General features: G+C 69.5%; 52 protein-coding genes (1 of these 52 only partly in view). 12 read left to right on the top strand and 40 right to left on the bottom strand.

Going from position 1 to position 55194, the window contains the following annotated elements; all coding sequences use genetic code 11:
- Positions 1-526, top strand: the end of a protein-coding gene (gene gbca, locus ACGTNG_RS11295) for a glycine betaine monooxygenase oxygenase subunit (RefSeq protein WP_394577103.1). It extends 761 nt beyond the left edge of the window; only the last 526 of its 1287 coding nucleotides appear in the window; the start codon falls outside the window, past its left edge; it ends in the stop codon at positions 524-526.
- 142 nt (positions 527-668) lie between these two features.
- Here gbca and ACGTNG_RS11290 read toward each other — a convergent pair whose 3' ends face one another.
- The 14 genes from ACGTNG_RS11290 to ACGTNG_RS11225 all read right to left on the bottom strand — a co-directional run bounded on the left by ACGTNG_RS11290 (position 669) and on the right by ACGTNG_RS11225 (position 19535).
- Positions 669-908 (bottom strand): hypothetical protein, encoded by a 240-nt coding sequence (locus ACGTNG_RS11290; protein WP_394577102.1) that lies wholly within the window; start codon positions 906-908, stop codon positions 669-671.
- Positions 909-937: 29 nt separating this feature from the next.
- The gene (gene fdhF, locus ACGTNG_RS11285; protein WP_394577101.1) at positions 938-3787 is read right to left on the bottom strand and encodes a formate dehydrogenase subunit alpha; all 2850 of its coding nucleotides are present in this window, start codon (positions 3785-3787) and stop codon (positions 938-940) included.
- 11 nt (positions 3788-3798) lie between these two features.
- Positions 3799-5517, bottom strand: a complete 1719-nt coding sequence (locus ACGTNG_RS11280) for an NADH-ubiquinone oxidoreductase-F iron-sulfur binding region domain-containing protein (RefSeq protein ID WP_394577100.1) — start codon at positions 5515-5517, stop codon at positions 3799-3801.
- A 358-nt stretch (positions 5518-5875) separates the two neighbouring features.
- Complete coding sequence (gene fdhA, locus ACGTNG_RS11275) at positions 5876-7069, bottom strand: formaldehyde dehydrogenase, glutathione-independent (RefSeq protein WP_394577099.1); 1194 nt, start codon at positions 7067-7069, stop codon at positions 5876-5878.
- A gap of 213 nt (positions 7070-7282) precedes the next feature.
- Positions 7283-8086 (bottom strand): electron transfer flavoprotein subunit beta, encoded by an 804-nt coding sequence (gene etfB / locus ACGTNG_RS11270; RefSeq protein ID WP_394577098.1) that lies wholly within the window; start codon positions 8084-8086, stop codon positions 7283-7285.
- Positions 8076-9356, bottom strand: coding sequence for an electron transfer flavoprotein subunit alpha (gene etfA / locus ACGTNG_RS11265; RefSeq protein WP_394577097.1), 1281 nt, complete (start codon positions 9354-9356; stop codon positions 8076-8078). Before etfA ends, etfB begins: the two co-directional genes overlap by 11 nt.
- Positions 9353-11350 (bottom strand): (Fe-S)-binding protein, encoded by a 1998-nt coding sequence (locus tag ACGTNG_RS11260; RefSeq protein ID WP_394577096.1) that lies wholly within the window; start codon positions 11348-11350, stop codon positions 9353-9355. Before ACGTNG_RS11260 ends, etfA begins: the two co-directional genes overlap by 4 nt.
- A gap of 89 nt (positions 11351-11439) precedes the next feature.
- Complete coding sequence (dgcA, locus tag ACGTNG_RS11255; RefSeq protein WP_394577095.1) at positions 11440-13512, bottom strand: dimethylglycine demethylation protein DgcA; 2073 nt, start codon at positions 13510-13512, stop codon at positions 11440-11442.
- 12 nt (positions 13513-13524) lie between these two features.
- Positions 13525-14082, bottom strand: coding sequence for a DUF5943 domain-containing protein (locus ACGTNG_RS11250; RefSeq protein ID WP_394577094.1), 558 nt, complete (start codon positions 14080-14082; stop codon positions 13525-13527).
- Positions 14083-14134: 52 nt separating this feature from the next.
- Complete coding sequence (locus ACGTNG_RS11245) at positions 14135-15112, bottom strand: dipeptidase (RefSeq protein ID WP_394577093.1); 978 nt, start codon at positions 15110-15112, stop codon at positions 14135-14137.
- A 128-nt stretch (positions 15113-15240) separates the two neighbouring features.
- Positions 15241-15942 (bottom strand): monofunctional biosynthetic peptidoglycan transglycosylase, encoded by a 702-nt coding sequence (mtgA, locus tag ACGTNG_RS11240; protein WP_394577092.1) that lies wholly within the window; start codon positions 15940-15942, stop codon positions 15241-15243.
- 10 nt (positions 15943-15952) lie between these two features.
- Complete coding sequence (gene gbdR / locus ACGTNG_RS11235; protein ID WP_394577091.1) at positions 15953-17089, bottom strand: choline metabolism transcriptional regulator GbdR; 1137 nt, start codon at positions 17087-17089, stop codon at positions 15953-15955.
- A 281-nt stretch (positions 17090-17370) separates the two neighbouring features.
- Positions 17371-18228 carry an S-formylglutathione hydrolase gene (fghA, locus tag ACGTNG_RS11230; RefSeq protein ID WP_394577090.1) on the bottom strand — a complete coding sequence of 286 codons (858 nt, stop codon included), beginning with the start codon at positions 18226-18228 and terminating at the stop codon, positions 17371-17373.
- Positions 18229-18425: 197 nt separating this feature from the next.
- A complete protein-coding gene (locus ACGTNG_RS11225; protein WP_394577089.1) occupies positions 18426-19535 on the bottom strand; it encodes an S-(hydroxymethyl)glutathione dehydrogenase/class III alcohol dehydrogenase in 1110 nt (369 codons plus the stop codon).
- Positions 19536-19662: 127 nt separating this feature from the next.
- Here ACGTNG_RS11225 and ACGTNG_RS11220 point away from each other — a divergent pair, with 127 nt between their 5' ends.
- The gene (locus ACGTNG_RS11220) at positions 19663-20553 is read left to right on the top strand and encodes a LysR family transcriptional regulator (RefSeq protein WP_394577088.1); all 891 of its coding nucleotides are present in this window, start codon (positions 19663-19665) and stop codon (positions 20551-20553) included.
- Positions 20554-20791: 238 nt separating this feature from the next.
- On the top strand, positions 20792-21361 hold the full coding sequence (gene gfa, locus ACGTNG_RS11215) for an S-(hydroxymethyl)glutathione synthase (RefSeq protein ID WP_394577087.1): 570 nt from the start codon (positions 20792-20794) through the stop codon (positions 21359-21361).
- A gap of 78 nt (positions 21362-21439) precedes the next feature.
- Here the strand turns inward: gfa and ACGTNG_RS11210 are convergent, their stop codons facing one another.
- The 6 genes from ACGTNG_RS11210 to ACGTNG_RS11185 form a co-directional block, all read right to left on the bottom strand.
- Positions 21440-22423 (bottom strand): branched-chain amino acid ABC transporter permease, encoded by a 984-nt coding sequence (locus ACGTNG_RS11210; RefSeq protein WP_394577086.1) that lies wholly within the window; start codon positions 22421-22423, stop codon positions 21440-21442.
- 4 nt (positions 22424-22427) lie between these two features.
- Entirely contained in the window at positions 22428-23315 is an 888-nt protein-coding gene (locus ACGTNG_RS11205; RefSeq protein WP_394577085.1) for a branched-chain amino acid ABC transporter permease, read from the bottom strand.
- Positions 23316-23372: 57 nt separating this feature from the next.
- Positions 23373-24593 (bottom strand): ABC transporter substrate-binding protein, encoded by a 1221-nt coding sequence (locus ACGTNG_RS11200; protein ID WP_394577084.1) that lies wholly within the window; start codon positions 24591-24593, stop codon positions 23373-23375.
- Between the two features lie 86 nt (positions 24594-24679).
- Positions 24680-25426 (bottom strand): ABC transporter ATP-binding protein, encoded by a 747-nt coding sequence (locus tag ACGTNG_RS11195; RefSeq protein WP_394577083.1) that lies wholly within the window; start codon positions 25424-25426, stop codon positions 24680-24682.
- Positions 25423-26199, bottom strand: coding sequence for an ABC transporter ATP-binding protein (locus ACGTNG_RS11190; protein WP_394577082.1), 777 nt, complete (start codon positions 26197-26199; stop codon positions 25423-25425). Before ACGTNG_RS11190 ends, ACGTNG_RS11195 begins: the two co-directional genes overlap by 4 nt.
- 363 nt (positions 26200-26562) lie before the next feature.
- Positions 26563-27942 (bottom strand): L-serine ammonia-lyase, encoded by a 1380-nt coding sequence (locus ACGTNG_RS11185; RefSeq protein WP_394577081.1) that lies wholly within the window; start codon positions 27940-27942, stop codon positions 26563-26565.
- A gap of 211 nt (positions 27943-28153) precedes the next feature.
- Between ACGTNG_RS11185 and ACGTNG_RS11180 the strand changes: the two genes are divergently transcribed.
- Positions 28154-29083: a LysR substrate-binding domain-containing protein gene (locus ACGTNG_RS11180; RefSeq protein ID WP_394577080.1), complete on the top strand. Its 930-nt coding sequence runs from the start codon at positions 28154-28156 to the stop codon at positions 29081-29083.
- 97 nt (positions 29084-29180) lie between these two features.
- Positions 29181-29834 (top strand): hypothetical protein, encoded by a 654-nt coding sequence (locus ACGTNG_RS11175; protein ID WP_394577079.1) that lies wholly within the window; start codon positions 29181-29183, stop codon positions 29832-29834.
- 141 nt (positions 29835-29975) lie between these two features.
- On the opposite strand, the gene rpoD is transcribed toward ACGTNG_RS11175, so the two are convergent.
- From rpoD to rpsU, 3 genes are all read right to left on the bottom strand, one after another.
- Positions 29976-31820 carry an RNA polymerase sigma factor RpoD gene (gene rpoD, locus ACGTNG_RS11170; protein ID WP_394577078.1) on the bottom strand — a complete coding sequence of 615 codons (1845 nt, stop codon included), beginning with the start codon at positions 31818-31820 and terminating at the stop codon, positions 29976-29978.
- Positions 31821-32063: 243 nt separating this feature from the next.
- Entirely contained in the window at positions 32064-33890 is a 1827-nt protein-coding gene (dnaG, locus tag ACGTNG_RS11165; RefSeq protein WP_394577077.1) for a DNA primase, read from the bottom strand.
- A gap of 128 nt (positions 33891-34018) precedes the next feature.
- On the bottom strand, positions 34019-34234 hold the full coding sequence (rpsU, locus tag ACGTNG_RS11160; RefSeq protein ID WP_013333229.1) for a 30S ribosomal protein S21: 216 nt from the start codon (positions 34232-34234) through the stop codon (positions 34019-34021).
- 267 nt (positions 34235-34501) lie between these two features.
- Here rpsU and tsaD point away from each other — a divergent pair, with 267 nt between their 5' ends.
- On the top strand, positions 34502-35539 hold the full coding sequence (gene tsaD, locus ACGTNG_RS11155; RefSeq protein ID WP_394577076.1) for a tRNA (adenosine(37)-N6)-threonylcarbamoyltransferase complex transferase subunit TsaD: 1038 nt from the start codon (positions 34502-34504) through the stop codon (positions 35537-35539).
- 365 nt (positions 35540-35904) lie between these two features.
- On the opposite strand, the gene plsY is transcribed toward tsaD, so the two are convergent.
- A complete protein-coding gene (gene plsY, locus ACGTNG_RS11150) occupies positions 35905-36468 on the bottom strand; it encodes a glycerol-3-phosphate 1-O-acyltransferase PlsY (RefSeq protein ID WP_394577263.1) in 564 nt (187 codons plus the stop codon).
- A 218-nt stretch (positions 36469-36686) separates the two neighbouring features.
- Between plsY and folB the strand changes: the two genes are divergently transcribed.
- Together folB and folK are read left to right on the top strand one after the other, a co-directional pair.
- Positions 36687-37052, top strand: coding sequence for a dihydroneopterin aldolase (gene folB, locus ACGTNG_RS11145; RefSeq protein ID WP_394577075.1), 366 nt, complete (start codon positions 36687-36689; stop codon positions 37050-37052).
- Positions 37052-37573, top strand: coding sequence for a 2-amino-4-hydroxy-6-hydroxymethyldihydropteridine diphosphokinase (gene folK, locus ACGTNG_RS11140; protein ID WP_394577074.1), 522 nt, complete (start codon positions 37052-37054; stop codon positions 37571-37573). Before folB ends, folK begins: the two co-directional genes overlap by 1 nt.
- A 15-nt stretch (positions 37574-37588) precedes the next feature.
- Here folK and ACGTNG_RS11135 read toward each other — a convergent pair whose 3' ends face one another.
- From ACGTNG_RS11135 to ACGTNG_RS11100, 8 genes are all read right to left on the bottom strand, one after another.
- Positions 37589-38743 (bottom strand): tRNA nucleotidyltransferase/poly(A) polymerase-related protein, encoded by a 1155-nt coding sequence (locus ACGTNG_RS11135; RefSeq protein ID WP_394577073.1) that lies wholly within the window; start codon positions 38741-38743, stop codon positions 37589-37591.
- A gap of 3 nt (positions 38744-38746) precedes the next feature.
- On the bottom strand, positions 38747-39076 hold the full coding sequence (glpE, locus tag ACGTNG_RS11130; RefSeq protein ID WP_394577072.1) for a thiosulfate sulfurtransferase GlpE: 330 nt from the start codon (positions 39074-39076) through the stop codon (positions 38747-38749).
- Positions 39077-39113: 37 nt separating this feature from the next.
- Positions 39114-39935: a symmetrical bis(5'-nucleosyl)-tetraphosphatase gene (locus ACGTNG_RS11125; protein ID WP_394577071.1), complete on the bottom strand. Its 822-nt coding sequence runs from the start codon at positions 39933-39935 to the stop codon at positions 39114-39116.
- A 31-nt stretch (positions 39936-39966) separates the two neighbouring features.
- Entirely contained in the window at positions 39967-40365 is a 399-nt protein-coding gene (gene apaG / locus ACGTNG_RS11120; protein WP_394577070.1) for a Co2+/Mg2+ efflux facilitator ApaG/CorD, read from the bottom strand.
- A complete protein-coding gene (gene rsmA / locus ACGTNG_RS11115) occupies positions 40362-41180 on the bottom strand; it encodes a 16S rRNA (adenine(1518)-N(6)/adenine(1519)-N(6))-dimethyltransferase RsmA (protein WP_394577069.1) in 819 nt (272 codons plus the stop codon). Before rsmA ends, apaG begins: the two co-directional genes overlap by 4 nt.
- 185 nt (positions 41181-41365) lie before the next feature.
- Complete coding sequence (pdxA, locus tag ACGTNG_RS11110) at positions 41366-42415, bottom strand: 4-hydroxythreonine-4-phosphate dehydrogenase PdxA (RefSeq protein ID WP_394577068.1); 1050 nt, start codon at positions 42413-42415, stop codon at positions 41366-41368.
- Positions 42415-43059 (bottom strand): SurA N-terminal domain-containing protein, encoded by a 645-nt coding sequence (locus ACGTNG_RS11105; protein ID WP_394577067.1) that lies wholly within the window; start codon positions 43057-43059, stop codon positions 42415-42417. The genes pdxA and ACGTNG_RS11105 overlap by 1 nt, the downstream gene beginning before the upstream one ends.
- Before the next feature lie 32 nt (positions 43060-43091).
- Positions 43092-45521: an LPS-assembly protein LptD gene (locus tag ACGTNG_RS11100; protein WP_394577066.1), complete on the bottom strand. Its 2430-nt coding sequence runs from the start codon at positions 45519-45521 to the stop codon at positions 43092-43094.
- A gap of 164 nt (positions 45522-45685) precedes the next feature.
- On the opposite strand from ACGTNG_RS11100, the gene ACGTNG_RS11095 reads away from it, so the two are divergent.
- The 3 genes from ACGTNG_RS11095 to ACGTNG_RS11085 all read left to right on the top strand — a co-directional run bounded on the left by ACGTNG_RS11095 (position 45686) and on the right by ACGTNG_RS11085 (position 48000).
- Complete coding sequence (locus ACGTNG_RS11095; protein WP_394577065.1) at positions 45686-46711, top strand: aminoglycoside phosphotransferase family protein; 1026 nt, start codon at positions 45686-45688, stop codon at positions 46709-46711.
- Positions 46708-47388 carry an N-acetylmuramate alpha-1-phosphate uridylyltransferase MurU gene (gene murU, locus ACGTNG_RS11090; protein WP_394577064.1) on the top strand — a complete coding sequence of 227 codons (681 nt, stop codon included), beginning with the start codon at positions 46708-46710 and terminating at the stop codon, positions 47386-47388. Before ACGTNG_RS11095 ends, murU begins: the two co-directional genes overlap by 4 nt.
- A 192-nt stretch (positions 47389-47580) precedes the next feature.
- Positions 47581-48000: an OsmC family protein gene (locus ACGTNG_RS11085; RefSeq protein ID WP_394577063.1), complete on the top strand. Its 420-nt coding sequence runs from the start codon at positions 47581-47583 to the stop codon at positions 47998-48000.
- A gap of 129 nt (positions 48001-48129) precedes the next feature.
- Here ACGTNG_RS11085 and coq7 read toward each other — a convergent pair whose 3' ends face one another.
- From coq7 to phaR, 6 genes are all read right to left on the bottom strand, one after another.
- On the bottom strand, positions 48130-48774 hold the full coding sequence (gene coq7 / locus ACGTNG_RS11080; protein WP_394577062.1) for a 2-polyprenyl-3-methyl-6-methoxy-1,4-benzoquinone monooxygenase: 645 nt from the start codon (positions 48772-48774) through the stop codon (positions 48130-48132).
- A 73-nt stretch (positions 48775-48847) separates the two neighbouring features.
- A complete protein-coding gene (locus tag ACGTNG_RS11075; protein ID WP_394577061.1) occupies positions 48848-49192 on the bottom strand; it encodes a histidine triad nucleotide-binding protein in 345 nt (114 codons plus the stop codon).
- A gap of 32 nt (positions 49193-49224) precedes the next feature.
- The gene (locus tag ACGTNG_RS11070) at positions 49225-50097 is read right to left on the bottom strand and encodes a phosphoribulokinase (protein ID WP_394577060.1); all 873 of its coding nucleotides are present in this window, start codon (positions 50095-50097) and stop codon (positions 49225-49227) included.
- Positions 50097-50531, bottom strand: a complete 435-nt coding sequence (locus tag ACGTNG_RS11065) for an acyl-CoA thioesterase (RefSeq protein WP_394577059.1) — start codon at positions 50529-50531, stop codon at positions 50097-50099. The genes ACGTNG_RS11070 and ACGTNG_RS11065 overlap by 1 nt, the downstream gene beginning before the upstream one ends.
- 37 nt (positions 50532-50568) lie before the next feature.
- Positions 50569-51861, bottom strand: a complete 1293-nt coding sequence (purD, locus tag ACGTNG_RS11060) for a phosphoribosylamine--glycine ligase (protein WP_394577058.1) — start codon at positions 51859-51861, stop codon at positions 50569-50571.
- Between the two features lie 70 nt (positions 51862-51931).
- Positions 51932-52396, bottom strand: a complete 465-nt coding sequence (gene phaR, locus ACGTNG_RS11055) for a polyhydroxyalkanoate synthesis repressor PhaR (RefSeq protein WP_394577057.1) — start codon at positions 52394-52396, stop codon at positions 51932-51934.
- Between the two features lie 111 nt (positions 52397-52507).
- Between phaR and ACGTNG_RS11050 the strand changes: the two genes are divergently transcribed.
- Complete coding sequence (locus ACGTNG_RS11050) at positions 52508-53221, top strand: 16S rRNA (uracil(1498)-N(3))-methyltransferase (RefSeq protein WP_394577056.1); 714 nt, start codon at positions 52508-52510, stop codon at positions 53219-53221.
- 73 nt (positions 53222-53294) lie between these two features.
- Here ACGTNG_RS11050 and rloA3 read toward each other — a convergent pair whose 3' ends face one another.
- Positions 53295-53846 (bottom strand): retropepsin-like aspartic peptidase RloA3, encoded by a 552-nt coding sequence (gene rloA3, locus ACGTNG_RS11045; RefSeq protein WP_394577055.1) that lies wholly within the window; start codon positions 53844-53846, stop codon positions 53295-53297.
- 20 nt (positions 53847-53866) lie between these two features.
- Positions 53867-55135 (bottom strand): lytic murein transglycosylase, encoded by a 1269-nt coding sequence (locus ACGTNG_RS11040; RefSeq protein ID WP_394577054.1) that lies wholly within the window; start codon positions 55133-55135, stop codon positions 53867-53869.
- Positions 55136-55194: the final 59 nt, after the last annotated feature.

The raw sequence follows: 55194 nt of genomic DNA, 5'->3' as shown, positions 1-55194 counted from the left end.
CTGGGAAGCCCAGGGCGTGCCCTTCAAGCTCACCCGCCTCGAGCGCCGCAACCGCCTGACCCGCACCCCGCTGCTGGACGGCGCGGTGTCGATGACCATGGACGGCAAGCCGGCCTGCCAGAAGCTGATGGGCAACCTGAAGAGCGCCGATCTGGGCTCGCTGCGCATCCTGCACCTGCCCAACTCCTGGAACCACTTCATGGGCGACCATGCCGTGGTGTTCCGGGTCATGCCCCTGGGCCCCCAGAAGACCGTGGTGACCACCAAGTGGCTGGTCCACAAGGACGCCGTGGAAGGGGTCGATTATGTTGCCGACCAGATGCGCAAGGTGTGGGACGCCACCAATGACCAGGACCGGCGCCTGGCCGAAGAGAACCAGCGCGGCATCAACTCCAAAGGCTACGAGCCGGGCCCCTACTCCGAGACCTTCGAGTTCGGCGTCATCGATTTCATCGACTGGTACAGCGAGCGCATGCTGGATAACCTGGGCCACACCGCGCCGCAACTGCGCCTCGCCAAGGGCTGAGTCGCCGTCCGCTCACATAAGAAGGCCCCGCCATCGGCGGGGCCTTTTTCGTGTCGATACCGCAGCGCGAGCGCATGCCACGCCGTCACCCCCGAGCCGTCCCGCCCGCGGCGGCGGGCGGGACGGCGGGCGGAACATGAGCTCAGCGCAGGCCGGGCAGCAGGAAGCGCTCGATCGCGGCGCGCACCGACGGCAGCATGACATCGGTGCGTGCCATCAGCTCGCGCACCAGGTCCGGCAGGCCCGGCACCCCGACCTCCATGTGCTTGAGCCGCGCCATGCGCGCACAGGTCTCGGGGCAGGCCCCCTCCGGGATACGGATGCCCAGGGCGACCAGTCGGTCGCGGAAGTCATCCCCATCGATGAGGTCGACGATCATCATGGTGGTGTCCTCTCTTGTCCGTGCCGCCTTCAGGTCAGCGCCTCGGCTGCCGCCGCCGGCGCCAGCCGGCAGGCGGCATACTTGAACTCGGGAATTTTGCCGTCGGGGTCCAGCGCCGGGTTGGTCAGCACGTTGGCCGCCGCCTCGGCGTAGCAGAAGGGCACGAACACCATGCCCTCCGCCATCCCCGGATCGACGCGGGCCTTGAGCGTGATCTCGCCCCGCCGGGTGGTGATGGTCACCGACTCGCCGGGGGCGATACCGAGACGCCGCAGCTCGCCCGGGGCCAGGCTGGCCACGGCCTCCGGCTCCAGATCATCGAGGACCCGGGCACGCCGCGTCATCGACCCGGTGTGCCAGTGCTCGAGCTGGCGACCGGTGGTCAACACGGTGGGATACTCACGATCGACCGGTTCGTCCGGCGGCAGCGGCAGGGTCGGCGAGAACTTCGCCTTGCCCGAGGCCGTGGGGAAGGCCTCGCTGAACACCACGTCGGCCCCCGGGGCGTCGTCCGCCGGACAGGGGTAGGTCACCGACTGCTCGCGCTCGAGGCGTTCCCAGGTGATGTGATCGAGGGACGGCATGCCCCGCGTCATCTCGGCGAACACATCCCGGGGATGGCCATAGTCCCAGGCCAGGCCGAAGCGCCGGGCGATCTCCTGGATGATCCACCAGTCGGGCCGGGCCTCGCCGGGCAAGGGCATGGCCTGTCGGCCCAGCTGCACCTGACGGTTGGTGTTGGTCACGCTGCCGTCCTTCTCCGGCCAGGCCGAGGCGGGCAGGATGACGTCGGCGAACTGGGCCGTCTCGGTGACGAAGAGATCCTGCACCACCAGGTGCTCGAGGCGGGCCAGCGAGGCCCGGGCATGCGCCAGGTCCGGATCCGACATGGCCGGGTTCTCGCCGAGGATGTACATCCCCTTGATGGTGCCGGCGGCGATGGCGTCCATGATCTCGACCACGGTGAGGCCCGGCCGCTCCTCCAGCGGGGTGGCCCACAGCTCCTCGAAGGCGGCACGCACCTGGGCGTCGCCCACCGGCTGGTAGTCCGGCAGGACCATCGGGATCATGCCCGCATCCGAGGCGCCCTGGACGTTGTTCTGGCCACGCAGCGGGTGGAGCCCGGTGCCGGGCCGGCCGGTGTGGCCGCAGGCCAGGGCCAGGGAGATCAGGCAGCGGGCGTTGTCGGTGCCGTGCACGTGCTGGGAGATGCCCATGCCCCAGAAGATCATGGCGCGCTCGGCGGTGGCGTACTCCCGGGCCACCTCGCGGATCGCCTCGGCGGGCACGCCGCAGCTCTCTGCCATGGCCTCCGGCGTCAGGTCGCGGACGTGCTCCCTGAGCGCCTCGAAGCCCTCGGTGTGCTCGTGGATGTAGGCCGCGTCGAAGAGCTCCTCGCTCACGATCACGTTGAGCATGGCATTGAACAGGGCCACGTCGGCTCCCGGCGTGAAGCGCAGGGTCTGGTGGGCATAGGCCCCCAGGGCCTGGCCACGGGGGTCGATGATGATGATCCGCGTGCCCTGCTTGGCGGCCTGCTTGAAGAAGGTCGCCGCCACGGGATGGTTCACCGCCGGGTTACAGCCGGTGAGGATCACCACGTCGGCCTCGAGGGCCTGCATGAAGGAGGCGGTCACGGCGCCGGAGCCGATGCACTCCATCAGCGCGGCCACCGAACTGGCGTGGCACAGCCGGGTGCAGTGATCGACGTGGTTGGAGCCGAAGCCGGTGCGCACCAGCTTCTGGAACAGCCAGGCCTCCTCGTTGGAACACTTGGCGCTGCCGAAGCCGGCCAGGGCGTCGGGGCCATGGGCCGCCTTCAGGTCGACGAGCCCCCTGGCCGCCAGCTCCAGGGCCTCGTCCCAGCTCGCCTCGCGGAAGTGGGTGGTCGGATCGGCCGGATCGAAGGCCGGGTCGAGCCCCTTGGGCACCCCGGGCTTGCGGATCAGCGGGGTGGTCAGCCGCGAGGGATGACGCGGGTAGTCGAAGCCGAAGCGCCCCTTGACGCACAGCCGGTTGTGGTTGGAGGGCCCGTCGCGGCCGGAGACGTGCAGGATCTCCTCGTCCTTGATGTGGTAGGTGAGCTGACAGCCCACGCCACAGTAGGGACACACCGAATCGACCTGGCGGTCGGCGGCGGCCGAGTCGCCCCGCCCCGACTCGTCGACGAGGGTGGCCGGCATCAGGGCGCCCGTAGGACAGGCCTGGACGCACTCGCCGCAGGCCACGCAGGTGCTGTCGCCCATGGGGTCGTCGAAATCGAAGACGATCTTCGACGCCGCCCCTCGGTTCGCCAGGCCGATGACGTCGTTGACCTGGACCTCGCGGCAGGCCCGCACGCAGAGGTTGCACTCGATGCAGGCATCGAGGTTGACGGCCATCGCCGAGTGGGAGCGATCATGCACCGGCGAGCCGGCGCGCTCGGGGACGTGATGGACGGTGGGCGCCTCGCGCTCCTCCCGCCGCGACAGCCACTGGCGCACGGCGTCGGCGTCGATGGCAAGCTGGTCGGCCATGTCCCAGAAGTGGCTCGAGCGGTCGGGACCGGCCTCGCGGTCCGGCTGGTCGGCGACCAGCAGCTCCATCACGCCCTCCCTGGCGGTGCGGGCCCGCTCCGAGGAGGCGCTTTTGACCACCATGCCGGGGCGCGCCTCGCGCAGGCAGCTGGCGGCCAGGGCGCGCTCGCCCTCGACCTCCACCATGCAGGCCCGGCAATTGCCGTCGGCCCGGTAGCCGTAGGCGTCCTTGAAGCAGAGGTGCGGAATGGTCTCGCCGGCGCGCTTGGCCACCTGCCAGAGGGTCTCCCCGGGCCGGGCGCTGACGTCCACGCCGTCCAGGGTCAGGGTAAAGCTTTCGTTAACGCCTTCGTGGGTCGTCATGGTCTCTCTCCCTACCCTTTCACGATCACGTTCTGCGCGGCGAGCTCGTCGCGGAAGTCCCGGAGCAGTCCCAGCACCGGGTTCGGCGCGGCCTGACCGAGGCCGCAGATGGAGGCGTCCATCATCACCCGGGAGAGCCGCTCGAGGTCCGCGGCCTGCCAGGTGTCGCCCTCGAGCAGGGTCAGCATCTTCTCGGTGCCCACCCGGCAGGGCGTGCACTGGCCGCAGGACTCGTCGGCGAAGAAGGCCAGCAGGTTGGTGGCGGCGGCACGCAGGTCGTCCTGGTCGGAGAGCACGATGATGGCCGCCGAGCCGATGAAGCAGCCCTCGGCCTGCAGCGTATCGAAGTCGAGGGGAATATCCGCCTTGGAGGCCGGCAGGATGCCGCCGGAGGCGCCGCCGGGCAGGTAGGCGGCCAGCCGGTGGCCGTCGGCCATGCCGCCGCAGTACTCCTCGATCAGCTCGTCCAGGGTGATGCCCGCCGGGGCCAGGTGGACGCCGGGGCGATTGACGCGGCCGGAGACCGAGAAGCTGCGCAGCCCCTTGCGCCCGTGGCGCCCCTGGTCGGCGAACCAGGCCGCGCCGCGGGCCCAGATCGTCGGGATCCAGAAGACGGTCTCGACGTTGTTGACCAGGGTCGGGCGGTCGAAGAGGCCGCGCTGGGCGACGAAGGGCGGACGATGCCGGGGCTTGCCCGGCTTGCCCTCCAGCGACTCGATCATCGCCGACTCCTCGCCGCAGATGTAGGCCCCGGCGCCACGGCGCATCACGATGTAGCCCGGGGCGACCAGGCCTTCGGCCTCCAGCTCGGCGATCGCCTCGTGGAGTACCCGATGCAGGCCGGGATACTCGTCGCGCAGGTAGATGTAGAGCGCCTCGGCCTCCACGGCCCAGGCGCTGACCAGGGCGCCCTCCAGGAAACGATGCGGCTCGCGCTCCAGGTAGTGGCGGTCCTTGAAGGTGCCGGGTTCGCCCTCGTCGGCATTGATCGCGCAGTAGCGCGGCCCCGCCTCGGCGCGCACGAAGTGCCACTTCTTGAAAGTCGGGAAGCCGGCGCCGCCCAGGCCACGCAGGTTGGCGGCCTCCAGGGTCTGCATCAGGCGCTCCACGCTCACCTTGCCGGCCCGGCAGTCGGCCAGCAGGCGATAGCCGCCGGCTTCCCGGTAGGCCTCGAGCTGCTGCCAGAGGATCGCCTCGGGATGGAAGTGGCCGGTATCCACCACCGCCTCCACCGCCTCCTGGGTGGCGTGGTTGACGTGGCGATGGCCCACCTCGACCACCGGAGCCGCGTCGCAGCGGCCCATGCAGGGCGCTCGCAGCACGCGGACCCGCGCCGGGTCGGCGCCGGCCTCGAGGGCATCCTGGAGGCTGGCGGCGCCGGCCAGCTGGCACGAGAGCGAGTCGCAGACGCGCACGGTGATCGCCGGCGGCGGGGCCTGGTCGTCGTGGACCACATCGAAGTGGGCATAGAAGGTGGCGGTCTCGTAGACCGCCGCCATCGGCAGGTTCATGTAGGCGGCCAGCGCGCGCAGGTCGGCCAGCGAGAGGTGCCCGCGGGCGTCCTGGATGACATGCAGATGCTCGATCAGCAGGTCACGCCGGCGGCGCTCGGGTTCCTCGCTCTCGTCACCCAACAGACGCCGCAGCGAGTCGAGCGTGGCGGGGTCGAGCTCACGGCCTCGGGGCTTGCCGCGAAAGCGGCGCTTGGGGGTCACGGTCTGGACGGTCATGGGTCACTCGTTGTTTTCTTTATCGGCATGCTAATCGCATGTTGGCACCACCCCCCGGGGCTGACAACGCCGGGAGGCGCTGCCGGCACCGCCACTGGCATGCCGATGTCGCAATCGGCTAGGCGGGGGCTTGAAAAGGCGACGGCGCCCCGGGAGGACGCCGTCGTTGCACCGGGTGGATCGATCAGGAAGCGAGGCTGCCATTTGGGGGTGATCCCCCCGCCGCGGCTCGCCGCGCTGACTCAGGCGGCCACGCTGCCTTTGAGGTCGATAACCCCGAACTGCTGGCCGCGTCGCCCTTCAAGCGGCCACGCTGCCGCGGGGGTCGATAACCCCGAACTGCTGGCCGCGCCGCCCTTCAAGCGGCCACGCTGCCGTGGGGGTCGATGACGAATTTCTTGGCCGCCCCGCCGTCGAAGTCGGCATAGCCCTGCGGCGCCTGGTCCAGGGTGATCATCTGGACGTTGACCGCGTCGGCGATGTTGACCTTGCCGAACAGGATCGCCTGCATCAGCGGACGGTGGTACTTCATCACCGGGCACTGGCCGGTATGGAAGCTGTGGGACTTGGCCCAGCCGAGCCCGAAGCGCATGCTCAGCGCCCCCTGCTTGGCCGCCTCGTCGGCCGCGCCCGGGTCCTCGGTGACGTAGAGCCCCGGGATGCCGATCTGGCCGCCGGCGCGGGTCAGCGACATGGCGGAGTTGAGCACGGTGGCCGGCGCCTCCTTGCCGTGGTTGCAGCCACAGGCGTGGGCCTCGAAGCCGACGCAGTCGACGAAGGCGTCGACCTCGCGCTCGCCGAGGATCACCTCGATCCTGTCGGCCATGTCGCCATCCTGGGTCAGGTCGAGGGTCTCGCAGCCGAAGCTGCGGGCCTGGGCCAGGCGCTCCTCGATCATGTCGCCGACGATCACGCAGGCCGCCCCCAGCAGCTGGGCGGACACGGCGGCGGCCAGGCCGACGGGGCCGGCCCCGGCGATGTAGACGGTGGAGCCCGGGCCGACGCCGGCGGTGACGCAGCCGTGGAAGCCGGTGGGGAAGATGTCGGACAGCAGCGTGAGGTCCTTGATCTTGTCCATGGCCTGGTCGGCGTCCGGGAACTTCAGCAGGTTGAAGTCGGCGTAGGGGACCATCACGTACTCGGTCTGGCCACCGACCCAGCCGCCCATGTCGACGTAGCCGTAGGCGGCGCCGGGGCGCGACGGATTGACGTTGAGGCAGATGCCGGTCTGGCCGGACTTGCAGTTGCGACAGCGCCCGCAGGCGATGTTGAACGGCACCGAGACCAGATCACCCGGGCTCAGGAATTCGACGTCGCGCCCGCACTCGACCACCAGGCCGGTGATCTCGTGGCCCAGCACCAGACCGGAAGGCGCGGTGGTGCGGCCACGCACCATGTGCTGGTCGCTGCCGCAGATATTGGTGGTGACCACCTTGAGGATCACGCCGTGTTCGCACTTGCGATTGCCCAGGGCGAGTTCCGGATAGGCGATGGATTCGACGGCGACCTCTCCCGGGCCCTTGTAGACGACGCCGCGGTTGGCTGTGCTCATGGCTGGCTTCCTTCGATGTTGTTGTAGGGGACGGGGCTGGGCCGCCGCTCTTCGACGATATACCCTTCCCTCGGCCGGAATGTTCCGAGCGAGTCATCGCCATGCCAATTCGAGACATCGCCAGTCCCCGCGTGACGGCGACGCCGTGGCCCCGGACGCGAAAGCCCCGGCACCAGGCCGGGGCTTCGCGTTGCGACGGGAGATGCCGCGCGCCTAGCGCAGCACGCCCTCCTCCTTGAGCAGCTTGAAGATGGCCTCGGCCCCCTCCTCAGGGGTGACCTCGGTGAGCACCTGACCGCCGCCCCCCTCGGCCTTGGCCGCGGCGGCCTTGAAGCGGTCTCGGGCCGAGGCGGCCTTGACGATCTTCAGGCGCTTGGGCCGCTTGCGCGCCGGCTGGGCCTGCCACCGGGCCAGGTCGGCATCCTCCATCACCGGGGCCGCCTGGACGTCCAGATCACCCCGCCGGGCCGGACCATAGGCGCTCTGGCGCGGGGCCGGTGCCGCCGCGTCGACGGTGACGATGGCCGGCAGGCGCACCTGGAGCCGGCGACGCTGGCCCCGGGGCAGGGCCTGCAGCAGCGTGGCGACGCCCTCCTTGACCTCTTCCACGGCCGCCAGGCCACTGACCACAGGCCAGCCCAGGCGCTCGGCGAGCAGATAGGGCAGCAGGCCGGATCCCTCGCCCTGCTCGGCCCGCTCGCCGGCGATCACCAGCTGCGGCCCCGCCGCCTCGAGGGCCTCGGCCAGGGCCGGCAGCACGTCGGCCCCAGCGGGCTGCTCGAGCAGCGAGAGGGACTCGAAGCCCATGCCCAGGTAGCCACGCAGGGCCGCGTCACTGCCCTCGTCGAGGCGACCAGCGTGCAAGAGCTCGACCGCGGCGCCGGTCAGGGTATGCGCCAGCTCCACCCCACGGGCGTCCTGGTCGGCCCGCCGGCCGCGTCCGGTCAGCGGATGGCGCCCCACGGAGACCAGCACGGTCACCGCGAGGGATTCGTCGTGATGAGACTCAGGCCGCATTGCGCTTCTCCTCCCTCGACTGCTCCACCAGGGCGACCAGGGCCTCGAGCACCTTGCCCGAATCACCGATCACCGCCAGGTCGGCGCGCTTGATCATGTCGCAGCCGGGATCCATGTTGATGGCCACCACCTTGTCGCAGGTCTGGATGCCCTGCAGGTGCTGGATGGCCCCGCTGATGCCCACCGCCACGTAGACCCGGGCGGTGACCCAGGTGCCGGTGGCCCCGACCTGCCGGTCGCGGGCCATGAAGCCGTCGTCCACGGCCACCCGGGACGCCCCCTCGGTGGCCCCGAGCACCTCGGCGGCATGATGAAAGGCCTCCCAGTCACGCACGCCGTTGCCGGCGGAGAGGATGAACTCGGCCTCGGAGAGCGCCACCCCGGCGGGGTCGACCGCCACCTGGCCGAGGTCCTGGATGCGCGAGAGCTGGACGGGCAGCGGCTCGGGCAGTGCCAGGGGCTCGGCGGCATGGCGCGTCTCGCTGATCGGTTCGGCACACTCGGCCAGGGCCAGCACCAGGCGAGGCATGGCGCGCTGGAAATCCAGGGTGGCCGCCGCGCCGCGGGCGTTGCAGCGCCAGCCCAAGGGCGCCTCGCCATCGGCCTCGAGCTGCCAGACGCCGGTGGCCGGACGCTCGCCGAGCCGGGCCGCCAGGCGCCGCCCGAGGTCGGCGCCACCCAGCTTGGAGTCCGGCAGCAGCCAGTGCCGCGGGCTCCAGGCCCGGTCCATGGCGACCAGCGCGCCGAGGCGGGCCTCGGGGGCGAAGCCGTCGACCTCGGGCCCGGCGAGGTGCAGCAGACGGTCGACACCGGCCCCCTCGAAGTCATCCTCCTTGTGCTCACCGAAGACCACGGCCAGCACCGCGCCGCGGGCCGCCGGGTCGGCATCGGCCAGCTGGCGGGCCAGCCCCAGCAGGTCGCGGTCGTGACCGGTCAGGCGACCGCCGGCCATGTCCGGCACCACGGCCACCAGGAAGGCCGGCGCCTCGATCTCGATCCGCGGCTTGCTGGCGGCGGCCGAGGCCCGCGCCCCACCCGCGCGCTGGCCCTGCTGGGCCCCGCTGCGATCGATGCGCTTCACGCCGTTGGGCCCGATGAAGCCGACGGCACGGGGGTTCCGGCGGATCAGGCCCTGGGGCCCTATCCATTCGCTGGCCGCCCCCTCGCCGGCCCCCCTTCCCAGTTCCGCCAGCACCTCGAGGTGCTGGGGATGCAGGCGATTGCGGGCGATCCACTCCTGGCGGGGATCGCGACGTCGGATGTCGCTCATGACACTACCTCCTCGGCCAGCGGACGGGTCGTCCGCGCCTGACCCTTGGCATGCCCGGCCGGCGACTCGACCAGGGCGTCGGCCACCAGCTCGGCGATATCGCGAACCTCGGCGGCGCTGTCGACCACGCCTTCCAGCATGGCGGTGCACTGGGGACAGCCCACGGCCACCAGCTCGGCACCGGTCTCGCTCACGTCACCCATGCGCATGTCCGGGATCCGCTGCTTGCCGGGGATGTCGGTGATCGGGGCCCCGCCACCGCCGCCACAGCAGCGTGAGCGGAAGCCGGACCGCTCCATCTCGGCGACCTCGATGCCCAACGCACGCAGCACGTTGCGCGGCGCCTCGAATTCGCCGTTGTAGCGGCCCAGGTAGCAGGGGTCGTGATAGGTCACGCTGCCGCCCTTCCAGGGCCGGAAGGCCAGGCGACCCGCCTCATGGAGCTCGGCGATGAAGGTGCTGTGGTGATAGACCCGGTAGTGGCCGCCCAGCTCGCCGTACTCGTTGCCCAGCACGTGGAAGCTGTGCGGGTCACAGGTGAGGATATGCTGGAACCGGTACTTGGCCAGGGTGGCGATGTTGCGCTTGGCCAGGCTCTGGAAGGTCGCCTCGTCGCCCAGACGCCGCGCCACGTCGCCGCTGTCACGCTCCTCGTTGCCGAGCACGGCGAAGTCGACGCCGGCGGCACGCAGCACCTTGACCAGCGACCGCAGGGTGCGCTGGTTGCGCATGTCGTAGGCGCCGTCGCCGAGCCACAGCAGCACGTCGACCTGCTGCAGGTCCGTCATCAGCGGCAGCTCCAGGTCGGCGGCCCAGTGCATCCGCGCCCCGGGGTCGAAGCCGCCGGGGTTGTCGGTGGCGATCAGGTTGTCGAGGACCTCGGGCCCCTTGTTGGGCGTGTTGCCGTGCTCCAGGGTCAGGAAGCGGCGCATGTCGACGATGGCATCGACGTGCTCGATCATCATCGGGCACTCCTCGACGCAGGCCCGACAGGTGGTGCAGGACCACAGGGTCTCGGCGTCCACCAGGGCCTGGCCCTCCCGCGCCACGATGGGCCCCTGGGCATGGCCTTCGTGCTCGCCCACCGGCTTGCCGGGGTAGGGGCTGCCGGCATAGGCAGCGTCGCTGCCGCCGGCCATGCCGACGACCATGTCCTGGATCAGCTTCTTGGGGTTGAGCGGCTGGCCGGCGGCGAAGGCCGGACAGGCCGCCTCGCAGCGACCACACTGCACGCAGGCATCGAAGCCGAGCAGCTGGTTCCAGGTGAAGTCGGCGGGTGTCTCGACACCCAGCGGGGCCTCGGGATCGTCCAGGTCCAGGGCCTTGAGGCCGGTGGAGCGCCCGCCGCCCCCCGTTTTCGTGGAAAAGCGCTCGGCGCGACGGTGGAAGGCCAGGTGCAGGGCACCGGCGAAGGCGTGCTTCATGGGCCCGCCCCAGGTCATGCCGAAGAACATCTCGCCCAGGCCCCAGACCAGCACGGCGGAGAGCGCCAGTGCCAGCATCCAGCTCCCGAAGTCTTCGGGTAGCAGACCCACCGTGGGCAGGGTGATGGCGAAGACGCTCAGCGAGAAGGCCATCAGGCTCTTGGGCAGGCGCATCCACGGGCCCCTGGAGAGCCGTGACGGCGGGTTGCGGCGCCGGCGGGCCACGAAGCAGCTGCCGACGAACATGGTCGCGCTGGCGGCGAGCAGCAGCCAGCCGAGCAGGCCCTCGGCGACCTCGGACCCCAGGCCCAGCCCGTGCACCAGGATCATCAGCACGGCCGCGGCGACGAAGCCGCCGGCGGTGGCCACGTGGGTGTTGGACATCGCCTTGTCGCGGGCCACCACATGGTGAAGATCCACCAGGTAGCGCCGCGGCATGGCGGCGAGCCCCTTGAGCAGGGAGACCCGGGCGGGACGCCCCTGGCGCCACAGGCGGACACGCCGCCCGGCGCCGATCACCGCCAGCGCCAGGGCGGCGGCGATCAGGATCGGCAGGAGGGTATCGAGCATCTCGGCTCACCTCGCACTCTTGGAATTGTTGGACGACCCGGTCATGGCGACCGGGCCGCTGAGGCCGCTGACGTCGACTCCGCGCTCGGCTAGAAGTCCTTGCAGAGGCGCAGGGCGTCGTAGATCGCCGCATGGGTGTTGCGCGGGGCACTGCAGTCACCGAGCCGGAACAGCAGCGGTCCCTCGCCCTCCTCGGCGAGGCACGGCTGGGGCTGGATGGCGTAGAGGGCCTCCAGGTCCACCTGGCCCCGGTTGCGAGAGCGGGGCTTCAGGGCGTAGTAGAGGGCCTCGTCGGGACGCACGCCGTTCTCCACCACCACCTGGTCGACCACGCGCTCCTCCTGGGTGCCGGTGTACTCGTTCTCGAGTACTGCCACCAGGGAATCGCCCTCCCGGTAGACCTTGTGCAGCATCAGGTCGGAGGTCATGATCACCTCCTTCTGATAGAGGCTGCGGTAGTAGGTCGGGAAGGTGGTGCCGCCCACCGCCGCGCCCGGCTTGATGTCATCGGTGACGATCTCGACCTTGGCCCCCTTGTCGGCCAGGTAGTCCGCCGCGGACATGCCCGAGAACTCGCAGATGGCGTCGTAGATCAGCACGTTCTTGCCCGGCTCGACCCGGCCGTTGAGGATGTCCCAGGTGCTGACCACCAGGCTCTCCTCGGGATTCTCCGCATAGCCCCACTCGGGATACTGCTCGAGGTAGGGATGCCCCCCGGTGGCCAGCACCACGATGTCCGGGCGCAGGTCCAGGATGGTGGCCTCGTCGGCCCGGGTGCCCAGGCGCTGGTCGACGCCGAGGCGCGCCAGCTCGAGCTGGTACCAGCGGGTGATACCGGCGATCTGGTCACGCTGGGGCGCCCTGGAGGCCGTGGTGATCTGCCCGCCTAGGCTGTCGGCGGCCTCGAACAGGGTGACCGCATGGCCCCGCTCGGCGGCGACCCGTGCCGCCTCCATGCCGCCGGGGCCACCGCCGACCACCACGACCGTGCGCTTGGGCCCCTCGGAGGCCTCGATGATGTGCGGCAGGCCCATGTACTCCCGGGAGGTGGCGGCATTCTGGATGCACAGCACGTCCAGCCCCTGGTACTGGCGGTCGATGCAGTAGTTGGCCCCCACGCACTGCTTGATCTGGTCGACCTGGCCCATCTTGATCTTGGCGATCAGGTGCGGGTCGGCGATGTGCGCCCGGGTCATGCCGACCAGGTCGACGTAGCCGCCCTCGAGGATGCGCTCGGCCTGGTTGGGATCCTTGATGTTCTGTGCATGGATCACCGGCGCCTTGACCACTTCCTTGATGCCGGCGGCCAGGTGCAGGAAGGGCTCCGGCGGATAGGCCATGTTGGGGATGACGTTGGCCAGGGTGTCATGGGTATCGCAGCCCGAGCCGATCACGCCGAAGAAATCGACCTGGCCGGTGGCGTCGTAGTAGGCGGCGATCTGCTTCATGTCCTCGTGGGACAGGCCGTCCGGGTGGAACTCGTCGCCACAGATGCGCATGCCCACCACGAAGTCGTCGCCGACCTCGGCGCGCACCGCCTTGAGCACCTCCATGCCGAAGCGCATGCGGTTCTCGAAGCTGCCGCCCCACTGGTCCTCGCGCTTGTTGACCCGCGGGCTCCAGAACTGGTCGATCAGGTGCTGGTGGACGGCGGACAGCTCGACGCCGTCCAGCCCACCTTCCTTCGCCCGCCGCGCGGCCTGGGCGAAGTCGCCGATGATGCGCCAGATGTCCTCTTCCTCGATGGTCTTGCAGGTCGAGCGGTGCACCGGCTCGCGGATCCCCGAGGGCGACACCAGGGTCGACCAGTCGAAGCCGTCCCAGCGCGAGCGGCGCCCCATGTGGGTGATCTGGATCATGATCTTGCCGCCATGCTTGTGCACGGCGTCGGCGAGATTCTGGAAGTGCGGGATGATGCGGTCGGTGGCGAGGTTGACCGAGCTCCACCAGCCCTGGGGGCTGTCGATGGAGACCACCGAGGAGCCGCCGCAGATGGACAGGCCCACGCCGCCCTTAGCCTTCTCCTCGTAGTACTTGACGTAGCGGTCGGTGGTCATGCCGCCGTCGGTGGCATGCACCTCGGCATGGGCGGTGCTGACCACGCGGTTGCGGATGGTCAGGTTGCCGATCTGGATCGGCTGGAAGATCGCGTCGAATGCCATGGTGATGCCTCCTCAGGCCTGCCCGGTGGTGGAGTGAGCGTCGCGCGGACGGGTCACGAAGATGCCGACGTCGCAGCCTTCCTCGGCGCCGCTCTGGGTCTGCTCGGCGACGGTACGCAGCTCGCTTCCACGCGCGGCGAGGATCTGGTCCATGGCGCCGGCGAACCAGCCGGTGAACATGTACTCGACGCGGCGACCCACCTTGCCCAGCTGGTAGACGAAGGCGCTGTGCTCGAGGCGCACCCGGCAGGTCCCCGCCTCGAGGTCGATGGCCTCGGTCACGAACTTGCCCCACCCGCGCTGGGACAGGCGCTTCATGTAGTGCTCGAAGACCGCCTCGCCCTCGAGGCCGTGGCATTCGGCCTCCTTCTCGCACCAGTGCCAGGCGCTCTTGTAGCCGGCTTGATAGAGGATCTCGGCGTACTTCTCGGCGCCCAGCGCCTCCTCCACGGCCACGTGGTTGTTGATGAAGAAGTGCCGGGGCACGTAGAGCATGGGCAGCGCATCGGTGGTCCAGACGCCGGTCTCGGCATCCACGTCAATGGGCAGTTCGGGGGCCATCTTGGTCACGGTGTCACTCACTCGAGTTGTTATTGGATGCGGGGTCAGGGGGCAGGGGCGATCATTCGCCCCAGACGTCGCGCAGCACGCGGACCCAGTTCTCGCCCATGATCTTGCGGACCTGGGATTCACTGAAGCCACGGCGCGAGAGCGCCTCGGTGAGGTTGGGGAACTCGCCGATGGTGCGAATGCCCTCGGGGTTGATGATCTTGCCGAAGCGCGTGAGGCGACGGGCATAGCCCTTGTCGTGGGTCAGCCACTCGAAGAAGTTCTGGTCGTGGCCCTGGGTGAAGTCGGTGCCGATGCCGATGGCATCCTCGCCGACGATGTTCATGACGTACTCGATGGCCTCGACGTAGTCGTCGACGGTGGCATCCACCCCGGCCCGCAGGAAGGGCGTGAACATGGTCACGCCAACGAAGCCGCCATGGTCGGCGATGAACTTGAGCTCCGCGTCGGACTTGTTGCGGGGGTGCTCCTTGAGGCCGGAGGGCAGGCAGTGGGAGTAGCAGACCGGCTTCTGGGAGGCCTCGATGACCTCGGTGGAGGTCTTCTCGCCGACGTGGGAGAGGTCGCACATGACGCCGACGCGGTTCATCTCGGCGACGATCTCGTGGCCGAAGCCGGACAGGCCGCCGTCACGTTCGTAGCAGCCGGTGCCCACCAGGTTCTGGGTGTTGTAGCACATCTGCACGATGCCCACGCCGAGCTGCTTGAAGATCTCGACGTAGCCGATCTGGTCCTCGAAGGCGTGGGCGTTCTGGAAGCCGTAGATGATGCCGGTCTTGCCCTCCTCCTTGGCCCGGGTGATGTCGGCGGCGGTCCGCACCGGGCGCACCAGGTCGCTGGACTCGGCCATCAGGGCATTGCTCCTGACGATATTGTCGACGGTGGCCTGGAATCCCTCCCAGACCGAGACCGTGCAGTTGGCGGCGGTCAGGCCGCCCCTGCGCATGTCCTCGAACAGCTCGCGGTTCCACTTGGCGATAACGAGGCCATCGATGACGATGGCGTCCTGATGCAGCTCGGCTGGGGTCATGACGGGGCTCCGGAAGAATGCATGAACTTGCCGGCAGCATATCCCCCGCCCCCCGGGGCTCGGCGCCTGGAAGCGACTGGGAAGATTCCAAAAGCGTCATGGCCGTCGCGATCGCGACACGCGGCGATTCAGAGGCGTTGCAGGTAGGCGGTGCCGCCGAGGTTGCGCATCTGGCCACGGATCCAGGCGCTGCGGCGCAGCACGTGAGAGCCGGGGCGAGAGGCGCTCCAGCCGCGGGGATTGGGCAGGATGGCGGCCAGGCGACTGGCCTGGACGACGCTGAGCTCGGACGCGGAGACGCCGAAGTAGTGGCGGGAAGCGGCCTCCAGGCCGAAGACGCCGTCGTCCCACTCGGCGATATTGAGGTAGACCTCGAGGATCCGCTCCTTGGGCCAGAGCATCTCGATGAGCAGGGTGAACCAGGCCTCCAGGCCCTTGCGCACCCAGCTGCGGTCGGTCCACAGGAAGAGGTTCTTGGCGGTCTGCTGACTGAGGGTGCTGGCGCCGCGCAGGTCACCGCCGTTGAGACTGGCGGTGACCGCACGTCGCAACTCGACCAGGTCGAAGCCGTGATGCACGGGGAAGCGCTGGTCCTCGGCGGCGATCACCGCGAGCTTGGCCTGAGGGGAGAGCGCCTCCCAGGAGCGCCAGTCCTGGCGGATCTCCAGCGCCTCGCCGGCGCGCCAGGCCTCCACCTTGCGCTCGAACATCACCATGGAGCCGCCCAGCGGCACCACCCGAAGCATCAGCACCAGCAGGACCGACAGCCCCACCCAGCCCAGCAGGGCGAGCCCCAGGACACGCGCCGCCCGACGTCCCCAGTTACCCATCAAGCCTCGCTCATGTTCTGAGCCGCACGCTGGCGTAGGTGGGCTCTCCCCGGGCCTGGGCCAGGGCGTTCAGGGCCGCGGACACCGGCTCGACGACCGGCGCGTAGGAGGCGGACTGCAACAGGGCCGCCGCCTCCTTGCCCAAGGTCACGGGCACCAGGTCCACGGGCGTGCTGCCCAGCCGCTCGTCACGGGGCGGGATGCCGAAGTACTCCCGGTAGCACTTGGAGAAGTGCGGCGTGGAGACGAAGCCGCAGGCCGACGCCACCTCGATGATCGACATCGCGGTCTGCTTGAGCAGCTGGCGGGCCCGGGTCAGGCGCAGCTTGAGGTAGTAGCGCGACGGCGAGCAGTGCAGGTTCTTCTGGAACAGCCGCTCGAGCTGGCGACGTGACACGTTCACGTAGTCGGCCAGCTCGTCCAGGCTGATGGGCTCCTCCAGGTTGGCCTCCATCAGCGCGACGATCTCCAGCAGGCGTGGCTGGGTGGTGCCCAGCACGTGCTTGAGCGGCACCCGCTGCTGATCCTGCTCGTTGCGTACCCGGTCGTAGATGAACATCTCGGAGATGCCCGCCGCGAGCTCGCGTCCGTGGTCGCGGCCGATCAGGGTCAGCATCATGTCCAGCGGCGCGGTGCCGCCGGAGGAGGTGGCGCGATCGCGGTCGATGGAGAACAGCCGAGTAGTGAGCGCGACCTTGGGGAAGGCCTCCTGCATGGCGGCCAGGCATTCCCAGTGCACGCTGGCCTCGTAGCCGTCGAGGAGCCCCGCCCGGGCCAGGGCCCAGGTCCCCGTGCACACCGCGCCCAGGCGACGCAACTGCCGGGCCTGGGACTGCAGCCAGGTGACATACTCGCGCTGGACGCTGCGCTGGGGGCCCACCCCGCCGCAGACGATCACCGTGTCGAGGGCCAGCGGCACGTTGGTGGCGGCATCCGGGGTGACCTGGAGGCCATCGCTGGCCTTCACCGGGGCGCCCTCGAGGCTCAGGGTGAACCAGCGATAGAGCTCGCGGCCGGCCAGCTGGTTGGCCATGCGCAAGGGTTCGATGGCCGAGGCCAGTGAAATCAGGGTGAAGTCGTCCATCAGCAGAAAGCCGATGGTCTGGGGGACGGCGGCCGTGCGAGAGGCCTGGGGAGCGGCTGTCATTCGAGTACTCCAGCGCAAGTAGCTTTGTGCCCTGTTCGTTTGTCGTTGCTCTTTGGAATGAGGGCGTTAGGCATGACGGCCGCGTCAGGCGTCGCTGTCAGACATGCTCACGGGGGAATGTACCCCAGGTGTCGTTTTCTGGCATGTCAAATTTCCCTATCAGGCGGCTCTTCCTGGTCGACTGGGACGATCGCGACGCGCATGAGCCATATCATGTCGCCCCGGGACACGCCCCCGCCAGGCGGCATGTCGCCCCGGCGGGCGACATGCCCCGCCGGCCCTCAGCGGGTCGCGTGCAGGTGCCTGGCGTGGTAGCGCAGGTGCTCCTCGATGAAGGTGGCGATGAAGTAGTAGCTGTGGTCGTAGCCCGGCTGGCGGCGCAAGGTCAGCGGGTGATCGTGCTCGGCGCACACGGCCTCGAGGCGTTCGGGGCAGAGCTGCTCCTCGAGGAAGTCGTCGGCCTCGCCCTGATCGATGAACAGCGGCTGGCTCGAGGCCCCGCGGGCCACCAGCTCGCAGGCGTCGTACTGGGTCCAGAGCCCGCGATCCTCGCCTAGGTAGCCGGAGAAGGCCTTCTGTCCCCAGGGGCACTCGCTGGGATTGACGACGGGGGCGAAGGCCGACACCGCGCGATAGTGGCCGGGCCGGCGCAGCGCCAGGATCAGCGCGCCGTGTCCGCCCATGGAGTGGCCGCTGATCGACTCGCGACCGTTGACCGGGAAGTGCTGGCGCACCACCGAGGGCAGCTCCTCGGCCACGTAGTCGTACATGCGATAGTGCTGCTTCCAGGGCTCGCGGGTGGCGTTGACGTAGAAGCCCGCGCCGCTGCCGAAGTCGTAGCTGTCGTCCTCGCCCGGCAGGTTGGTGCCGCGGGGGCTGGTGTCCGGGCAGACGATGGCGATGCCGAGCTCGGCCGCGACCCGATGCGCGCCGGCCTTCTGCATGAAGTTCTCGTCGGTGCAGGTCAGCCCGGAGAGCCACCACATCAGCGGCACGCGCTCGGTCTCCGCCTGGGGCGGCAGGTAGATGGCGAAGGTCATCTCGCAGTCCAGCGCCCGGGAGCGGTGGCGATAGCGCTTGTGCCAGCCGCCGTAGCTCTTGTTGGCCGAGACCAGCTCGAGGTGTTCGGTCATGGTCATGAAGTTGTCTCCTGAAGGCCGGGGAACCCCCAGCCTAACCTGTCACTCGATAGACGCGCGAAGCATCGCCGGGCGCTCGGCGGCTGCCTTCCTTGCGTATCACGCGGCGCCGGCGTGAATCACCTGCTTCGCGCGTCACGCAGCGTCGGGCGTGAATGAAGAGCGGCGCGTATCAATGGCGCGGCGTCGGGCGCATGTTAATAGTGCAGTACGGTGCGGATGCTCTCGCCCTTGTGCAGCAGCTCGAAGGCCTCGTTGATCTTCTCGAAGGGCATGTCATGGGTGATGAAGTCGTCGATGTTGATCTCGCCCTTCATGTAGCGATCCACGTAGCCCGGCAGCTCCGTGCGCCCCTTGACGCCGCCGAAGGCGGACCCCTTCCAGACCCGACCGGTGACCAGCTGGAACGGCCGCGTCGAGATCTCCTCGCCGGCCCCGGCGACGCCGATGATCACCGACTCGCCCCAACCCTTGTGGCAGCACTCCAGCGCAGAGCGCATGACGTTGACGTTGCCGATGCACTCGAAGGAGTAGTCGACGCCACCGTCGGTCATGTCGACGATCACCTCCTGGATGCTGGCGTCATGCTCCTTGGGATTGACGAACTCGGTGGCCCCGAACTGCGCGGCCAGGTGGAACTTCTCCGGATTGACGTCGATAGCGATGATGCGGCTGGCCTTGGCCATCTGCGCGCCCTGGATCACCGCCAGGCCGATGGCGCCCAGGCCGAAGACGGCCACGGTGGCGCCCGGCTCGACCTTGGCGGTGTTCATCACCGCGCCGATGCCCGTGGTCACGCCGCAGCCGAGCAGGCAGATCTTGTCCAGCGGCGCCTCCTTGGAGACCACTGCCAGCGACACCTCGGGCAGCACCGTGTACTCGCTGAAGGTCGAGCAGCCCATGTAGTGGTGCAGCGGCTTGCCGTCCAGCGAGAAGCGTGAGGTGCCGTCGGGCATCACGCCCTTGCCCTGGGTGGCGCGCACGGCGCCGCACAGGTTGGTCTTGCCGGAGAGGCAGAACTTGCACTGGCCGCACTCGGCGGTATAGAGCGGGATGACGTGGTCGCCGGGGCGCACGCTGCTCACGCCCTCGCCCACCTCCTGCACGATGCCGGCGCCCTCGTGGCCCAGCACCGCCGGGAAGTTGCCTTCCGGATCGGCACCGGAGAGCGTGTAGGCATCGGTGTGACAGACGCTGGTGGCGGCCATCTTTACCAGCACCTCGCCGGCCTTCGGGCCCTCGACGTCGATCTCGACCAGTTCCAGGGGCTTGCCGGCTTCCAGGGCGACCGCAGCGCGAGACTTCATGGCATCTTCCTCGTTCGGTGTGTAATGAACCTGAGGACAGTCTAGGCAATTCGTCCCGACGGGATAAACTGCATCAAATGCAGGACATTATTGTCATACAGCAACAATCACGTCGACAGGAGGCATCATGCAGCGCTGGGATCGGGTCGAGGCCTTCGTCGAGGTGGTGCGCCTGGGCGCCTTCAAGGCCGCGGCCGAGCGGCTCAAGGTCTCGAGTTCCCACGTCAGCCGGCTGGTCAGCCAGCTCGAGAACCAACTCGGCACCACCCTGCTCTACCGCACCACGCGGCGGATCCGCCTCACCGAGGCCGGCAGCGTCTACTACCAGCACTGCCACCACCTGGTCGGGGGCTTTCGCGAGGCCGAGGCCGCGATCAAGGACCTCCAGGCGAGGCCGATCGGCCTGCTGAGCCTGACCTGCGCCACCACCTTCGGCGAGCGCTACCTGGCGCCGCTGGTCAACGACTTCATGGTCCAGCACCCTCAGCTGGAGGTGCGCCTGCACCTGACCAATCGCCGGGTGGACATCATCGACGAGGGCTTCGACATCGCCATCCGGATGGGCGCGCTCGAAGACTCCTCGCTGGTCGCCCGGCGGCTCTGCGAGCGCCGCGAGTACGTGGTCGGCTCGCCGGCCTACTTCACCCACCGCCCCCAGCCCCATGCGCTCTCCGAACTCGCCCACCAGCGCTGCCTGATCGGCTCCCGGGATCACTGGCGCTTCGCCGTGGAGGGCGTGCGTCGCGAGGTGCGGGTCGCCGGCCCCTGGGAGAGCAACTCGGGGCCGGCGCTCCTGGATGCCGCGCTCAAGGGCCTGGGACTCGCCCAGCTGCCGGACTACTACGTGGAGCCCCACCTGGCCAGCGGCGAGTTGATCAGCGTGCTCGACGCCTACCGCCACGACGACAGCGCGGTCTGGGCGGTGACCCCGCACCACCGCCACCGCTCGCCGAAGATCCGCCAGTTCATCGACTTCCTGGTCGAGCGCCTGCCCGCGCGGCTGCCGAGGCGGCGCTGAGCCCATGCCTCATGAAGCGCCACCCGACCCTGCCCGCTGTCCATTCGGTCGCGTCGGGAAGGAGCCGACCCTCGAGCGGCTGAATCGGGGTCAGAGCCTCCGCAGCGTTCTACACTGATGAGGGTGGGAAAACCGACCGGCGACGCCTGGCCCACAACGCTCGGCAGGGCCGGGAACGACCCGAGACCACCACGCTGACACCTTCCGCAGCAGCCACTGCCCCACCGGAGTGAAGACGATGAGCGAGATCAACATCCATCCCGCCGTGGATAGCGGTGTGCGTGCCGGGAGCGACGGCTTCAACGGCGGCACCCTGCATTGCCACTGTAGCGACAACCCCGTCGAGGTGACCGTCACGGCGCAGTGCGCCCACAATCATGTGTGCGGCTGCACCCGATGCTGGAAACCCGAGGGGGCCCTGTTCTCGATGGTCGCCGTGATACCCCGCGACCACCTCAGCGTGACCGCCAACGAGGACAAGCTGGAAGTCGTCGACACCTCGGCCGCCATCCAGCGTCATGCCTGCAAGGAGTGCGGGGTTCACATGTTCGGCCGCATCGAGAATACCGCCCACCCCTTCCACGGCCTGGACTTCATCCACACGGAACTCTCCGACGACACGGGTTGGGCGGCGCCGGAGTTCGCCGCCTTCGTCTCCTCGATCATCGAGTCGGGCGCCAACCCGGACGACATGGACAGGGTCCGCGGCCGGCTCAAGGCGTTGGGCCTGGAACCCTACGACTGCCTGTCGCCACCGCTGATGGATGCCATCGCCACCCATACGGCCAAGGCCAAGGGCGTCCTGTGACGCCCGCCGCCCCGGGCGCCAGTCAGAACGCCATCGGGCGCCCCGTGGGGCGCCCGATGGCGTTCCTGCCGTGACGTCCTACTTGAAGTTCTTGCGCACCAGCTTGCCGATCTCGCCGACGATGCCGCTGCGAAAGCTCAGCACGCAGATCACGAAGATCGCGCCGAGGATCACGCTCACCCAGTTGCCGAGCGGCGACTGCGCGAGCTGGGTCTGCAGGCTGACCACCAGGCCCGCCCCCACCACCGGGCCGAACAGGGTGCCCACCCCGCCCAGCAGGGTCATCAGGATCACCTCGCCGGACATGTGCCAGTGGGCATCGGTCAGCGAGGCCAGCTGGAAAACCACCGTCTTGGTGGAACCGGCGAGACCGGCCAGGCCCGCGGAGATGACGAAGGCCACCAGCTTGTAGGCATCCACGTTGTAGCCCAGCGACACCGCCCGGGGCTCGTTCTCGCGAATCGCCTTGAGCACCTGCCCGAACGGCGAGTGCACGGTGCGCTGGATGATCGCGAAGCCGATCACGAAGATCGTCAGCACGAAGTAGTACATCGGCAGGTTGTCGGAGAGGCTGATCAGCCCGAACAGCTCGCCGCGTGGCACGCCGTGCAGGCCGTCCTCGCCCCCGGTGAAGGGCGCCTGGATGAAGAAGAAGTACACCATCTGCGCCAGCGCCAGGGTCACCATGGCGAAGTAGATGCCCTGGCGGCGGATCGACAGCACCCCGAAGAAAGTGCCCAGCACCACCGCCGCCAGGGTGCCGATCAGGATGCCCGCCTCCGGCGTCAGGCCCGGGTAGCTCGAGAGCATGATCCCGGTGAAGTAGCCGCCGGTGGCCAGGAAGGCCGCATGGCCGAAGGAGAGCAGCCCGGCAAAGCCCAGCAGCAGGTTGAAGGCGCAGGCGAAGAGTGCGAAGCACAGCACCTTCATCAGGAACACCGGGTAGATGGCGAGCGGCGCCAGCAGCGCCAGCCCCAGCAGCACCAGGTAGAGCATGTTGCGGCGCATCCGCGCGCTGCGTTGGCGCTGCATGGCGGGGGTCAGGTGTTGAGTCGTGGCCATCACGTCATGCCTCCTTACCGAAGAGACCCGAGGGACGCAGCAGCAGCACCAGGATCATCACCAGGAAGATCACGGTGTTGGCCGCCTCGGGGTAGTAGACCTTGGTGAGGCCCTCGATCAGCCCCATGGCGAGGCCGGTGATGATGGCGCCGAGAATCGACCCCATGCCGCCGATCACCACCACCGCGAAGACCACGATCAAAAGGCTCGAGCCCATGGTCGGCGAGACCGGATAGAGCGGGGCCGCCAGCACGCCGGCGAAGGCGGCCAGCGCCACGCCGAAGCCGTAGGTCAGGGTGATCAGTTGCGGCACGTTCACGCCGAAGGCCTGCATCAGCGCCGGGTTCTCGGTGCCGGCCCGCAGGTAGGCCCCGAGGCGCGTGCGCTCGATGATGAACCAGGTGCCGCCGCTGACTACCAGCGCCGCCACCAGCACCCAGGCGCGATAGGTCGGCAGGAACATGAAGCCCAGGTTCAGGCCGCCCTGCAGCGCCTCGGGGGTGGGATAGCTCGACCCCGACACCCCGAAGATGTTGATCAGGGTGCCCTCGAAGATCAGCGCCAGGCCGTAGGTGAGCAGGAGCCCGTAGAGGTGGTCGAGGTGAGCGATGCGCCGCAGCACCAGCCGCTCGATCACCACCCCCAGGACCCCCACCACCAGCGGCACCAGCAGCAGCGCGGCCCAGTAGTTGATGCCCAGGTACTCCAGGGCGAGCATCGCCGCGAAGGCACCCAGCATGTACTGAGCCCCGTGGGCGAAGTTGATGATCTTCAACAGCCCGAAGATCACCGCCAGCCCCAGGCTCAGCAGGGCATAGAAGGCACCGTTGATCAGGCCCAGCATCAGCTGGCCCATGAACACCGCCAACGGCACCCCGAATATCATCGTCATGTCACGCTCCTCCCGTCAGAGGGCGGCGGCCACGGCCGCCGCCCTGCCTCGACTCGCTCAGTTCTGCACCAGCTTGCACTGGCTCTCGGCGAGCGGGCGGTAGGCCTCCTCGGCGGGGATGGTGCTCTTGATCTCGTAGAGGTCCCACTCGCCGGTGGACTCTTCCGGCGACTTCACCTCGGCGAGGTACATGTCGTGGACCATGCGGCCATCCTCGCGGATGCGACCGTTGCGGGCGAAGAAGTCCTCGACGGGCGTCTCGGCCATCTGGGCGCGAACCGCCTGGGCCTCGTCGGTGCCGGCGGCCTCCACGGCGTTGAGGTAGTGCATGGTGCTGGAGTAGACGCCGGCCTGGACCATGGTCGGCATGCGACCCACGCGCTCGAAGTAGCGCTCGGCCCACTCGCGGGACGCCTCGTCCATGTCCCAGTACCAGCCGGTGGTGAGCAGCAGGCCCTGGGTCGCCTCGAGGCCCATGGCGTGGACGTCGTTGAGGAAGATCAGCAGGCCGGCGAGCTGCTGGCCGGTCTGGGTCAGCCCGAACTGGCTGGCGGTCTTGATGGCGTTGACGGTATCGGAGCCGGCGTTGGCCAGGCCGACGATATCTGCGCCCGAGCCCTGGGCCTGGAGGATATAGGAGGAGAAGTCGCTGGTCGGGAAGGGATGGCGCACGCCGCCGACGATCTCGCCGCCGTTCTCTTCCACTACCTTGGTCACGTCGGCCTCCAGGGCATGGCCGAAGGCGTAGTCGGCGGTGAGCATGAACCAGGTCTCGCCGCCCTGATCGACGACGGCCTTGGCGGTGCCGTTGGCCAGCGGATAGGTATCGTAGACCCAGTGGAGGTGGTTCGGCGTGCAGTGCTCGTTGGTGATGCTCGAGGCCGCGGAGCCGGAGATGATCGCGAGTCCCCCCGCCTCCTCCAGCACCTTGCTCACGGCGATGGAGACCGAGGAGGCGACCATGCCGGCGACCAGGTCGACGTTCTCCTGGTCGACCCAGCCGCGCACGGTGTTGGCGCCCACGTCGGCGCTGTTGCGGTCGTCGGCGCTGAACACCTCGATGGGCACGCCGTTGACCTCGCCGCCGATGTCCTCGACGGCCATCTTCAGCGCCTCGAGGCCGCCGGGACCGGCCAGGTCGCGATAGGTGCCGGACATGTCGGCAAGATAGCCGATGCGCACGGCATCGTCGCTCATCTGGGCCTGGGCGGCGCCGGTAACCAGGGTGGCGGCGGCGAGGGCGATGCTGGTGGCGAGCGTCTTCCGATTGAAGGTCATGATCATCTCCGTGGCCCGATGGGCCGTTTGTTGTTGTCGATGCGGATGCTTGCGGTGCAGAAACCGAGGGCCGGACGGCAACGCCGTCAGACCCCCAGCAGGGTGTTGAGGTGCTCGCGCCGGGCGGGCAGTTCGGCGGCGCTGATCTCCTCGATGATGCGGCCGTGCTCCATCACGAAGTGGCGGTCGGCCAGGGGCGCGGCGAAGCGGAAGTTCTGCTCCACCAGCACGATGGTCATGCCGCGCTCCTTGAGCTTGATCAGCACCTCGCCCAGCGCCTGGACGATGACCGGTGCCAGCCCCTCGGTGATCTCGTCGAGCAGCAGCAGCCGGGCGCCGGTGCGCAGGATGCGGGCCATGGCCAGCATCTGCTGCTCGCCGCCGGAGAGCCGGGTGCCCTGGCTGCGACGCCGCTCGTAGAGGTTGGGGAACATGGCGTAGATCTCGTCGATCCCCATCCCGCCGCTGCGCACCGTGGGCGGCAGCAGCAGGTTCTCCTCGACGTCGAGGCTCGAGAAGATGCCGCGCTCCTCCGGGCAGTAGCCCACGCCGAGCCGCGGGATGCGGTGCGGCTTCATGTCGAGGGTCTCGGTGCCGTTGATGACGATGGACCCGGTGCGCTGGCCAACCATGTTCATGATCGCCTTGAGGGTGGTGCTGCGCCCGGCGCCGTTGCGCCCCAGCAGGGTCACGAGCTCCCCGCGCTTCACGTCGAAGTCGACGCCGTGCAGGATGTGCGACTCGCCGTAGAAGGCATGCAGGTCGCCGATGCGCAGCATCTCGGCGCCGTCACGATCCTGGTACTCGCCGAGCGTCTGTGCTGCCTGGCTCATGCGCTGGCCTCCTCTTGTGTCTCGGCATCGCTGCCCATGTAGGCTTCCCGCACCTGCGGGTCACGGGAGACGGCGTCGTAGTCGCCCTCGGCCAGCACGCTGCCGCGGGCCAGCACGGTGATGCGGTCGCACAGGCGGCTGACCACGCTGAGGTTGTGCTCCACCATCAGCACGGTGCGGCCCTTCGAGACGCGCCGGATCAGCTCGACGATGCGATCGACGTCCTCGGCGCCCATGCCCTGGGTCGGCTCGTCGAGCAGCATCAGGGTGGGATCCAGCGCCAGGGTGGTCGCCACCTCCAGCGCCCGCTTGCGGCCGTAGGGCATCTCCACGGTGAGCACGTCGGCGTACTCCTTGAGGCCGACCTCGTCGAGCAGCTCGATGGCCCGCTCGTTCAGGTGCTCGAGGCTCTTCTCGGACTTCCAGAAGTGAAAGGAGGTGCCGAGGCGGCGCTGCAGCGCCACGCGCACGTTCTCCATGGCGGTCATGTGGGCGAACACTGCCGAGATCTGGAAGGAGCGCACCAGGCCGAGCCGGGCGATCTCGTTGGCCCGCATGTTGGTGATCGGCTTGCCGCGATAGAGGATCTCGCCGCGGGTGGGCGGCAGGAACTTGGTGAGCAGGTTGAAGACGGTGGTCTTGCCGGCCCCGTTGGGGCCGATCAGGGCGTGGATATGCCCTTCCTGGACCCGCAGATTGACGTCGTCCACGGCGGTGAAGCCGCGAAACTCCTTGGTCAACCCGCGAGTTTCCAGTATGAACTCCTGGGTCATGGTGGGTCCTCTCTGGATCGCTGGCGCGATCCGCCGTAGATGCTGTTGTCGTTGTTGTCGGCCGTTATCGTTGTTGTGGCGGTGCCGGCATCGAGGGCCCGTGATGCCGTATCACGCGACCCCGGAGAACTCTCTGCACTTTACGTTAACGTAAGCTAGAGGAGCGAGGGCGGCGGGGCAACAGGAGAACGCCGGAACTCGACCAATGGTGTAGACGCCCGCGCTATCAATAGCTTGCAAACTATGCAGGACGAACATGTGCCACAAAAAAGGCGCGACGCCCCCTGCGGGGCATCGCGCCTGATTCGCTCGGCGGCCCGCGGGGCCGCACCGCTCACGACATCGTCGCGTGTCGAGGCGTCGTCAGCACTCGATGGCGTTGACCGCGAGACCGCCCTTGGAGGTCTCCTTGTACTTCTCCTGCATGTCGGCGCCGGTGTCGCGCATGGTGCGGATCGCCTTGTCCAGCGAGATGAAGTGCTCGCCGTCGCCGCGCAGCGCCATCTGGGTGGCGTTGATGGCCTTCACCGAAGCGATGGCGTTGCGCTCGATGCAGGGCACCTGCACCAGCCCGCCCACCGGGTCACAGGTCAGGCCCAGGTTGTGCTCCAGGCCGATCTCGGCGGCGTTCTCCACCTGGGCCGGGGAGCCGCCCAGCACCTCGGTCAGCCCCGCCGCCGCCATGGCGCAGGCCGAGCCGACCTCGCCCTGGCAGCCCACCTCGGCGCCGGAGATGGACGCGTTCTTCTTGCACAGGATGCCCACCGCCGCCGCCGTCAACAGGAAGTCCACCACACAGCGCTCGTCGGCGCCGTCCTGGAACTTCATGTAGTAGTGCAGCACCGCCGGGATGATGCCCGCCGCGCCGTTGGTCGGCGCGGTGACCATGCGCCCGCCGGCGGCGTTCTCCTCGTTGACCGCCAGGGCGAAGACGTTGACCCAGTCCATCGCCGAGAAGGTGGTGGAGATCAGGTTGGTGTTGCTCTCCATCTCCTCCAGGCGGCGATGCAGGGCCGCGGCACGGCGCCGGACGTTGAGCCCGCCGGGCAGCACGCCCTGGCCCTCGAAGCCTAGCTGAACGCAGGCCTGCATGGCCTCCCAGATGCGCCACAGCTCGGCACGGATCTCGGCCTCGCTGCGCCAGGCCTTCTCGTTCTCCATCATCAGTTCGCTGATGCGCAGGCCGTGCATCCGGCACAGCGCCAACAGCTCGCCGGCGCTGTTGAAGTCATACGGCAGTGCCGTGGTGTCGGTATCCAGCTCGCCGCTGGCGGCCTGCGCCTCGTCGATCACGAAGCCGCCGCCCACCGAGTAGAAGACGTTGCGATAGAGCTCCTCGGAGTGACCGTGGGCCACCAGCGTCATGGCGTTGGGGTGGTAGGGCAGGCTCTCGTCGTGCCACTCGAGGTCCCGGGTCCAGTGGAAGGGGATCGCCAGGCGGCCGTCGAGCATCAGGGCCTGGGACTCGAGCAGCTCCTCGATGCATGGCGAGACGATCGCCGGATCGATGTGCTGGGGCCGCTCGCCCATCAGGCCCATGATGATGGCGCGGTCGGTGCCGTGCCCCTTGCCGGTGGCGGAGAGCGAGCCGTGCAGGTGCACCTCGATGCGCGCCACGCGCTCGAGCAGCTCCTGGCGCTTGAGCGCCTGCACGAAGTCGTAGGCGGCCTGCATGGGGCCGACGGTATGGGAGCTGGACGGACCGATGCCGATCTTGAACAGGTCGAAGACGCTGATTGCCATGATGATGCCTCGTGTCTGGGCCGGGCGTTCCGGCGTTCCGGAGCTCCGGCGTTTCGGCGTTTCGGCTTTCAGGGCTTGCGGCCGCCTGATCGTTCATCAGACAGTTAAACTAAAGCCACTCGACGCCTGCCGATAGTTGGCCTCATCATGGCGGCGAAGTGAGGGACCGACAATCGAGAATATCTGGCCCACGGTATAGAATGACTAAACCATGAACCCGCATCTCAACGCCCAGACTCACGCCGGGCTGAAGGTCTTCGCCGTCAGCGCTCGCCACCTCTCCTTCACGCGGGCGGCCGAGGAGCTGCACGTGACCACCGGCGCCGTCAGCCAGCAGATCAAGCAGCTCGAGCAGCGGCTGGGGTTCAAGCTGTTTCTCCGCCGGCCGCGCCGACTGGAGCTGACCGAGGAGGGGCGACGCCTGGCGGCGGTGGTCGACGAGGCCTATCAGGCGGTGGGGCTCGAGGTGCGGCGGCTACGCAGCGGCGTGATGAGCGGGGTGATCCGGCTGCGCTCGGTGCCCTCCTTCCTGCACAAGTGGCTGATGCCCCGCCTGCCGCGGCTCCAGGCGCGCCTGCCCGATATCGAGCTGCACGTCACCGCCGAGGACAGCAGCGTCTCGCTGCGCGACGGCGACTTCGATCTGGCGCTGGACCTCAACGACGGCCACGCCCCGGGGCTTGCCATCACGCCGCTGATGGAGGAGCGGATCTTCCCGGTCTGCGCCCCCGCCCTGCTGCGGGGACGCCCGCCCCTGCGCCACCCCGCCGACCTGGCCTGGTACCCGCTGCTGCATGACGTCACGGCCTGGCGGGGCAGTCACGAGCACGCCGAGTGGGAGCGCTACCTCGAGGCCATCGCGGCGCCGCCGCTCAACCTGCGCCGGGGCTATACCTTCAACCGCCACCACCTGACCATGGCGGCGGCTATCTCCGGCATGGGCGTCGCCATCGCCCGCCAGACCCTGATCCGAGGAGAGCTCGGCAGCGGCGAGTTGATCGCGCCCTTCGCCCAGCGCGTGCCGACCGGCATGCACTACGGCATCGTCCATGCCCCGGGGGCGCTCGACGATCGCCGGGTCGCCGCGGTGCACGACTGGCTCGTCGAGGAGGCCCGGCGCTCGCCGGACGGGGCGGAATAGACGCGACGTAATAGATGCTTCGTAATCGATAGGCAGCCGCGGGCGACCCTAGTATCATATACATTCACCAATGAATGTGATTCGCCCCGAGACGCCCATGCCACGCCATCTCCCCCCCGAAGTGCCCACGCCCATCGACTTTCGCGCCACCTGCCTGCGCGCCCTGCTCTATATCGCCCTGATCGGCCTGCTGATGCAGGGCGTGATGCTCGAGGCGCTGGGGCTCGAGGGCCAGCGATTCTCCGAGCGTGGCTTCGTCGAGCCCGCCCAGTCGTTGCTGCTCGCCGCCAGCGCCGGCCTGGCGCTCTACGTGCGCCTGATAAGCCCTCGGCTGACCCACGTCTCCCTGCTGCTGCTGGCCCTGCCGCTGGCCTCGCTGATTCGCGAGCAGGATGCCTGGCTGGATGCCTGGGTGTTCGACGGCGCCTGGCAGACCCTGGTCGCGCTGCTGGTGCTGCCGATCCTGTTCGCGGTGATCCGCGGCCGCCACGCCTTCGCCCGCGAGTTCGCGCGCTACGCCAACAGCTTCTCGTTCGGCCTGTTCGCCGCGGGCTTCCTGACCACCTACGTCTACTCGCGGCTCTTCGGGCGCAGCGAGATGTGGCAGGCGATCCTCGGCGACGCCTACCTGCGCACCTTCAAGGACGCCGCCGAGGAGGTCACCGAGCTGTTCGGCTATACCCTGCTGTTCTTCGCCATGATCGAGCTGGTGCTGCTGGTGCGCCGCTGGCGCCACCTCAAGGCCGACTGAGGCGAGCCCGGGGCCGGCGCGCTCCGGCCGCTTTCCTCTAGGCAGGCCAGCGCCTCGCCACCCTCCCGACAAGAGACCCACACACGACGACGCCCGCAGCCGGTGGCTGCGGGCGTCGTCGTTCGGGCGGTCGCCGGCGGCTTACTCGTCGAGGAAGGAGCGCAGCGGCTCCGAGCGCGACGGGTGACGCAGCTTGCGCAGCGCCTTGGCCTCGATCTGGCGGATCCGCTCGCGGGTGACGTCGAACTGCTTGCCGACCTCCTCGAGGGTGTGGTCGGTGTTCATGTCGATGCCGAAACGCATCCGCAGCACCTTGGCCTCGCGGGCGGTGAGGCCGCCGAGCACGTTGCGGGTGGCCTCGATCAGCCCCTCGCCGGTCGCCGAGTCGATGGGCAGCAGGATGGTGCCGTCCTCGATGAAGTCGCCCAGGTGGGAGTCGTCATCGTCACCGATGGGCGTCTCCATGGAGATCGGCTCCTTGGCGATCTTGAGCACCTTGCGGACCTTGTCCTCGGGCATCTCGAGACGCTCGCCGAGCTCCTCGGGCGTCGGCTCGCGCCCCATCTCCTGCAGCATCTGCCGCGACACGCGGTTGAGCTTGTTGATGGTCTCGATCATGTGCACCGGGATACGGATGGTGCGGGCCTGGTCGGCGATCGAGCGGGTGATCGCCTGGCGGATCCACCAGGTGGCATAGGTCGAGAACTTGTAGCCGCGACGGTATTCGAACTTGTCGACGGCCTTCATCAGGCCGATGTTGCCCTCCTGGATCAGGTCCAGGAACTGCAGGCCGCGGTTGGTGTACTTCTTGGCGATGGAGATCACCAGGCGCAGGTTGGCCTCGACCATCTCCTTCTTGGCCCGGCGCGCCTTGGCCTCGCCGATGGAGAGCCGACGATTGACCTCCTTGATCTCGGTCACCGCCAGCTGGATCATCTCTTCCTCGAAGGCGATCTTGCGCTGGGAGCGCTGGATATCGCCGCGCAGCGGCTCCAGGCGCGCCGCATACTTCGGGTTGGCGGCGCTGAACTCGTCGAGCCACTCGAGACGCGACTCGCTGCCCGGGAAGGCCTTGATGAAGGTCTTGCGCGGCACCTTGGCCTTCTTCACGCAGAGCTGCATGATGGCCTTTTCCTGGGCCCGCACCTGCTCGACGCTGATGCGCACCTGGCCGACCAGGCGCTCGAAGTGCTTGGGCACCAGCTTGATCGGCGAGAACAGCTGCGCCAGGCGGGCGAGCTCTTCCTGGGCGGGCTTCGAGGCGCGACCCTGGGCCTCGATGGCGGCCTGGGCCGCGGCGTTCTGCTCGCGAATCTGCTCGAAGCGGGCCCGCGCCTCCTCGGGATCAGGACCGCCGACGCTCTCTTCCTCCGCCTCGGCATCGTCGTCGTCCTCGGCATCGCTCTCGGACTCGTCGCGGGGCTCCTCCTCGGGCACTTCCGCTTCCGCGACGCCAGGGATCCCCTCGTCGGGGTCGATGAAGCCGGAGAACAGATCGGAGAGGCGGCCGGGCGCCTCCTCGTCCTGAGTGGCATCGTAGGCGTCGAGAATGGAGTCGACCGCGCCGGGCAGGTAGGCCAGCGCCGACATCACCTCGCGGGTGCCCTCCTCGATCCGCTTGGCGATCTCGATCTCGCCCTCGCGGGTCAGGAGCTCGACGGTACCCATCTCGCGCATGTACATGCGCACGGGGTCCGTGGTGCGACCCACGTCGCTCTCCACCGCGGCGAGCGCGGCGACGGCCTCTTCGGCGGCCGACTCGTCGGTGGAGTGATCCGACATCATCAGGGTATCTTCATCGGGGGCTTCCTCGACGACGCTGATGCCCATGTCGTTGATCATGCCGATGATATCTTCCACCTGATCCGGGTCGGCGATATCCTCGGGAAGGTGGTCGTTGACCTCGGCATAGGTCAGGAAGCCCTGTTCCTTGCCGCGCGCGATCAACTCCTTCAGACGTGACTGCTGCTGCGCATTTCCAGCCATAGAAACCCTATCTCGACGAAGAAGAATGAAGCACCTGAAGTACTGAGGCGGTGAAAACTCGATAAGCCGGACAGTATAGCGGGTAAGGCCGCCTTCCTGCCAGTTCGGTGTATTTGCGCGGTCATTCAGGTGTGTTAGGTTGTGAGGTTGCGCCTTCCACAGGCAGCTCCCTCGTATGTGGTGATGGTGGCAGAAAATTCAACCCCCGCTGCCACGTGGGCATACTCGAGACCCCGCGCCGCTTCACCCGGTCGGGTCGGCGAGCAGCGTCATCAGTCGCTGCCGATCCTCCTGGGAGAGCCGCTCGCCCCTCTGCTGCTTGGACAGCAAGGCGTCGACTTCCTCCTGCCGCGACGAGCGCAGCCGATGGCGCTGGAAATGCTCGACCAGCCCGTCCAGCTCGGCGGCTCGCGCCCCGGGCGGAATCAGCAGCTCGCGGCGCGCCAGCGCGGCCAGCCGCTCCCCCTCGGGGGTGCCGTGGAAGTGGGCCAGCAGCACCTGGGCGCTGCGGTAGCGCCCCGCCCGCAAGAGCCGCTCGACCTCACGACACAGCCGCGCCTCCGGGTCCGCCTCGGGGTACCAGTCGGCCTCCTCGGGCAGGCGCTCCACCAGCCGCGGCTCGTGCACCAGCAGCTGCAGGACGCGCCCCATCAGGCCGAGCGCCTGCCGCCCCTTGTTGGGCGCCGGGCGCGCCTCGTGCCCCTCGTCCTCGGGGCGCCACTCGGCCTCAGGCACCAGGGGCGGCTCCTCTGACGGCGGCGCATCAGCGGGCACGACCAGCGCCTCGAAGCGCGACTGGTCGACGCCGGTGCGCCGCGAGAGCTCTCCCAGCAGCAACGACTTCAGCACCCCCTCCGGCAGCTTGCCGATGGCCGCGAGCACCTGGCTGGCGAAGCGCTCCCGCGCCTCGATCGTACCCAGGTCGCGCCCCTCGGCCGCGTGATCGAAGAGGAACTCCGACAGCGGACTGGCGCAGGTGATGCGATCCTCGAAGGCCTCCGGCCCCTCGCGGCGCACCAGGGTGTCCGGGTCCTCTCCCTCGGGAAGGAACATGAAGCGCGCCTGGCGACCGTCGATCATCTGCGGCAGCACCGTCTCCAGCGCCCGGGTCGCGGCCTGGCGGCCGGCGCGATCACCGTCGAAGCAGAACACCACCTCGCCGACCATGCGGAACAGCCGACTCAGGTGCTCCTCGCTGGTCGAGGTGCCGAGCGTCGCCACGGCATTGCGGATCCCGAACTGGGCCAGCGCCACCACGTCCATGTAGCCCTCGACGATCACCACCCGCTCGAGCCGCGAATCGGCCTGGCGCGCCTCATAGAGGCCGTAGAGCTCGCGCCCCTTGTGGAACACCGGCGTCTCGGGGGAGTTGAGGTACTTGGGCTTGGCATCGCCCAGCACGCGGCCGCCGAAGGCGATGGTGCGCCCGCGGATATCGCGGATCGGGAACATCACCCGGTCGCGGAAGCGGTCGTAGGTGCGCCCGCTGTCCTCGTGATGCACCAGCAGGCCGTACTCGATCTGCACCGACTCGGCGATGCCGCGCTCGGAAAGGTGGCGCTTGAGCCCCTCCCAGCCGGCCGGCGCGCAGCCGATGCCGAAGGTCTGCTGGACCTCCGGCGACAGCCCGCGATCGGCCAGGTAGCGACGGGCGCTGTCGCCCTCCGGCATCTTCAGCCGTTCGCGGAAGTAGCTGGCCGACAGCTCCAGCAGATTGACCCCCTCCTTGCGCTTGCGCTCGCGGGCCTGGGCCCGCGGATCGTCGGCGCCCTCGCGGGGCACCTCCAAGCCGAGCCGGCCGGCCAGCTGCTCCACGGCCTCGGGGAAGCGCAGCTTGTCGTACTCCATCAGGAAGCGCAGGGCGTTGCCGTGGGCGCCACAGCCGAAGCAGTGATAGAACTGCTTGTCGGCGCTGACGGTGAACGACGGCGACTTCTCCTGGTGGAAGGGACAGAGCCCGGAGTGGTTGCGACCGGCCTTCTTCAGCTTCACGCGCTCACCGACCACCTCGACCACGTCGACGCGGGCCAGGAGATCATCGAGGAAACGCTGGGGGATCTGACCGGACATGCGGGCCACCTGCGAGGAGCGGGAAAGCGAACGGGAGGCGACAAAAACAAGCGGCCACCGTTAGGCGGCCGCTTGGCGTCCCTCTTGAGACGGCATGGGCCGGATGCCCTCACCGACTCCAGTACGGATCAATAGAGCCGTTCGAAACGCTTGCGCTCACGCTGAAGCTTCTTGGCATGGCGCTTGACGGCCGCGGCCGCCTTACGCTTGCGCTCTGCGGTCGGCTTCTCGTACTGCTCGCGACGACGCACTTCCGAGAGGACACCGGCCTTTTCACAGGAACGCTTGAAGCGACGCAGCGCGACGTCAAACGGCTCGTTATCACGTACTTTGACAGAAGGCATTAAGCACTCACCTACCTTGGGTAACTTGAGTTCGGTTTGTACGCACACCCGGCGGGGTCCGTCACCACCACGAAACACGCTCCGAGATCGCCAGGCGAACCGGAACGATGCGTGAATACGCGGGGAATGGCCCCTGGGTGCACGACCCAGTCTTGCAGCGGACAACATTCTAGTCGCCCGACCGGGCTCGTGCAAATCGTTTCCCTGCTGCCGACCGGGGGCAAAATGCGTAGAATGCCGCCATCCACGCATTACCGAGCCGATATCATGCGCGTACTGGGCATCGAGACCTCCTGCGACGAGACCGGCGTCGCCCTCTTCGACACCGGGCGCGGCCTCGTCGCCGACGCCCTCTACAGCCAGATCGCCATGCACGCCGAGTACGGCGGCGTGGTGCCGGAGCTCGCCTCCCGCGACCACACGCGCCGGCTGTTGCCGCTGATCCAGCAGGTGCTGGACGAGGCCGGCCTGACCCGCGGCGAGCTCGACGCCATCGCCTACACCGCCGGCCCCGGCCTGGTCGGCGCACTGATGGTCGGCGCCAGCACCGCCCACGGCATGGCCCGGGCACTGGACATCCCGGTGCTCGGCGTCCACCACATGGAGGGCCACCTGCTGGCGCCCATGCTGGAGGACGAGCCGCCCGGCTTCCCCTTCGTGGCGCTGCTGGTCTCCGGCGGCCACACCCAGCTGGTCGAGGTGCAGGGGCTGGGCCGCTATCGCCTGCTCGGCGAGTCGGTGGACGACGCGGCGGGCGAGGCCTTCGACAAGGCGGCCAAGATGCTGGGGCTCGCCTACCCCGGCGGCCCCCAGGTGGCGCGCCTGGCCGAGCAGGGCGACCCCAAGCGACTGCGCTTCCCGCGCCCCATGACCGACCGCCCGGGGCTGGACTTCAGCTTCTCGGGGCTCAAGACCCACACCCTGACCGCCATCCGCCAGCTGGAGCGCGCCGAGGCGCTCGACGACCAGGCACGCGCCGACGTGGCCCGCGCCTTCGAGGAGGCGGTGGTCGACACCCTGGTGATCAAGTGCCGCCGCGCCCTCGACCAGACGGGCCTCAAGCGCCTGGTGGTCGCCGGCGGCGTGAGCGCCAACGTGCGGCTGCGTGAGCGGCTCGAGCGCGAGTGCGCCAAGCGCGACGCCCGGGCCTACTACCCGCGCGGCCGCTTCTGCACCGACAACGGGGCGATGATCGCCTATGTGGGCGCCCAGCGCCTGCTGGCCGGCGAACATGATGAGACCGGCATCATGAAGGCGGTGCCGCGCTGGCCGATGGACGGCCTGGAAGCGCCCGCCAAGGCATGAAACCCGCGATGATCGCGCTCTTTATGGTCACAGCGCCCAGCGACTGCTGGCCGGCGAGCATGACGAGACCGGCATCATGAAGGCGGTGCCGCGCTGGCCGATGGATGAGCTTCAGGCGCCCGCCGCAGGACCGCGTTGAAGGGCGGGTAACGAAGCGAAGCGATATCTACCCGGGAACGCTGGCGACGAGCGCCGCCGCGCACGTCAATCGACAGGGATGTCGAGGGAGGGGCACCCGTGAGGGATTATGTTGTGCCCCGAAGTGCGAGCGGCAAGCGACGTGGCAGGGTTTCGTTCCCGGGATCGCGCGTCTCGTTACCCGGTCGGCTTGGGCAGCCAAAGCATCATGTGAAAGCGCGGGAAGATTAGAGCCCAGACTCCTCCCCCCGCCCGAGCCGGCGGATATTGAGCGCATGGCGCCCGAGCACCAGCAGCGTGAACACCATCACCACCCCCACGAACTCCGGCGCCAGCCAGATGCTGGCCAGCGGCGCCATGGCGGCGCTCGACAGCGACGCCACGGCCGCGGTGCGCACCCGCCAGGCCAGCAGGGTCCAGAGCGCGGCACAGCAGAGCGCCACCCAGGGCGTGAGCACCAGCATCACACCGAAGGCGCTGGCCACCCCCTTGCCGCCGCGAAAGCGGTGCCAGGCCGGATAGGCATGCCCCAGCAGCACGCCGAGCCCGACGAGCCCCAGCCCCCAGGGCGGCAGGCCGAGCCCCATGGCGAGCCACAGCACCGGCATGCCCTTGACCACGTCGACGACCAGGGTGGCCAGGGCGAGGCGCGGACCGTGCAGGCGCAGCACGTTGGAAAAGCCCGGATTGGCCGAGCCGGCGAGCCGCGGGTCGCCCACGCCGGCCCACCGACACACCGCGAGGGCGCCGAGCCAGGTGCCGCTGAGATAGCCGATCGCCATCAGCGGCAGGATGAGGTCGAGTGGCGCCTCCACGGGCGGGCTCCTCCGCAATGATGCCTCGATTCTGCCAGCCAGGGATCAGGGACGACAGGCCTGGCGCCCGCGGTGTCGTCCGGGAGTGCGCTGGCGTACAATCTGGGGCCTGCAGGCGGCCCTCGCCCACCCTGCCCGCATCCACCAGGTCCGCAACGACCAAGGCCGCAACCACCAATGACCGGGGAGCCCCGATGGATCTTGTGCTGATCGACGCGCTCGAGGTAGACACCGTGATCGGCGTCTATGACTGGGAGCGCACCATCACCCAGACGCTGCGCCTCGATCTCGAGCTGGGCACCGACATCCGCCCCGCCGCGGCGGGCGACGACATCGCCCAGACCCTCGACTATGCCGCCATCAGCGAGCGCATCGCCGGGTTCGCCGAGGCGCATAAGTTCGCCCTGGTGGAAACCTTCGCCGAGCGCCTGGCCGAGACCCTGCGCGCCGAGTTCGCCATCGCCTGGCTGCGCCTGACCGTGCGCAAGCCAGGCGCCGTGGCCGCGGCCCGCGCGGTCGGCGTCGCCATCGAGCGCGGCACCCGGCCGGGAGACACCTGATGGCCCGGGTCACCGTCAGCATCGGCAGCAACATCGAACGCGAGCATCACGTCCTGGCCTGCCTCGACGCGCTGGCGGAGAGCTTCGGGCGGCTCGACGTCTCGCGGGTCTTCGAGAGCGAGCCGGTGGGCTTCGAGGACGGTCGCAACTTCTACAACCTGGTGGTGGCCTTCGAGAGCGAGCGCTCGGTGGGCGAGCTGCAGGCCTGGTGCAAGCGCCTGGAATTCGCCCACGGCCGGCGCAAGGACGTGCCCAAGTTCAGCCCGCGGACCCTGGACATCGACCTGCTCACCGTGGGCGCGCTCAGCGGCGACCACGACGGCGTCGTGCTGCCCCGCGGCGAGATCCTGCATCACGCCTTCGTGCTCCAGCCGCTGGCCGAGCTGCTGCCCGAGGCGCGCCATCCCCTCACCGGCGAGACCTATCGCGACCACTGGGCGCGCTTCGCGGCCGGCGAGCAGCGCCTCTGGCCGGTGGACTTCACCTGGCGGGGACGGTGGCTCTCCCGTGCGGAGCCGTAGCCCCGCCCGCCCGGATCATGCCTCGGGATCGGCGAGCGCCCCCTCGATGGCCTCCCAGCGCCGCCGCGCCAGCTCCTCGCCGAGCGCGCGCCCCTGATAGCCCTCCGCCACCAGCGCCTTGGGCAGGATCTGCGCCGCCAGCCGCCATGACAGGGCCAGGTCCTCGGCCAGCGCCGGGGCCTCCAGGCTCACCAGGCTGATCAGCGGCGCCACCCGATCGCTGCGGCGCCACGCATCGATGCCGTCGAGCCAGCGCATCACCTGCGCCCCGCACAGCCCGTGGGTCGCGACCCGCCGACACAGCGTCCGGGTCCTGGCCGCCTGGCTGGCCAGCTCGCGGTGCGCCCGGGGCAGGCGCAGCCGCTCGGAGAGCGTCCCGCGCTCCTCGTCGTCCAGATGCTCGACCAGGCGCGCCCAGCGCCAGCGCACCTGCGCCTCGGCCTCGATGTCCTCGGGCAGACAGTGCAGGCGCCCCAGCGCCGCGTCGAGGTCCGCGTCATCCTCGGCCAGCTCCGGCATCAGCACGGACAGCGCCCCGCACGCCGCCAGCACCTGGAAGTAGACCTCCGGCCAGGGCTCGGAGAGCGCCTTCTCGGTCTCGGCCCAGACCCGCTCGGCGACCAGGTGCGCCAGCTCCCCGCTCGCCACCAGCGAGCGCATCAGCGCGCGAGTCTCCTCGGCGATGACGAAGCCGAGCCCCGCGTAGCGGGCCAGGAAGCGCGCGGTGCGCAGCACCCGCAGCGGATCCTCGACGAAGGCCGGCGAGACGTGGCGCAGTTGCCGCGCCTCGAGGTCGGCGAGCCCCCCGTAGGGGTCGACCAGCTCGCCCTCGGGGGTCTCGGCCATGGCATTGATGGTCAGGTCGCGCCGCGCCAGGTCCTCCTCGAGGGTGACCTCGGGGCTCGCATGCACCACGAACCCCGTGTAGCCGTGGCCCGACTTGCGCTCGGTGCGCGCCAGGGCGAACTCCTCGTGGCTCACCGGGTGCAGGAAGACCGGGAAATCGCGCCCCACCGGCTTGAAGCCGCGGCGCTGCATCTCCTCGGCGGTGGCGCCGACCACCACCCAGTCGGTGTCCTTGACCGGCCAGCCCAGGCGAGCATCGCGCACCGCCCCGCCGACGCGATAGACCTCGAGCCCCTCGAGATGGCGGTCGTCGCTCCCGGTCATGGCTCAGCGCTCCACGCGGTCGGGGTGGCGATGCTGCCAGTCGGTGAAGCCGCCATCGAGGCTGTAGACCTCGGCGAAGCCCTGGCCGGCCAGCCAGGCCGCGGCCTGCTGGCTGGAGTGGCCGTGATAGCAGATCACTACCAAGGGCGCCTGGCGCGGGGCCTGGTCGAGGAAGGCCTCGACCGTGTCATTGCCCAGGCGCTGGCTGCCGGGCACGCGCCCCTGGGCATAGCTCTGAGGGTCGCGGATATCGACCAGGGTGACGGGCGTATCGCCCTCGAGCCAGTCGGCCAGGGCGGCGATGTCGAGATGGTGAAAGGGAGCGGTGGTCATGAAGGATATCTCGTCGTCGGGGAGCGTCTCGGTCGGTTCACTGGCGGCTCGGCACGCTGATGCGCCGACCGCTCTCGAGCGCCAGGGCGGTCAGTCGGCGACCCCAGACGCAGCCGGTGTCCAGCGCCTCGGCGCGCACGCGACTCTCGGGCGTCTCGCCCTCGAGCGCCGCCCAGTGGCCGAACAGCAGCCAGGGGTCATCCTGGCGTGGGTACTGGAACCAGGGGGCGAAGCCCGCCGGGGCGCGGTCGAGCCCCTCCTTGGCGGCGAAGTCGAGGCAGCCCTGGGCGTCCAGGAAGCGCATACGGGTAAAGGCGTTGACGATCATTCTCAGCCGCGGGATGCCGTCGAGGTCGTCGCGCCAGCAGGCGGGCTCGTTGCCGTACATCGCCTCGAGGAAGGCACCGGCTCCCTCGCCGGCGAGCCGCGCCTCGGCCTCGGCGGCGAGGCCCGCGGCCTTCGCCACCGACCACTGGGGCAGCAGGCCGGCGTGGGTCATCACGGTCTCGCCCTGCGTCGCAGAGCTTCGACGCACCAGCAGCGGGCGCGTCTGCAGCCAGTCGAGCAGGCGCTCGCGGTCCGGCGCGGCGAGGATCGGCGCCAGGGTGTCCTTGCGGCTCTCCCGGGCACCGCCCCGGGCCACCGCCAGCAGGTGCAGGTCGTGGTTGCCGAGCACTACGCTTGCGGCCTCGCCCAGCGCCATCGCCTCGCGCAGGCAGGCGAGCGAACCCGGGCCGCGGTTGACCAGGTCGCCGGCCAGCCACAGCCGGTCGCGGCGCGGGTCGAAGTCGAGCCGCTCGAGCAGGGCGACGAATTCCTCGTGGCAACCCTGCAGGTCGCCGATGGCATAGGTGGTCATGTCGGCTCCGTTGCGCTGCGTGTCACGGGATCTAGTGTACCTGGTTGGGCCCGGCCAGCCGGAAGGGGGAGATCGCCACCTCGAAGGGGCGCTGGCTGGCGGCGTCGACGCAGGTGTAGGCGCCCTCCATCACCCCCACCGGGCCGTCGAGGATCGCCCGGCTGGTGTAGCGGAAGCTCTGGCCGGGGCCGATCAGCGGCTGCTGGCCGACCACCCCCTTGCCGCGCACCTCCTGCACCTTGCCGCTGCCCTGGGTGATCTTCCAGTAGCGGGCGAGCAGCTGGACGCTGTGGTCGGAGGCGTTGTGCACGGTGACGGTGTAGCTGAAGACGAAGCGCTGCTCGTCGGGGTCGGATTCGTCCAGGCGGAAATCCGGCGCCACGTCGACGCGGATGGCGTTCTCGAGCCCCTCGGGCATCGTCGGCGTCATGAGGCCTCTCCTTCCCCGGCCGCGGCCAGGTGGTTGGCGATGCGCACGAACTCCTCGACGTCCAGCGTCTGGGGGCGCCGTCCCGGGTCGATGCCCAGCGCCTCGAGGGCCGCGGCATCGATGCGCCCCTTGAGGTTGTTGCGCAGGGTCTTGCGCCTCTGACCGAAGGCCTGGCGCACCAGGTCGAAAAGCAGTGCCTCGTCCCGGGCCGGATGGGGCAGGCTCTCGTGGGGAGTGAGGCGCACGATCGCCGAGTCGACCTTGGGCCGGGGCACGAAGGCCTCCGGCGGCACCGTGAACAGGGCGTCGACGCGGCAGTGGTACTGCGCCATCACCGACAGCCGCCCCCAGTCGGGGCCGCCCGGCGCGGCGGCCAGCCGCTCGACCACCTCCTTCTGCAGCATGAAGTGCATGTCGGCCACGGCCTCGCCGGCCGACAGGAGGTGGACGATCAGAGGCGTGGAGATGTTGTAGGGCAGGTTACCCACCACGCGCAGCGCCGGGCCGTCGCCCCTCAACGCCCGGAAGTCCACCTTCAGGGCATCGCCCTCGTGGATGATGAAGCCCGGCTTGTCGAAGAACTGCACCCGCAGCCCGGGGATCAGGTCGCGGTCGAGCTCGATCACCTCGAGGTGGCCGTCGGCGGCCTCGAGCAGCGGCTCGGTCAGGGCGCCCTGGCCGGGGCCGATCTCAACCAGCCGGTCGCCGGGACGAGGGCCGATGGCACGCACGATGCGCGAGATGACGCCGTGGTCGCGCAGGAAGTTCTGGCCGAAGCGCTTGCGGGCCTGATGAACCGGGGGGCGGGATGCCATTCGGGGTGTCCTTATGTCTCTGGAGATTCTTACTGTCGCATCGCCGCCGTGTCGGGGCTGACCCGGGGATAGACCGTTCGCGGAGGCGCTGTGGATACTTCCCTGTACGCTACCGATGCCTTCCCTGGCATCAGACCTCCGCCTCGGTCTATCCCCGACGCCCCTCGAACGGCTCGACGTCTCGTCTAGCCACGGCCGTCGCGACTCGCCATCTCGGCGGCCAGCGCCACGGCGACCCGCAGGCTGCCCGGGTCGGCGCGGCCGCTGCCGGCGAGGTCCAGCGCGGTGCCATGATCCACCGAGGTGCGCACCAGCGGCAGCCCCAGGGTGATGTTGGCGGCGCGACCGAAGCCGGCGTACTTGAGCACGGGGAGTCCCTGGTCATGATACATGGCCAGCACCGCGTCGACGCCCTCGAGGTGGCGCGGGGTGAACAGGGTATCGGCCGGCAGGGGGCCGTCAAGGGTCAGCCCCTCGGCGCGCAGGGCCTCGAGGGCCGGGATGATGATGTCCAGCTCCTCGCGCCCCAGGTGGCCGCCCTCCCCCGCATGGGGATTGAGGCCGCAGACGGCGATGCGCGGCATGTCCACGCCGAACCAGCGCCGCAGGTCGTCGTGCAGGATGTGCAGCAGGCGAGTCAGGCGAGGCCCGGTGATGGCATCGGCCACCTCGCGCAGCGGCAGGTGGGTGGTGGCCAGCGCCACTCGCAGGGCCGCCCCGCCCTCTCGGTTCGCCTCGCGGGCGTGCAGGGCGCTGTCGGTGGCCAGCATCATCACCACCTCGTCGACCCCGCAGGCGTCGCGCAGGTACTCGGTGTGGCCGCTGAAGCCGGCATGGCCGGCGTCGAGGATCACGCCCTTGTGCAGCGGCGCGGTGACCATGCCGGCCGCCCGGCCGGCGCGGCAGGCGGCCAGCGCCACGTCGAGGGTCTCGAGCACGTGGGCGGCATTGGCGACCTTGAGCTCACCGGGTCGCGCCGGGGCGCGCAGCGCCACGGGCCAGACCGGCAGCACGCCACGGCGCGGCGCGGGCGGCGCCGCGTCGCGAGCGAGCTCGAGGATCTCGACCTCGCGACCGATCATGGCGGCGCGCTCGGCGAGCAGGGCCGGATCGCCCACCGCCACCACCCGGGCCGGGGGGACCCCGTCGGCGGCCAGCATCACGGCGAGCTCGGGCCCGATGCCCGCCGGCTCGCCGCAGGTCAGGGCCAGCACGGGCGCATCCGCCGGCGACATCAGCGCGCCTCGAGGCGATCGTCGATGAAGGCGCGGCTGCGGATCTCCTGGATCCACTCTTCCATCTCGGCGTTGACCTTGCGCTGGAACAGCGCCTGGCGCGCCTGGTCGCGGCTGACGCCCTGCTGCTCCACGAAGCGATCCACCTCGCGCTCGGAGAGGTCGACCCGGCTGGCGACGCGGCGCTGCTGCAGCTGGCGCATCAGCAGTTCGCGGCGCACCTGGTCGCGCACCACACCGAGCGACAGGCCATCGGCCTCGAGCGCGTCGGCGAACTGCTCCAGGGTCATGCCGTTGCCCTCGGCGATGGCCCGCACCTGACGATTGAGCTCGGTATCGTCGACGCTCAGGTTGGCCTCACGGGCCATCTGCAGCTGGATCTCCTCGACGATCATGCGCTCCAGCACCTGTTCGCGCAGGACTTCATCGGGGGGCATCGCCTGCCCGCGGCCCTCGAGCTGACTGCGGACCTGGGCGACGCGGTTGTCGAGCTGGCTTGCCATGATGGCGCCCTCGTTGACCACCGCCACGATGCGATCCAGCGGCTGACGGCCCGCGTAGGCCGACTCCTGGGCCAGCCCCGTCAGGGGCAGGCCGGTCAGGCACAGGGCCAGCGCCAGGGTGGCGATACGTCGGCTGCGCATGTCTCTCTTTCCTCTCGTCGGTGTCGAATGTCTCACAGGCGGCCCAGGGACGCGCCCCGGTAGCCCGGAATCGCCTGCTGGAAGTAGCCGTCGGCTTCGCCGCCGACGCCTCCCAGCCCCTTGAACACGAAGCGCAGGAAGATCCCGCGATCGGTCTGGTCGTCCTCGATGGTGTTGGCGGTGTCGTTGTCGTCGATCCACTCGCGCCAGACCAGCTGCAGACCATAGCAGCAGTCGTTCCACTGGACACCCGCCAGCTGCTCCAGGGCCCGGTCGTTGGTGTTGTCGTAGAGCAGTCGACCGATCAGGTCGACCTGCCGGCTGGCCTTCAGGGCGAACGACAGGTCGTACTCCTCGCGGTTGTAGGTCAGCCGATCCTCGTCCTCCTGGGAGGGATCGAACCCCTGGACCTGCCAGCGGTAACCGAGGTTCAGCACGTGGCCGGCCGGCGCCAGGTACTGCAGGCCCAGCGAGGTGCTCTCGGTGCGCTCCAGGTGATCGTCGTAGAGCCACTGCCAGCGGGTCCGCCACGCTTCGCTGATCTGCCAGTCGGCCCGGGTGACCAGCGGCGATCGCTCCCGGGTGGCGCGATAGTTGGCCTCGAAGTTCGACTCAGGCGGCAGGGTGTCAGGATCGCCCGCCATGTCGATGGTGCGATCCTCCAGGTAGTAGGCCTGGCCCACCCCGATGGAGACGCGCTCGCGGCCGCTCTCGTCCGCCAGCAGCCGCGACTCGAGCCCCAGCGAGACGCGATTCAGGTCCCCCACCCGGTCGCTGCCGCTGAAGCGGTAGGGCGACCAGAGCTGGTTCCAGGAGAAGGCGCGCTCGGCGGTGTCGAAGTCGGGAAACTCGGTCTGGTCCCGCGCCGGCACGTAGGCGTAGTTGACCCGCGGCTCCAGCGTCTGGCGGTAGTCGCGCCCGCCCAGCGCGAGTTCGCGCTCGAACACCAGGCCGCCGTCGACGCTGGCCACCGGCACGCTGCGGGTAAGGCTCTCGTCGCGGTCGGTCTCGCGCTCGCCGTAATCCAGCTCGTAGGCGGTGGCGAGCCATTCAACGCGCGGCTCCAAGTATCCCCAGCTCTCGTCCCAGCGCCAGCCGGTGGCCGGCGCCAGGTGCAGGCGCGTGCCGTTGGCGGCCTCGCGAATGGGGACCCGCGACTCGTCCACGTCGCGCCAGAAGTGGGTGACGTTGGAGCGCCACTGCTGGTAGAAACCGCTCCGCTGGGACCAGCGGGCATCGGCCGTGAGACTCGGCAGGCGATAGAAGGGCTTGTCGCGCTCGAGCAGCGGATCATCGAGCTTCTGGTAGCCCTGGGCCTTGGCCTGCAGCCGCCAGGTATCGCCGCGATGATCGACCTGGGCCAGGCGTTCCATGTAGGCGGTGTCGCCCTCGCCAAAGTCGCGCCCGAAGTCGTCGAAGTAGCTGCCGTCGCTGGCCGCCCCATAGCGCAGCCGATAGGGCGTGCGGGCATCCAGGCGTCCGGCGTGCCGGTAGTCGAGGTACCAGCGTTCCTCGCCCTCGTAGCTCGGCTCGTCGTCCGGATCGCCGTCGTCGTCGGCCAGGTAGGCGCCCTCGATCTGGCCGCCGTGGTTCTCGAACAGGTAGCGGTACTCGCCGCCCAGCAGCAGGCCACGATCGCTGATATAGCGCGGCGTGATCGTGGCGTCCTGGTCCGGGGCGATATTCCAGTAGAAGGGCTGGGCGTAGTCGAGCGAGTCGGCGGAGAGCCCCAGCAGCGGCCACAGGAAGCCGGTCTGGCGACGCTCGTCCAGGGGGAAGCGCACCCAGGGCCAGTAGAAGACCGGCACCTTGCCCACCTCGAGCCGGGCATGCTTGGCGGTGCCGACGCCGCTCTCGCGGTCGAGCAGGATGTCGTTGCCGACCAGGCGCCACAGGTCGCTGCCGGGCTCGCAGGTGGTGAAGCTCGCCTCGGTGAGGCGGTAGCGCTCGCCGTCGAGGCGGGCCAGGCGCACGGCATCGCCGCGCAGGCGCTGCTCGTGGGCCACGTAGTGGGCCGTGTCGATGCTCGCGGCGTCGCTGTTCAGGGAGAACTCGGCCGAGGCGCCGCGCACCAGCAGGTTGCGGTCGCGCAGCGTCAGCGGCCCCTCGGCGTAGGCTGTCTCGCGGCTGGCGGGCACCCGCACGCGAGGCGCCTCGAGCTGGGCGTCGCCGCGACGCAGCAGCACCTCGCCGTCGAGGCGCGTCTCACCATCCTCGCCCGAGTCGGCCCGGTCGGATTCGCTCGCCACCTTCTCGCCGGGCGGCGGCGGCAGGCGGTAGTCCGGCATCACGTAGCGGCCGCGGCACAGGGCGTCCGCCGGGCGCGTCTCGCCCCAGGGCTGCCAGTCCAGCTGGGCCGCCGGCAGCGACTCGGGTGGCGCCGCCGAGAGTGGCCCGCTCGCCAGGCCGGCGCCGGCCAGGCCTGTCAGGGCCGTCCATGTCCACGAGTGTCGCTTGCCCATGCTCCACGATGTCCTTGGGGAGGTGAATCGGTATTATACAGGCCGCACCCGGCCTGTGCTGCCGGCGCGAGCCCTGTCATCGCCGACGATGTCGGGAGCTCAGCATGCGGGGCCCCCACGGGGCCGTCAACCGTACCCGCCCCCTCACAAGGAGCCAGACGACGATGCCCGAGGCCACCGATTCCACGCGAGCGCAGCGGCTGCAGGCCTGGGCGGCCAGGCGCCACGGCCTGCCCCCGGAGGCCGTCAGCCTGCGCTTCGCCGCCGGCGACGCCAGCTTCCGGCGCTACTTCCGCCTGGCGCTGCCCGATGGCACCACCCGCATCCTGATGGATGCCCCGCCCGAGCAGGAGGACAGCGCCCCCTTCGTGACCATCGCCGAGCAGTGGGGAGCCGCCGGCCTGCCGGTACCGGCGCTGCACGGCGTGGATCTCGACGCGGGCTTTATCGAGCTCGACGACCTCGGCGACACGCCCCTGCAGGACCGCTTCGCGGGCGACGAGGCCCCGGCGACCCTGGCCTGGCACGAGCGCGCCCTCGACCTGATTCACGACCTGCAGAACCGCGCCCCCGCCGACGGCCTGCCCACCTACGATGCCGCCCTGCTCGGCCGCGAGCTCGACCTCTTCCCGGACTGGTGCCTGGGCGAGTGGCTGGGCCTCGCCCCGCCGCCGGAGTGGGCGACGCTTCGCGAGGCGCTGATCCAATCAGCCCTCGCCCAGCCGGTGGTCGCGGTGCACCGCGACTTCGACGCCATGAACCTGATGGTCAAGGACGAGGCCCTCTACCTGATCGACTTCCAGGACGCCGTGGCCGGCCCGATCGGCTACGACCTGATCTCGCTGCTGCGCGGGCGCTACTGCCGCTTCACGCCGGCGCGCTTCGCCGCCTGGACCGAGGCCTTCCGCGTCCGCGCCATCGCCGACGGCCGATTGGCCGAGGACGTCGACGCCGCGACCTTCCTCGCGCGGGTCCAGGCCATGGCCGCCCAGCGCTCGCTCAAGGTGCTCGGCATCTTCTGCCGGCTGACCCTGCGCGACGCTCGCCAGGGCTATCTAGAGCGCCTGCCGCACTTCCTCGATCATCTGGAGCAGAGCCTCGCCGGCCTGCCCGGCCACGAGGGCTTTCGCACCTGGCTCGCCGACAGCTTTCGCCCGGCGCTCGCGGCGCGCCTGGAGGCCCGCGGATGAAGGCGATGATCCTGGCCGCGGGGCTCGGCACCCGCATGCGCCCGCTCACCGACCACTGCCCCAAGCCGCTCCTGGAGGTGGCCGGCCGCCCGCTGATCGTTCACCACCTCGAGCGCCTGCGCGCCGCGGGCATCAAGGATGTGGTGATCAACGTCAGCTACCGGGCACAGCAGATCATCGACGCCCTGGGCGACGGCGCGGCCCATGGAGTCAACATCGCCTGGAGCCGCGAGGCGACCCCATTGGAGACCGGCGGCGGCATCCGCCAGGCGCTTCCGCAGCTCGGCGACGCCCCCTTCCTGCTGATCAACGGCGACGTCTGGTGTGATCTCTGCCCGTCGTCGCTGCCCGCCCTGGGCGACGACCTCGCCCACCTGGTGCTGGTGGACAACCCCGACCACCACCCGGCGGGCGACTTCCACCTGGACCCGCGCGGCCGGGTGCACGCCGAGGGGGCGCCGCGCCTCACCTTCGCCGGTGTGAGCCTGCTCGACCCGGCGCTGGTGGCTTGCGAGGCCCCCGGCGCCTTCGGCCTGGCACCGCTGCTTCGGCGCGCCATGGCCGAGGACCGCGTCGGCGGCACCCACCACCGCGGAGCCTGGGTCGATGTCGGCACCCCAGAGCGGCTGAGGGCACTGGACCAACATCTTCGAGCGGAGCATCACTCCAGAGTCTAAGCGTAAGGCGCCGGGGATAGGCCCAAGAGGGGGTCCTACGCCAAGGAAGGCGTCGGTAGCGCCCAGGGACGGGTTTACAGCGCCCCCTCGAGGCCTGTCGCCGGAACCCGCGAACGAGGCTGAGCCGCCGCCCGTCAGCTGCTATGCTGCCGAGCCTGCAGTCACCGAACTCAACCGAAGGATGCCGACCCGATGAAAGCCAGCGTGAAATGGACCGATGGACGCCAATTCGTTGCTGAGAGCGGCAGCGGCCACAGCGTGGTCATCGACGGGCCGCCCGACCACGGCGGCCGCAACACCGGCCCGCGCCCCATGGAGATGCTGCTGATGGGCATGGGCGGCTGCACCTCCTTCGACGTCCTCAACATCCTCGAGAAGGCCCGGGCCGACGTGACCGACTGCGTGGCGAGCCTCGAGGCCGAGCGTAGCGACGAGGTGCCGAGCGTCTTCACCAAGATCCACGTGCACTTCACCGTCAGCGGCCGCGGCCTCAAGGAGAAGCAGGTAGCGCGTGCCGTGGAGCTCTCCGCCGATAAGTACTGCAGCGCCTCCATCATGCTGGTCAAGGGCGGCGTGGAGATCACCCACTCCTTCACCATCGTCGAGGAGTGAGCGGCGACCGGCGCGGCCAAGCCCGCGCCGGTGGCATCAACGAGAAACCCCGCCAGGCGTTCCTGGCGGGGTTTCTTGATGCCTCTGAACGGGTCGGAGCGAGCCGACTCGGCCACGTCAGCCCAGCGCCTAGACGCGATAGACGCTGGTGGTCATCACCTTGGACATCAGCTTCATGCCGAGCTTGACCGGGGCGGGGAAGCGGCTACCCCCCGCTTCCAGCGCCAGCTGGGCGTGGTGGGCCTCGTCGATGGCCATCTGGCGCAGCACGGCGCGGGAGCGATGATCGCTCGCCGGCAGCTTGACCAGGTGCTCCTCCAGGTGATGGCCGACCTGCTCCTCGGTGGCGGCCACGAAGCCGAGGCTCACCTGGTCGCCGATGGCGCCCGCCGCGGCGCCGAGCCCGAAGGAGGCCGCATAGAACAGCGGATTGAGCAGACTCGGGCGATCGTTGAGCTCCTGGAGCCGCTCATCGCACCAGGCCAGGTGGTCGATCTCCTCCTGGGCGGCCTGCTCCATCTGGCCGCGCACCTCGGGCAGCTTGGCGGTCATCCCCTGGCCCTGATAGAGCGCCTGGGCGCACACCTCGCCGGTATGGTTGATGCGCATCAGTCCCGCGGCGTGGTGGCGCTCCTCCGCACTCATCGGCTCGTCGTGCACCTCCGGCGTCGCCGGGGAGGCCCGCGAGGGGCTCGCCGCGTGGGGCACCAGGGTCCTCAGCACGGTATCGAACTGGTGGATCAGGTTGTCGGCACGGGTTAGGGAGCGGGTCATGACGAAATCTCTCGAGAATGCACCTGATGCGTCGTACGCCGAATCACGCGCGGCCTTGGCCGCAGGGCGCCGGCTAGCCAGCCGGCCAAGTAAAGCGACGACCGCCCATCAGGTGCATGTGAATATGATAGACGGTCTGGCCGCCATGATCGTTGCAGTTCATCACCACCCGATAGCCGTCCTCGGCGAAGCCCTGCTCGGCCGCGAGCCTGGCGGCGGTGAACTGCAGGCGTCCCACCAGCGCCAGATCGCCCTCCTCCTCGATGTCGTTGAGGGTCGCGATGTGGCGCTTGGGCACGATCAGCATGTGGGTCGGCGCCTGGGGATTGATGTCGTTGAAGGCGAGCACGTGATCGTCTTCATAGACGATGTCGGCGGGAATCTCGCGATCGATGATCTTGCAGAACAGGCAATCCATGGGCGGTTCTCCTTGGGTGAGGGGGGCCTAAGTCAGCGAAAGCGTCGCTGGGCCAGCAGGTGGCGCACCAGTGGGCCGAGGATCAGCTCCATGGCCAGCGACAGCCGCGAGCCCGGCACCACCAGGGTGTGCGGGCGGCTCATGAAGGCATCCTGAATCATCGCCAGCAGGTAGGGGAAGTCCACCGTGGCCGGATCGCGGAAGCGGATCACCACGAAGGACTCGGCATCGGTGGGGATGTCCTGGACCTCGAAGGGGTTCGAGGTATCCACGGTGGGCACCCGCTGGAAGTTGATGTGGGTGCGCGAGAACTGCGGCTGGATGTAGCGCACGTAGTCGTCCATGCGCCCCAGGATGGTGTCGATCACCGCCTCCTGGGAGTAGCCGCGGTGGCGCATGTCGCGATCGATCTTCTGGATCCACTCCAGGTTCATGGTCGGCGCGACCCCCACCAGCAGGTCGACGTGGCGGGCGATGTCGAGCTCGGCGGTCACGAGCCCCCCGTGCAGCCCCTCGTAGAACAGCAGGTCGGTGCCGCAGGGCAGCGACTGCCATTCGGTGAAGGTGCCGACCTGGTAGCCGGCCTCGATCATCTGCTTGTCTTCGGCGTGGATATAGTGGCGGTAGGAACCGTTGCCGTGCTGGCCATACTCCCGGAACAGCGCCTCGAGCCGGTCGAGCAGGTTGGCCTCCACCGCGAAGTGGGAGAGCTCGTCCTTGCGGTCTGGCTCGTCGAGGAGGATCTGCGCCAGCTCCTGGCGGGTATAGCGGTGGAAGGCATCGCCGTCGACGAAGGCGGCATGCACGGCCTCCCGGGCGAACATCCGCTCGAAGGTGCGCTTCACCGTGGTGGTGCCGGCCCCGGAGGAGCCGGTGAGGGCGATGATCGGATACTCCCGTGACATCAGCGCGCCCCCGCCAGGGTGTCACGCAGCGCCTCGGGGATCGCCACCGGTCGGCCGGTGGCGGGATCGATCAGCATCAGGTTGATCCGGGCGGTGGCTACCGTGGCGTCGTCGGCCTCGCGCAGGATGCGGTGGTAGACCCCGATCGCCTTGCGCGCCGGCGCCGGGATGGCGGTCTCCACCACCAGCGCATCGGGCCAGCGTGTCTCGGCCTGGTACTGCACGGCGAGATCGGCCGCCACGCAGGGAAAGCCGCCGAGGTCCCACTCGTGGAGCCCCCGGGAGGCCAGCGCAGCGACTCGCGCCTCGTGCAGCAGCGAGATCAGCGCATCGTGGCCCAGGTGGCGACCGTAATTCATGTCGGTGATGCGCACCGTCAGCGGGTGACGGTGCATCACCTCGTCGACGGGAAAACTCAGTCGGACACGCTCCATCCTCGCTCCTGTCATTGTTGTTCGGAGTCCTTCGTCGTCAAGCGTCGCCGCGCTCCCGGGCGATGGCCCGGTGGGCAATATCGCGGCGGCAGAGCACCTCGGGCCAGTGGATCTCGGCGACGCCTCGGTAGGCCAGGTCGCGCGCCGCGCCCACGTCGTCGCCCAGCGCCGTGACGCAGAGCACCCGGCCGCCGGCGGTCACCACCTGGCCGTCCTGCTCGGCCGTGCCGGCGTGGAAGACCCGGCAGCCGGTGGCCTCGGCGGCATCGAGCCCGTCGATGGCATCGCCCTTGCGGTAGCTGCCCGGGTAGCCTCCGGCGGCCAGCACCACCCCCACCGCGGGACGCGGGTCCCAGTCGCAGGTGAAGCCGGCCAGCTCGCCACGCGCCCCGGCCAGGCACAGCTCGGCCAGGTCGGAGCGCAGCCGCAGCATGATCGGCTGGGTCTCGGGGTCGCCGAAGCGGCAGTTGTACTCGATCACGCGGGGGTTGCCCTCGGCGTCGATCATCAGGCCGGCGTAGAGGAAGCCGGTGTAGGGGTGGCCCTCCTCGGCCATGCCCTGCACCGTGGGACGGATCACCCGCGCCATGATGCGCTCGAAGACGCTGTCGGTGACCACCGGCGCGGGGGAGTAAGCGCCCATGCCGCCGGTATTGGGGCCGGCATCGCCGTCGAAGGCGCGCTTGTGGTCCTGGCTGGTGGCCATCGGCAGGATGGTCTCGCCGTCGACCATGACGATGAAGCTCGCCTCCTCGCCCTGCAGGAACTCCTCGATCACCACCCGGGCGCCGGCATCACCGAAGGCGTTGGCCTCGAGCATGTCGCGCACCGCCGCCTCGGCCTCCGCGGCGGTCATCGCCACGATCACGCCCTTGCCCGCCGCCAGGCCGTCGGCCTTGATGACGATGGGCGCGCCCTTCTCGGCGAGATACTCGAGGGCCGGCTCCACCGCAGTGAAGGTCTGGTAGTCGGCGGAGGGGATGGCATGACGGGCCAGGAAGTCCTTGGTGAACGCCTTGGAGCCCTCGAGCTGGGCCGCGCCGGCCGTGGGGCCGAAGATCGCCAGGCCCGCCTCGCGGAAGCGGTCGACCACCCCCGCGACGAGCGGCGCCTCGGGGCCGACGATGGTCAGCGCGACGCCCTCGTCCCGGGCGAAGGCCACCAGGCCCGCGAGGTCGTCGACGCCGATATCGACGTTCGTGAGCCCCGGCTCCCGGGCCGTTCCGGCATTGCCGGGGGCCACGAAAACCGTCTCCACTCGGGGTGACTGGGCGACCTTCCAGGCCAGGGCGTGTTCGCGGCCACCGCCGCCGATGATCAGGACCTTCATCCGCTGTACTACCTCAGAACCGTGCGAGAAACATCGCGGCATTATGTCAGAAACTGAGGCGCGGCGCCGCTTACGGCTTGCCCTTTCCCGAGTCGTCGTCGCTCGAGGTGCCGGCCTGGCTGATGGTCTTCTGCCAGAACTTCATGTTCTCCTCGGCCATCTCGCGCATCAGCTCCATGGGCGAGTGGCGCATGGCCTGCTGCCACTGATCCTGCATGCGGTGCTGCTGCTCGAGCATCAGCTTGGTGCCCTGTTCCAGATAGCGCGCCAGGGGCAGCGGCTGGGCCATGTCGTAGACCCGGATGAACTGCGCCAGCAGGTCGTTGGAGAACACCTGGGCGTCGCCGTCGGCCTGCTCCTGCTCGATGATGATCGACAGCAGGATGGTGCGGGTCAGGTCCTCGCCGCTCTTGGCATCCTCGACCCGGAAGGGCACCTCGTCGATGATCAGGCCGCGCAGATCCTCGAGGGTCACGTAGCGGCTCTGTTCGGTATCATAGAGCCTGCGGTTGGCATACTTGCGAATCACGCGCACGGCGCTGCTCCTTGTTCGGTGAGGGCGGCTGCCCCCGTAGCGCTATTGTGCACCGCGACACCATCCATGCAAGACATAGCCCCCATTCAGTCTCTAATGCGGCGAGGCGCCATGAACCTGATCCTGCTCTCCCCCGAGGACATCGAGAACCACCGCCTGGCCCGGGTCCGCGACCCGCGCCGACTGGCGCACCTGCGCGAGGTCCATCGCGCGCGTCCCGGGGACACCCTTACGCTGGGCATCGCGGGGGGAGCGCTGGGACGCGGCGAGCTGCTGACCCTGGACGATCACGAGGCGACCTTCGACGTCTCCGCGCTGGACCAGCCGGCGCCGCCGGCGCTACCGGTGCACCTGGTGCTCGCCCTGCCCCGCCCGCGGATGCTGGCGCGCAGCCTCGAGCACGTCACGGCGCTCGGCGTGAAGCAGATCACCCTGCTCAACACCCGTCGGGTCGAGAAGAGCTACTGGCAGTCGCCGGAGCTCGACGACGAGAAGATCCACCGCCACCTGGTGCTGGGCCTGGAACAGGCGCGCGACACGCGACTGCCCGAGGTGACCCTGGCCAAGGGCTTTCGCCCCTTCGTCGAGGACCGGCTGCCGGGGCTGCTCGAGGGGCGGCGCGGGCTGGTGGCGCACCCGGGCATGCCCGACGACTGCCCCCGCGGGCTCGATGAGCCGGCGCTGCTGCTGGTGGGGCCGGAGGGCGGGTTCATTCCGTGGGAGGTGGAGCGACTGCTGGAGGCCGGCTGCCAGGGCATTCACCTGGGACCGCGCATCCTGCGGGTGGAGACCGCGGTCACCGCCCTGCTCGCCCGGCTCTTCTGAGCCAGCGCCGTTGCGTTTGATTCCCGGCCCCCTCGCGGCCGGGGGCGGCCGCGAAGGGGCGACGACGGCGGCGCTACTCCGCCTCGTCGGGATCGTGGGCGACGAAGGGGGAGTCGTCGTCGCAGTCGGGCTCGGTGAGGAAGGTCTCGCGCACGTCGAGCAGGCCGAGGTGGCCGATGGAGCGGCGCCCGAGCAGCAGCGGGTAGTTCATCTCCTCGCGGTCGCGCAGGCTGAACTGCTCCTCGTAGACGGTATCGCCCAGGCAGACGTTCATCAGCACCACCGGCCGCTCGTCGACCCCGCCGGCGCCGCGCACCCGCAGGTCGCGATAGAGCGGCAGCTCCATGAGTTCGGTGAAGGTCTCGCCGCTGGCCTCGTCCTCGAGCTTCAGGCGAAAGCGCACCCAGTCGTCACCCTCCTTCTCGAAGGTCTCGATGTCCCGGGCGTCCAGCGACGAGGTCAGCGCCCCGCTGTCGAGCTTGGCCTTCACCTCGACGCCCGAGGGTTCCAGGGTCGCCTTCTCCACCCAGCCGAAGACGCGGCCGGCATCGTCGTCGGCGACGGCCGGCGCCGCGCTCGCGAGCAGGGCGGCCAGCAACGGTGCACAGTAACGGGTCGGAATCATGATCACCTCCTAAACGAGGCTCAGCGCCGCAGGCGCTCGAGCAGGGTGAGGGTGGCGAAGCCATCCGGCGTGGTGCCGATGGCGTCCTGGAAGGCGCGCAGGCCGCGACGGGTATTGGGACCCATGATGCCGTCCGGCGTTCCCACCGCGAAGCCGCGCGCGTTGAGCAGGCGCTGCATCTCGCGCACCTGGCCGCGGCTCAGCGGCTGCTGCTCCCGGGGCCAGGCCTGCACCACGCCCTCGCGGCCGGCGATCTCGTCGGAGAGCGCGCTCACCGCCAGGGCGTAGCTGGTGGCGTTGTTGTAGCGCAGGATCGCCCGGAAGTTGCGGCCGACCAGGAAGGCCGGGCCCTCGGCGCCGGCGGGCACGATCACCGAGGCGGCACCGACGTCGGGCAGCGGCGCACCGTCGAGGGTGCGAACGCCCTGCTCGGCCCACTCCGCGCTCGAGAGGCGATGGTCCAGCTCGGTGCGCGCGTAGTCGAAGCCCTCGGGGAGGCGCACCTCGACGCCCCAGGACTCGCCCGCCTGCCAGCCGGCGCGGTCGAGGTAGTGGGCGGTGGAGGCCATGACATCGGGGATGCTGCCCCAGACATCGCGGCGCCCGTCACCGTCGCCATCCACGGCGTAGGCCACGAAGCTCGAGGGGATGAACTGGGTGTGTCCCATGGCGCCGGCCCAGGAGCCGATCATGCGCTCGGGCGAGATATCCCCCGCCTCGAGGATGCGCAGCGCCGCCAGCAGTTCGCTCCGCGCGAAGTCGCGGCGGCGGCCGTCATAGGCCAGGGTCGCGAGCGCCTCCAGGGTCGAGAAGTCGCCGAAGTTGCCGCCGTAGTTGCTCTCGATGCCCCAGATGGCGACGATCACCTCGGCCGGCACCCCGTAGCGACGCTCCATCTCCCGGGCCGTGGCGCGATGCTCGTCCAACCGCGCGCGCCCGGTGGAGACCCGGGTCGACGAGACGGCGCTGTCCAGATACTGCCAGATCGGCCGCACGAACTCGGGCTGGGAGCGGTCGAGTTCGATCACCCGCGGGCGATAGCGCAGGCCCTCCAGGGCTCGGGCCAGAGTCGCCTCGGAGATGCCCTCGGCACGCGCCTCGCGGCGAAAGCGCGACAGCCAGTCCTGGAAGTTCGCCGCGGCGGCCGTCGCCGCCCCCGGCTGCTCGGTCTCGGCGACGGCCACCGTGGTCGCCGGCTCGGGCGTCTGCGCTCGGGCCTCGTTGGGCGGGGCCGCCTGACAGCCGGCCAGCAGGGCCATCAGCAGAGGGGGGGTCAGCATCCGTTTCATCGTTGCTCCTGCGGGAGAGGTCCATCAACCGGCCGATCATCGCCCAGATCCGCGCGACA

This window comes from Halomonas sp. B23F22_3 (assembly GCF_043496965.1).
Lineage (GTDB): Bacteria > Pseudomonadota > Gammaproteobacteria > Pseudomonadales > Halomonadaceae > Halomonas.
The sequence above is the reverse complement of the archived record's forward strand: the minus strand, read 5'-3'. Positions and strand labels throughout refer to the sequence as shown.

Bases quoted from the DNA above. Each gene is read 5' to 3' on its own strand.
- ACGTNG_RS11225 (WP_394577089.1), bottom strand. From the start codon at position 19,535: ATGAAGTCTCGCGCTGCGGTCGCCCTGGAAGCCGGCAAGCCCCTGGAA.
- gfa (WP_394577087.1), top strand. From the start codon at position 20,792: ATGAGCGAGATCAACATCCATCCCGCCGTGGATAGCGGTGTGCGTGCC.
- etfB (WP_394577098.1), bottom strand. From the start codon at position 8,086: ATGCGGCCTGAGTCTCATCACGACGAATCCCTCGCGGTGACCGTGCTG.
- ACGTNG_RS11040 (WP_394577054.1), bottom strand. From the start codon at position 55,135: ATGAAACGGATGCTGACCCCCCCTCTGCTGATGGCCCTGCTGGCCGGC.
- fdhA (WP_394577099.1), bottom strand. From the start codon at position 7,069: ATGAGCACAGCCAACCGCGGCGTCGTCTACAAGGGCCCGGGAGAGGTC.
- rloA3 (WP_394577055.1), bottom strand. From the start codon at position 53,846: ATGATTCCGACCCGTTACTGTGCACCGTTGCTGGCCGCCCTGCTCGCG.
- ACGTNG_RS11260 (WP_394577096.1), bottom strand. From the start codon at position 11,350: ATGCTCGATACCCTCCTGCCGATCCTGATCGCCGCCGCCCTGGCGCTG.
- ACGTNG_RS11075 (WP_394577061.1), bottom strand. From the start codon at position 49,192: ATGGATTGCCTGTTCTGCAAGATCATCGATCGCGAGATTCCCGCCGAC.
- ACGTNG_RS11070 (WP_394577060.1), bottom strand. From the start codon at position 50,097: ATGTCACGGGAGTATCCGATCATCGCCCTCACCGGCTCCTCCGGGGCC.
- apaG (WP_394577070.1), bottom strand. From the start codon at position 40,365: ATGACGCCGACGATGCCCGAGGGGCTCGAGAACGCCATCCGCGTCGAC.
- gbdR (WP_394577091.1), bottom strand. From the start codon at position 17,089: ATGACAGCCGCTCCCCAGGCCTCTCGCACGGCCGCCGTCCCCCAGACC.
- fghA (WP_394577090.1), bottom strand. From the start codon at position 18,228: ATGACCATGACCGAACACCTCGAGCTGGTCTCGGCCAACAAGAGCTAC.
- rsmA (WP_394577069.1), bottom strand. From the start codon at position 41,180: ATGGCATCCCGCCCCCCGGTTCATCAGGCCCGCAAGCGCTTCGGCCAG.
- folB (WP_394577075.1), top strand. From the start codon at position 36,687: ATGGATCTTGTGCTGATCGACGCGCTCGAGGTAGACACCGTGATCGGC.
- dgcA (WP_394577095.1), bottom strand. From the start codon at position 13,512: ATGGCATTCGACGCGATCTTCCAGCCGATCCAGATCGGCAACCTGACC.
- etfA (WP_394577097.1), bottom strand. From the start codon at position 9,356: ATGAGCGACATCCGACGTCGCGATCCCCGCCAGGAGTGGATCGCCCGC.
- ACGTNG_RS11205 (WP_394577085.1), bottom strand. From the start codon at position 23,315: ATGACGATGATATTCGGGGTGCCGTTGGCGGTGTTCATGGGCCAGCTG.
- ACGTNG_RS11190 (WP_394577082.1), bottom strand. From the start codon at position 26,199: ATGACCCAGGAGTTCATACTGGAAACTCGCGGGTTGACCAAGGAGTTT.
- ACGTNG_RS11245 (WP_394577093.1), bottom strand. From the start codon at position 15,112: ATGACCCCAGCCGAGCTGCATCAGGACGCCATCGTCATCGATGGCCTC.
- ACGTNG_RS11210 (WP_394577086.1), bottom strand. From the start codon at position 22,423: ATGGCCACGACTCAACACCTGACCCCCGCCATGCAGCGCCAACGCAGC.
- rpsU (WP_013333229.1), bottom strand. From the start codon at position 34,234: ATGCCTTCTGTCAAAGTACGTGATAACGAGCCGTTTGACGTCGCGCTG.
- ACGTNG_RS11100 (WP_394577066.1), bottom strand. From the start codon at position 45,521: ATGGGCAAGCGACACTCGTGGACATGGACGGCCCTGACAGGCCTGGCC.
- ACGTNG_RS11200 (WP_394577084.1), bottom strand. From the start codon at position 24,593: ATGACCTTCAATCGGAAGACGCTCGCCACCAGCATCGCCCTCGCCGCC.
- ACGTNG_RS11095 (WP_394577065.1), top strand. From the start codon at position 45,686: ATGCCCGAGGCCACCGATTCCACGCGAGCGCAGCGGCTGCAGGCCTGG.
- ACGTNG_RS11180 (WP_394577080.1), top strand. From the start codon at position 28,154: ATGAACCCGCATCTCAACGCCCAGACTCACGCCGGGCTGAAGGTCTTC.
- tsaD (WP_394577076.1), top strand. From the start codon at position 34,502: ATGCGCGTACTGGGCATCGAGACCTCCTGCGACGAGACCGGCGTCGCC.
- ACGTNG_RS11105 (WP_394577067.1), bottom strand. From the start codon at position 43,059: ATGCGCAGCCGACGTATCGCCACCCTGGCGCTGGCCCTGTGCCTGACC.
- ACGTNG_RS11065 (WP_394577059.1), bottom strand. From the start codon at position 50,531: ATGGAGCGTGTCCGACTGAGTTTTCCCGTCGACGAGGTGATGCACCGT.
- fdhF (WP_394577101.1), bottom strand. From the start codon at position 3,787: ATGACGACCCACGAAGGCGTTAACGAAAGCTTTACCCTGACCCTGGAC.
- glpE (WP_394577072.1), bottom strand. From the start codon at position 39,076: ATGACCACCGCTCCCTTTCACCATCTCGACATCGCCGCCCTGGCCGAC.
- ACGTNG_RS11195 (WP_394577083.1), bottom strand. From the start codon at position 25,426: ATGAGCCAGGCAGCACAGACGCTCGGCGAGTACCAGGATCGTGACGGC.
- rpoD (WP_394577078.1), bottom strand. From the start codon at position 31,820: ATGGCTGGAAATGCGCAGCAGCAGTCACGTCTGAAGGAGTTGATCGCG.
- mtgA (WP_394577092.1), bottom strand. From the start codon at position 15,942: ATGGGTAACTGGGGACGTCGGGCGGCGCGTGTCCTGGGGCTCGCCCTG.
- murU (WP_394577064.1), top strand. From the start codon at position 46,708: ATGAAGGCGATGATCCTGGCCGCGGGGCTCGGCACCCGCATGCGCCCG.
- dnaG (WP_394577077.1), bottom strand. From the start codon at position 33,890: ATGTCCGGTCAGATCCCCCAGCGTTTCCTCGATGATCTCCTGGCCCGC.
- folK (WP_394577074.1), top strand. From the start codon at position 37,052: ATGGCCCGGGTCACCGTCAGCATCGGCAGCAACATCGAACGCGAGCAT.
- ACGTNG_RS11175 (WP_394577079.1), top strand. From the start codon at position 29,181: ATGCCACGCCATCTCCCCCCCGAAGTGCCCACGCCCATCGACTTTCGC.
- ACGTNG_RS11280 (WP_394577100.1), bottom strand. From the start codon at position 5,517: ATGACCGTCCAGACCGTGACCCCCAAGCGCCGCTTTCGCGGCAAGCCC.
- ACGTNG_RS11220 (WP_394577088.1), top strand. From the start codon at position 19,663: ATGCAGCGCTGGGATCGGGTCGAGGCCTTCGTCGAGGTGGTGCGCCTG.
- coq7 (WP_394577062.1), bottom strand. From the start codon at position 48,774: ATGACCCGCTCCCTAACCCGTGCCGACAACCTGATCCACCAGTTCGAT.
- ACGTNG_RS11290 (WP_394577102.1), bottom strand. From the start codon at position 908: ATGATGATCGTCGACCTCATCGATGGGGATGACTTCCGCGACCGACTG.
- ACGTNG_RS11185 (WP_394577081.1), bottom strand. From the start codon at position 27,942: ATGGCAATCAGCGTCTTCGACCTGTTCAAGATCGGCATCGGTCCGTCC.
- ACGTNG_RS11085 (WP_394577063.1), top strand. From the start codon at position 47,581: ATGAAAGCCAGCGTGAAATGGACCGATGGACGCCAATTCGTTGCTGAG.
- purD (WP_394577058.1), bottom strand. From the start codon at position 51,861: ATGAAGGTCCTGATCATCGGCGGCGGTGGCCGCGAACACGCCCTGGCC.
- pdxA (WP_394577068.1), bottom strand. From the start codon at position 42,415: ATGTCGCCGGCGGATGCGCCCGTGCTGGCCCTGACCTGCGGCGAGCCG.
- ACGTNG_RS11135 (WP_394577073.1), bottom strand. From the start codon at position 38,743: ATGACCGGGAGCGACGACCGCCATCTCGAGGGGCTCGAGGTCTATCGC.
- ACGTNG_RS11050 (WP_394577056.1), top strand. From the start codon at position 52,508: ATGAACCTGATCCTGCTCTCCCCCGAGGACATCGAGAACCACCGCCTG.
- ACGTNG_RS11125 (WP_394577071.1), bottom strand. From the start codon at position 39,935: ATGACCACCTATGCCATCGGCGACCTGCAGGGTTGCCACGAGGAATTC.